Source organism: Bartonella sp. B12(2025) (assembly GCF_053795135.1).
The window spans coordinates 403,700-461,370 of sequence record NZ_CP200031.1 but is presented as its reverse complement, the minus strand read 5'-3'; the positions used below and the strand labels follow the sequence as shown (position 1 = coordinate 461,370).

The 57,671-nt window shown below is 37.7% G+C and carries 51 protein-coding genes and 1 pseudogene; 22 read left to right on the top strand and 30 right to left on the bottom strand.

Annotated features, from left to right (window positions below; all coding sequences use genetic code 11):
• Positions 1–19 precede the first annotated feature (19 nt).
• From V3564_RS01940 to nagZ, 10 genes and pseudogenes are all read right to left on the bottom strand, one after another.
• Positions 20–1,810: pseudogene (locus tag V3564_RS01940) on the bottom strand (ShlB/FhaC/HecB family hemolysin secretion/activation protein).
• A gap of 1,093 nt (positions 1,811–2,903) precedes the next feature.
• Positions 2,904–3,290, bottom strand: a complete 387-nt coding sequence (locus V3564_RS01935) for an Mth938-like domain-containing protein (RefSeq protein WP_455481166.1) — start codon at positions 3,288–3,290, stop codon at positions 2,904–2,906.
• 486 nt (positions 3,291–3,776) lie between these two features.
• Positions 3,777–4,229, bottom strand: a complete 453-nt coding sequence (yajC, locus tag V3564_RS01930; protein WP_455481165.1) for a preprotein translocase subunit YajC — start codon at positions 4,227–4,229, stop codon at positions 3,777–3,779.
• A 386-nt stretch (positions 4,230–4,615) separates the two neighbouring features.
• A complete protein-coding gene (locus V3564_RS01925) occupies positions 4,616–5,800 on the bottom strand; it encodes a peptidoglycan DD-metalloendopeptidase family protein (RefSeq protein WP_455481164.1) in 1,185 nt (394 codons plus the stop codon).
• A gap of 165 nt (positions 5,801–5,965) precedes the next feature.
• A complete protein-coding gene (locus V3564_RS01920) occupies positions 5,966–6,625 on the bottom strand; it encodes a protein-L-isoaspartate(D-aspartate) O-methyltransferase (protein WP_455481163.1) in 660 nt (219 codons plus the stop codon).
• A gap of 136 nt (positions 6,626–6,761) precedes the next feature.
• Positions 6,762–8,039, bottom strand: coding sequence for a serine--tRNA ligase (serS, locus tag V3564_RS01915; RefSeq protein WP_455481162.1), 1,278 nt, complete (start codon positions 8,037–8,039; stop codon positions 6,762–6,764).
• A 57-nt stretch (positions 8,040–8,096) separates the two neighbouring features.
• Entirely contained in the window at positions 8,097–8,879 is a 783-nt protein-coding gene (tatC, locus tag V3564_RS01910) for a twin-arginine translocase subunit TatC (RefSeq protein ID WP_455481161.1), read from the bottom strand.
• The gene (gene tatB, locus V3564_RS01905) at positions 8,876–9,316 is read right to left on the bottom strand and encodes a Sec-independent protein translocase protein TatB (RefSeq protein ID WP_455481160.1); all 441 of its coding nucleotides are present in this window, start codon (positions 9,314–9,316) and stop codon (positions 8,876–8,878) included. Before tatB ends, tatC begins: the two co-directional genes overlap by 4 nt.
• Positions 9,317–9,372: 56 nt before the next feature.
• Positions 9,373–9,684 carry a twin-arginine translocase TatA/TatE family subunit gene (gene tatA, locus V3564_RS01900; protein ID WP_455481159.1) on the bottom strand — a complete coding sequence of 104 codons (312 nt, stop codon included), beginning with the start codon at positions 9,682–9,684 and terminating at the stop codon, positions 9,373–9,375.
• Positions 9,685–9,894: 210 nt separating this feature from the next.
• A complete protein-coding gene (gene nagZ / locus V3564_RS01895) occupies positions 9,895–10,926 on the bottom strand; it encodes a beta-N-acetylhexosaminidase (RefSeq protein ID WP_455481158.1) in 1,032 nt (343 codons plus the stop codon).
• A gap of 718 nt (positions 10,927–11,644) precedes the next feature.
• Here nagZ and V3564_RS01890 point away from each other — a divergent pair.
• The 3 genes from V3564_RS01890 to pgsA all read left to right on the top strand — a co-directional run bounded on the left by V3564_RS01890 (position 11,645) and on the right by pgsA (position 15,522).
• Positions 11,645–12,508, top strand: coding sequence for a 23S rRNA (adenine(2030)-N(6))-methyltransferase RlmJ (locus V3564_RS01890; protein ID WP_455481157.1), 864 nt, complete (start codon positions 11,645–11,647; stop codon positions 12,506–12,508).
• 373 nt (positions 12,509–12,881) lie between these two features.
• Positions 12,882–14,867: an excinuclease ABC subunit UvrC gene (uvrC, locus tag V3564_RS01885; RefSeq protein WP_455481156.1), complete on the top strand. Its 1,986-nt coding sequence runs from the start codon at positions 12,882–12,884 to the stop codon at positions 14,865–14,867.
• A gap of 73 nt (positions 14,868–14,940) precedes the next feature.
• Positions 14,941–15,522, top strand: coding sequence for a CDP-diacylglycerol--glycerol-3-phosphate 3-phosphatidyltransferase (gene pgsA / locus V3564_RS01880; protein ID WP_455481155.1), 582 nt, complete (start codon positions 14,941–14,943; stop codon positions 15,520–15,522).
• Between the two features lie 104 nt (positions 15,523–15,626).
• Here pgsA and ndk read toward each other — a convergent pair whose 3' ends face one another.
• The 4 genes from ndk to V3564_RS01860 all read right to left on the bottom strand — a co-directional run bounded on the left by ndk (position 15,627) and on the right by V3564_RS01860 (position 20,215).
• The gene (gene ndk, locus V3564_RS01875; protein WP_455481154.1) at positions 15,627–16,049 is read right to left on the bottom strand and encodes a nucleoside-diphosphate kinase; all 423 of its coding nucleotides are present in this window, start codon (positions 16,047–16,049) and stop codon (positions 15,627–15,629) included.
• A 387-nt stretch (positions 16,050–16,436) separates the two neighbouring features.
• A complete protein-coding gene (gene bafA / locus V3564_RS01870) occupies positions 16,437–19,049 on the bottom strand; it encodes a BafA family autotransporter (RefSeq protein WP_455481153.1) in 2,613 nt (870 codons plus the stop codon).
• Between the two features lie 625 nt (positions 19,050–19,674).
• Positions 19,675–19,968: an autotransporter domain-containing protein gene (locus V3564_RS01865; RefSeq protein ID WP_455481435.1), complete on the bottom strand. Its 294-nt coding sequence runs from the start codon at positions 19,966–19,968 to the stop codon at positions 19,675–19,677.
• A gap of 82 nt (positions 19,969–20,050) precedes the next feature.
• Positions 20,051–20,215: a hypothetical protein gene (locus V3564_RS01860; protein ID WP_455481152.1), complete on the bottom strand. Its 165-nt coding sequence runs from the start codon at positions 20,213–20,215 to the stop codon at positions 20,051–20,053.
• Positions 20,216–22,122: 1,907 nt separating this feature from the next.
• On the opposite strand from V3564_RS01860, the gene V3564_RS01855 reads away from it, so the two are divergent.
• Complete coding sequence (locus V3564_RS01855) at positions 22,123–23,412, top strand: MFS transporter (protein WP_455481151.1); 1,290 nt, start codon at positions 22,123–22,125, stop codon at positions 23,410–23,412.
• Here V3564_RS01855 and V3564_RS01850 read toward each other — a convergent pair.
• The 3 genes from V3564_RS01850 to V3564_RS01840 are packed head-to-tail and all read right to left on the bottom strand — an operon-like array spanning position 23,409 to position 24,288.
• Entirely contained in the window at positions 23,409–23,672 is a 264-nt protein-coding gene (locus V3564_RS01850) for a hypothetical protein (RefSeq protein WP_455481434.1), read from the bottom strand. The genes V3564_RS01855 and V3564_RS01850 overlap by 4 nt on opposite strands.
• Positions 23,673–23,677: 5 nt before the next feature.
• A complete protein-coding gene (locus V3564_RS01845; RefSeq protein WP_455481150.1) occupies positions 23,678–23,842 on the bottom strand; it encodes a hypothetical protein in 165 nt (54 codons plus the stop codon).
• Positions 23,842–24,288, bottom strand: coding sequence for a DNA polymerase III subunit chi (locus tag V3564_RS01840; protein WP_455481149.1), 447 nt, complete (start codon positions 24,286–24,288; stop codon positions 23,842–23,844). Before V3564_RS01840 ends, V3564_RS01845 begins: the two co-directional genes overlap by 1 nt.
• 384 nt (positions 24,289–24,672) lie before the next feature.
• On the opposite strand from V3564_RS01840, the gene lptF reads away from it, so the two are divergent.
• The 6 genes from lptF to rsmA all read left to right on the top strand — a co-directional run bounded on the left by lptF (position 24,673) and on the right by rsmA (position 32,183).
• Positions 24,673–25,863, top strand: coding sequence for an LPS export ABC transporter permease LptF (lptF, locus tag V3564_RS01835; protein ID WP_455481148.1), 1,191 nt, complete (start codon positions 24,673–24,675; stop codon positions 25,861–25,863).
• On the top strand, positions 25,860–26,948 hold the full coding sequence (lptG, locus tag V3564_RS01830) for an LPS export ABC transporter permease LptG (RefSeq protein ID WP_455481147.1): 1,089 nt from the start codon (positions 25,860–25,862) through the stop codon (positions 26,946–26,948). Before lptF ends, lptG begins: the two co-directional genes overlap by 4 nt.
• Positions 26,949–29,276, top strand: coding sequence for an LPS-assembly protein LptD (locus V3564_RS01825; protein ID WP_455481146.1), 2,328 nt, complete (start codon positions 26,949–26,951; stop codon positions 29,274–29,276). It begins immediately after the preceding gene.
• Between the two features lie 116 nt (positions 29,277–29,392).
• Positions 29,393–30,349 carry a SurA N-terminal domain-containing protein gene (locus V3564_RS01820; RefSeq protein WP_455481145.1) on the top strand — a complete coding sequence of 319 codons (957 nt, stop codon included), beginning with the start codon at positions 29,393–29,395 and terminating at the stop codon, positions 30,347–30,349.
• Complete coding sequence (pdxA, locus tag V3564_RS01815) at positions 30,349–31,362, top strand: 4-hydroxythreonine-4-phosphate dehydrogenase PdxA (protein ID WP_455481144.1); 1,014 nt, start codon at positions 30,349–30,351, stop codon at positions 31,360–31,362. Before V3564_RS01820 ends, pdxA begins: the two co-directional genes overlap by 1 nt.
• Positions 31,353–32,183, top strand: a complete 831-nt coding sequence (gene rsmA, locus V3564_RS01810; protein ID WP_455481143.1) for a 16S rRNA (adenine(1518)-N(6)/adenine(1519)-N(6))-dimethyltransferase RsmA — start codon at positions 31,353–31,355, stop codon at positions 32,181–32,183. The genes pdxA and rsmA overlap by 10 nt, the downstream gene beginning before the upstream one ends.
• Positions 32,184–32,230: 47 nt before the next feature.
• Here the strand turns inward: rsmA and gmk are convergent, their stop codons facing one another.
• From gmk to V3564_RS01775, 7 genes are all read right to left on the bottom strand, one after another.
• A complete protein-coding gene (gene gmk, locus V3564_RS01805; protein ID WP_455481433.1) occupies positions 32,231–32,896 on the bottom strand; it encodes a guanylate kinase in 666 nt (221 codons plus the stop codon).
• 69 nt (positions 32,897–32,965) lie between these two features.
• On the bottom strand, positions 32,966–34,075 hold the full coding sequence (mltG, locus tag V3564_RS01800) for an endolytic transglycosylase MltG (RefSeq protein ID WP_455481142.1): 1,110 nt from the start codon (positions 34,073–34,075) through the stop codon (positions 32,966–32,968).
• Positions 34,076–34,189: 114 nt separating this feature from the next.
• The gene (gene fabF / locus V3564_RS01795) at positions 34,190–35,452 is read right to left on the bottom strand and encodes a beta-ketoacyl-ACP synthase II (protein ID WP_455481141.1); all 1,263 of its coding nucleotides are present in this window, start codon (positions 35,450–35,452) and stop codon (positions 34,190–34,192) included.
• Positions 35,453–35,551: 99 nt separating this feature from the next.
• The gene (locus tag V3564_RS01790) at positions 35,552–35,788 is read right to left on the bottom strand and encodes an acyl carrier protein (protein ID WP_455481140.1); all 237 of its coding nucleotides are present in this window, start codon (positions 35,786–35,788) and stop codon (positions 35,552–35,554) included.
• A gap of 264 nt (positions 35,789–36,052) precedes the next feature.
• Complete coding sequence (fabG, locus tag V3564_RS01785) at positions 36,053–36,790, bottom strand: 3-oxoacyl-[acyl-carrier-protein] reductase (RefSeq protein ID WP_455481139.1); 738 nt, start codon at positions 36,788–36,790, stop codon at positions 36,053–36,055.
• Between the two features lie 20 nt (positions 36,791–36,810).
• Positions 36,811–37,755, bottom strand: a complete 945-nt coding sequence (fabD, locus tag V3564_RS01780; protein WP_455481138.1) for an ACP S-malonyltransferase — start codon at positions 37,753–37,755, stop codon at positions 36,811–36,813.
• A 77-nt stretch (positions 37,756–37,832) separates the two neighbouring features.
• Complete coding sequence (locus tag V3564_RS01775; protein ID WP_455481137.1) at positions 37,833–38,420, bottom strand: undecaprenyl-diphosphatase; 588 nt, start codon at positions 38,418–38,420, stop codon at positions 37,833–37,835.
• Positions 38,421–38,765: 345 nt separating this feature from the next.
• Here V3564_RS01775 and rpsF point away from each other — a divergent pair, with 345 nt between their 5' ends.
• The 9 genes from rpsF to V3564_RS01730 all read left to right on the top strand — a co-directional run bounded on the left by rpsF (position 38,766) and on the right by V3564_RS01730 (position 47,582).
• On the top strand, positions 38,766–39,173 hold the full coding sequence (gene rpsF, locus V3564_RS01770; protein ID WP_455481136.1) for a 30S ribosomal protein S6: 408 nt from the start codon (positions 38,766–38,768) through the stop codon (positions 39,171–39,173).
• The gene (gene rpsR, locus V3564_RS01765; RefSeq protein ID WP_455481135.1) at positions 39,173–39,421 is read left to right on the top strand and encodes a 30S ribosomal protein S18; all 249 of its coding nucleotides are present in this window, start codon (positions 39,173–39,175) and stop codon (positions 39,419–39,421) included. The genes rpsF and rpsR overlap by 1 nt, the downstream gene beginning before the upstream one ends.
• A gap of 156 nt (positions 39,422–39,577) precedes the next feature.
• Positions 39,578–40,558: a hypothetical protein gene (locus tag V3564_RS01760; RefSeq protein WP_455481134.1), complete on the top strand. Its 981-nt coding sequence runs from the start codon at positions 39,578–39,580 to the stop codon at positions 40,556–40,558.
• Positions 40,559–40,583: 25 nt separating this feature from the next.
• Complete coding sequence (rplI, locus tag V3564_RS01755; RefSeq protein WP_455481133.1) at positions 40,584–41,180, top strand: 50S ribosomal protein L9; 597 nt, start codon at positions 40,584–40,586, stop codon at positions 41,178–41,180.
• Between the two features lie 488 nt (positions 41,181–41,668).
• A complete protein-coding gene (locus tag V3564_RS01750; RefSeq protein ID WP_455481432.1) occupies positions 41,669–43,159 on the top strand; it encodes a replicative DNA helicase in 1,491 nt (496 codons plus the stop codon).
• A 6-nt stretch (positions 43,160–43,165) separates the two neighbouring features.
• Positions 43,166–44,560 carry a DNA repair protein RadA gene (gene radA, locus V3564_RS01745; protein ID WP_455481132.1) on the top strand — a complete coding sequence of 465 codons (1,395 nt, stop codon included), beginning with the start codon at positions 43,166–43,168 and terminating at the stop codon, positions 44,558–44,560.
• A gap of 125 nt (positions 44,561–44,685) precedes the next feature.
• A complete protein-coding gene (locus V3564_RS01740) occupies positions 44,686–45,234 on the top strand; it encodes a CvpA family protein (RefSeq protein ID WP_455481131.1) in 549 nt (182 codons plus the stop codon).
• Positions 45,235–45,336: 102 nt separating this feature from the next.
• Positions 45,337–46,830, top strand: a complete 1,494-nt coding sequence (gene purF, locus V3564_RS01735) for an amidophosphoribosyltransferase (RefSeq protein WP_455481130.1) — start codon at positions 45,337–45,339, stop codon at positions 46,828–46,830.
• A gap of 2 nt (positions 46,831–46,832) precedes the next feature.
• Entirely contained in the window at positions 46,833–47,582 is a 750-nt protein-coding gene (locus V3564_RS01730; RefSeq protein WP_455481431.1) for an SDR family NAD(P)-dependent oxidoreductase, read from the top strand.
• Positions 47,583–47,660: 78 nt separating this feature from the next.
• Here the strand turns inward: V3564_RS01730 and pssA are convergent, their stop codons facing one another.
• The 5 genes from pssA to cysS all read right to left on the bottom strand — a co-directional run bounded on the left by pssA (position 47,661) and on the right by cysS (position 53,547).
• Positions 47,661–48,497 (bottom strand): CDP-diacylglycerol--serine O-phosphatidyltransferase, encoded by an 837-nt coding sequence (pssA, locus tag V3564_RS01725; RefSeq protein ID WP_455481129.1) that lies wholly within the window; start codon positions 48,495–48,497, stop codon positions 47,661–47,663.
• Between the two features lie 8 nt (positions 48,498–48,505).
• Positions 48,506–49,204, bottom strand: a complete 699-nt coding sequence (locus tag V3564_RS01720) for a phosphatidylserine decarboxylase (protein ID WP_455481128.1) — start codon at positions 49,202–49,204, stop codon at positions 48,506–48,508.
• A 116-nt stretch (positions 49,205–49,320) separates the two neighbouring features.
• On the bottom strand, positions 49,321–51,204 hold the full coding sequence (locus V3564_RS01715; RefSeq protein WP_455481127.1) for an ABCB family ABC transporter ATP-binding protein/permease: 1,884 nt from the start codon (positions 51,202–51,204) through the stop codon (positions 49,321–49,323).
• Between the two features lie 121 nt (positions 51,205–51,325).
• Positions 51,326–51,997, bottom strand: coding sequence for a DUF421 domain-containing protein (locus V3564_RS01710; protein WP_455481126.1), 672 nt, complete (start codon positions 51,995–51,997; stop codon positions 51,326–51,328).
• A gap of 41 nt (positions 51,998–52,038) precedes the next feature.
• Positions 52,039–53,547, bottom strand: coding sequence for a cysteine--tRNA ligase (gene cysS / locus V3564_RS01705; protein WP_455481125.1), 1,509 nt, complete (start codon positions 53,545–53,547; stop codon positions 52,039–52,041).
• Positions 53,548–54,033: 486 nt separating this feature from the next.
• Here cysS and V3564_RS01700 point away from each other — a divergent pair, with 486 nt between their 5' ends.
• Complete coding sequence (locus V3564_RS01700; protein ID WP_455481124.1) at positions 54,034–54,405, top strand: TIGR02301 family protein; 372 nt, start codon at positions 54,034–54,036, stop codon at positions 54,403–54,405.
• 208 nt (positions 54,406–54,613) lie between these two features.
• On the opposite strand, the gene V3564_RS01695 is transcribed toward V3564_RS01700, so the two are convergent.
• Positions 54,614–55,942 carry a dihydroorotase gene (locus V3564_RS01695; RefSeq protein ID WP_455481123.1) on the bottom strand — a complete coding sequence of 443 codons (1,329 nt, stop codon included), beginning with the start codon at positions 55,940–55,942 and terminating at the stop codon, positions 54,614–54,616.
• Positions 55,943–56,003: 61 nt separating this feature from the next.
• Here V3564_RS01695 and ygfZ point away from each other — a divergent pair, with 61 nt between their 5' ends.
• Positions 56,004–56,870, top strand: coding sequence for a CAF17-like 4Fe-4S cluster assembly/insertion protein YgfZ (ygfZ, locus tag V3564_RS01690; RefSeq protein WP_455481122.1), 867 nt, complete (start codon positions 56,004–56,006; stop codon positions 56,868–56,870).
• Complete coding sequence (locus tag V3564_RS01685) at positions 56,870–57,484, top strand: YfbR-like 5'-deoxynucleotidase (protein ID WP_455481121.1); 615 nt, start codon at positions 56,870–56,872, stop codon at positions 57,482–57,484. The genes ygfZ and V3564_RS01685 overlap by 1 nt, the downstream gene beginning before the upstream one ends.
• The last annotated feature ends 187 nt before the right edge of the window (positions 57,485–57,671 follow it).

Genomic DNA, 57,671 nt, shown 5'->3' with positions numbered 1-57,671 from the left:
TAACTCCCCATAGATATGCTTAAAAATCCATTGTTAATGTCATAAAAAATGTTCCCAACTTTTGGTGCTTAACTGTGCTCCACAGAATATTCGAATAGCGCGCATCAAGAGAGACAATACCCCCAGAAAGCTTTACCCCTGCTGTCCAACCCACAAGCTGTTCACTCGAAAAATCATATAAAGGTTGCGAAAAAACACGACCATAATCCAAACCAATATAAGGGCGAAATTCACCCAAAAACCTTTTGAGAGTAGCATTGTTTCTCCACGGAATGGTTCGTAGCAACAAGTCATTACAGATAAAAAAACCATTATTACCAAAAATCAAACTATCGCGCGTCCCACGGACATTTGAAGCTCCTCCTAACGAAATCTGCTCCGCGCCCAATAAATTATGAGGCGAATATTGCCCACTCAAAAGATTACTCAATACGAAGTTCCATCCTCCTAGCTTAAGGGGTGTCATTGCACTGATCGTGCCAGTAAATTTTGCAAATTGAGGCTCCGCATCCCCCGCTCCTGGATCATGTTTTTTGACAGAATAAAACAAATGAAGCCCTTGCAAATAACTTGCATCAAATGTCCACGTTCCACCAAGCATCTGGCGAGAATACGAAATCCCAAAATTTGCAACCGTATATTGGCGACTACCAACCTCAATCTTATTTCCAAGAAGGTAATTGTTGGTTCTTTTGTAAAAAAGACCAAAATTCAGTGTTGTGAGAGAAAGACTATCACGGTGAAGGACATAACTGGTGCTGCCGTGTAATTCACTGGAATCACCTGTTGTTTCAATATCTGTTAAGTTGCCCTTTATAATGCTTTAATAATTATAGACATAGCCGCTAAGGTAAAATGTCCAATAACCGTAGGGAATACTAACACTCGCAGAAATGTTATTGCTATGCCCCTCCTGCTTGCTACCGCCCCAATAATCTGGCTCACTGCGTTGATAGCCAAAATCCCACGAATCATTGATCCCTAAAATATTTTCCAGTTTTAAACCCGCATTATAACGCGCATAACCCGTTGAAGATTGTCCTAAATTATCATGGAAAACAGTCACCCTTAAAGCTTTATCAGGCTGATTGTTAATATTCAAAATTGTGCTACCATCTTCACTGCCTGGCAGAAGTTCGCTTTTAGCATGCGCTGAAACAAGCCTGTTTATCTGATCAAGCCCCTGTTCAATATCACGCATATTGAGAATGTGGCCTTCAAGACCCGGAAAAGCACTCCACACAATATTATTGTAAGGAGAAGCGGGATAACCATTATAGTAAATATCTGAAAGCCTCCCCTCAACAACAATAAACTTCAACTCCTTACTGTGTTTTATATCCTGCTCAGGAATATAAAAACGTGCCGTCACATAGCCTTCATCCAGATAAACCTTGGTTAATTGTTTGATTAAAACTTGTATATCAGAAAGGCTTATACATCTACCAATGTAAGGATCCGTAACTGTTGCAATCGTGCGCTTTTTTATATGATGCACTCCCTCAACAAGAATACGATTAATTGCGAAGCAAAATCCACCACTAAGAAGTATTCCCTCATTTCCTTCAGACGAAGTTTTAATTTTTCGGGGTGTTAAAGCTCGTAAGTCCTCAATCTTCTGTAATCTTTGCTTCTCAGAATGTTGACGAGAAATTTCATCTGTTGGTAACTGTGGATATAAAATAACTGACGACTGTGCATATACTGTGAAGATATTTAAAAAGCCAAACAATAGAATAATGGCAAAAAAAATTCTTAATAGACGACCTTGGTGTAATAATATAAAAAACACAGAAAACTTCCCCCGCATTTAAATTCATTAAACGTTGCTGAAAAACCGCTTCATGAACTTTTTATAGTGATAGAATGCCCATTCTAATATGGTAATTGTATAGTGTGTGTGTTGGTCATAAACCAAGATGTAGAATATGTGGAATGCAAGAGTTATTAAACTAAAAAGATGCGCTTGCCTAATTCCAAAGATTCCTACCTAAATCTAAACTGAAAAAACTTATTGAAGTTTCATTTACATGGCTATTTAAACAATATTCTAACAACGCCAATTAGCATAGCCTCCTTAAAGTACAAAAAGATAGAAAGAACCCATCCTTACGAAGATGCACGATTCTATAAGGAGCATTCCATCTCAAAGCAATCGAAAAAAGAAATGTCATAGATGCTATTAAACGTCATAAAGAAACGCCAGCAGTGGCTAGAAACTTTCTGAAAATACTTAATGGACCTTTAAAATGGACAAGTGAACAGGGACCTTTGGAAAATAATTCAGTCTTAGGAATAAAAAAACCATTTCTCAAAAGCAAAAAACGGAACTCCTATTTGGACAGAGGAAGACATTGAGAAATATTATCACAATAGCATAACGGTACGCATGAACGTGTTTAAGTTGACATATTTCTGTATAGAATCTTATGATGAGGTGATCCCATACAAATTTGAAAGATGAAAAAAATGATATCATTCATCTAAAGATAGCGAAAAGTAAACTCCCAATAGATATCTTACTTTCTACTTTATCTGAACTGGTAGAAATCATTAAAGTTGGTCTTATCGGACTTTAAACATTTATTTGTGATAAAAAACGGCAAAAAGCTAACCAAAGAAAATTTGGCCTCCTATTTTACAATACTTGCACCCAAGAAAATATAAAAAATCAGTACAGAGAATAAGAAATTTAGCAGAAACACTTACAGCAAACTCAGACGTGAAAGTATCACAACTTAAAATACTTTTTAACTGTACAGATGACAGTACACTATCTCTTTATATAAAAATTCCTTAATCATAAAAGATTTGTTTTTTAATCGATAAAAAATTTCATAGAAATCAATAATCATAAGATTCCTTCATATTAGACTAAGGCATTTATTTTATTAAATAGCCTATCATTCTACCGCAAATAATAATGCAGCAACTGCACGATCTTCAGCCAATAAAACATTAAATGTACGCACTGCTGCTCCCGTACTCATTGTATCTGATGAAATACGCTTTTCTGATAAAAGCACCCGTAACTCTTCAGGCAATCGCAATAATTCAATTCCAGTACCTATTAATAAAACTTCAATTTTAGATGATTCTTCTAAAACACGAGATATATCTCCTCGAGTGGGAATAGGATCTGCCATATCAATACCATAAATACCTGATGGCACACAAATAATAGAACCTCTATGTGACATATCAGCAAAACGAAATCCACCATTTCCATAAGCATCAATAGGTACGCGTCCTGGAAAATGCGCTTCACGGATTTGAATTGCATGAGACATAAGTAAATATCCTTTATTTTAAAAAAACCGATTGCATTTTTCTTTCCCCCCTAAAAAACAGTAAAGGATTTATAATAAATATTGATATATTGTTCATAACACGTATAACGTTGATGCAAATTTTTTATACAGAATACTACCCTAGCAATACAAGAAATATACGAAAAATTCGCAATAAACCGTAGCGAAATGCTACGTTCGTTTAAACAGATCCATCTCTAAAAGAAAAATTTACTTCAGCCTATTTGCTCAAAAACAAAAAACTTCTCTCATACAAAAAAATAACCTTATTCAAAGGATAGGAAACTTCGCAGAGATATTCCACAAATGAAGTAACTATTTTTTAATAGTCGCAGGGAACAAACAAATTATTATGTCCTTTTATCAACTATAAAATTATCCATCCAATGAAATCGTCTTTTATACAAAAGCTACCAATTTTTATAAAAATACGTTATAAAAAATGTACTAAACTGCAATTATATTTTAAGATTCTTGTTCCTTTGATATAGCTTTTTTCTCTTTAGATACACCCATATTTTCCTTCATTGCAATTTTAGATTTAGATTTTCGTGGAGCTTTTGTTTTAGCATTAAGCTTTGATTTTTTTTCCGTAATCGGCTCTCCTTTAACACGAACATCAGCTAATGTTGAACGGATAATGCGAATATGCATACCATCACCAATTTCAACTTCTAATTCACCACTGTCATCGTACACTTTCATAACCTTGCCGATAATACCACCGCCCGTTATAACTGTATCACCACGACGCACAGCATTAAGCATTTCTTGCCGCTTTTTCATTTGCGCACGCTGCGGGCGAATCATAAAAAAATACATAATTGCAAAAATCAAAATGAATGGGGCGAAACTAAGAAGTGAGGTTCCATTGGAAACACCGTCTGCAACTTGAGCGTAAGCGTTAGTAATAAACATTTTTATCTCCTATATTAAACTTCAGGTATTTCCCACTCTACAAAATAAACTCTTGGTTCAAAAAAAGCTTTTCTAGAGGATCTATCATATAAATCGATAACTATACAATGTAATTACAACTTTATAGAAAGGCAATAAATCCTTAAAAAGCAGAAGACAATGAGAAAAAACTTAAAAAAACAAATTTATTTTTCTATATAACATAAGCATTCTCACTAACCAGAAAAATAAATGATACAAAACAATCTTTTCCCCTTTTAATGAGCTCACCTAGTCACTCTCCTAAGACGTATAATTTTGTGCTGAGATACTATTGATTCAAACAAATTGATTATTTTTTTAAAATCCATATAAATCAAAGATTTTAAAAATACAGTTACCATGAGTTAGTTTTCCAAATATTTGATAGGATCAACAGGTAACAAATCCTTATACACCCCAAAATAGACACGTGGAGTTTTAATATTTCCTGAAACACCAGACTTAGCGATCTCATCACCCCGTTGTATCCTTTGTCCCTTGTTAACAACAAGCTTACTGTTAGATCCATAAACAGTAATAATATTGTTCTCATGTCGGATCATAACAACGTTGCCGAGCTCTTTTAACCCATCACTCGCATAGATAACGATACCATTTTCCGCAGCCTTTACCGATGAACCTTCAGGCACAGAAATGTCTATTCCTCGACTAACTGTTGTTCCTTTTTTTTGGCCAAACTGGCTTAGTAAACGCCCTCGCACTGGCCAACGCATCTTAGCAATTCCTGTGACTTGCGGAGTAACAATATTATCCGTATTCGCAACAGTATCTGATAAATCGGTCTCATGTCTCAATTGCATCATCTGGTTAGAAGAATTCTTTTCAATACCTGATCTGTTCATCGTTGCAGAAGATGCGGTTGTTGCAGGATCTTTATAATGTGGAGTTCTCTTGTATCCTATGGAGGACGTAGGTTGAGACTGGAACGAAGATTTTGTCGTTGGTATCGCCCAATCATCATTGTGGGTATTCGAAGCTGCTTGTGTACGCCTGCTTGGGATCATAAGTACCTGACCAATATAAATGGAATTACTGCTTATACTATTTGCTAATTTTAATGCCTCAACACTGCTCCCTGTTTGCCGTGCAATGCTTAACAGTGTATCTCCACTCTGGACAATATAAGAGCTTCTCCGAAAAATAGGAGAATTATCCATTTGTGAACGGGAAAGTGTTCCAAGATTGCGTGGCGGTGCTCCCATAATTCGACGACCAGAAGAAGGTGCCCCACCTTGTCGTGGATAATTATACGAATTATACGGAGTATTGTTATAAGCCCACGAATCACCACTCGGCTCCACAGGTGGCAATTCAGTGCTTTGTATCATACCACCACCGTACGATAGCATTCGCGTATCTTCATGCACAATTGTAGATGCATTTGATCGAGTAGATCCCGTACGATTAGGAAAATGACTAGTGAAACGCTGCGTACCGGAACTACACCCCGAAAAAATCATTATCACTGCTAAAAAAGCTATTCCCTGAAAATTATGCCAAGAAATATTACCCAAAACTTTTAAACACATAGTTTTGCTCACTCATCAATACTCAACCCACTGTATTAAAGCTTTTTAATATTACCTAAGAGTTAAAATTAGATATTTTATTCATAAATATCTTTACAATAAGATCAAAATGAATTTTTTATAAAAAAGGTAAAATAGTTTTTGCAGTACTTTGAAATTTAAAAGCTAAAGTATTTCTGCGATGCCTTTAATAAAAGGTTGATAACGCACTTGAAACATTTCTAAGCACTCAAATCGACTGCCGATTTTTGTATAACGTGTCACCTTTTGTACCCCTTCATCAGGTCCTATAGCTTGAATGAGAATCCCATTTTCAGCTAAAAGTTCTAAAAACTCCTTTGGTTCATCAGAACGTGATGGCCAAATAAGGATACGATCAAATGATCCAAAATCTGAAACAATACGACTTCCATCAATCTGCTGTACAACAATATTGTCAATTCCCAAGGTTTGAAATTTTTGGCGCGCTAAATTAATAAGTGTTTTATAACGATCAACTGTTGTCACACGGTCACTCAGACATGCCATAAGCGCAGTAGAAAAACCAGATCCTGTACCAATTTCTAAGACGCGATGTTTTTTTTTTAACGATAACGCAGAAAGAATCAAGAGCTGCTCTTCCAAACGCTCAATATATTCACCACACTCAATTGGAATAACTTTATTATCATAAGCACTGTTGAGCCAAGGAGCAGAAACAAACTGTTGACGCGGAATTTTCTCAAATGCCGCAAAAAAGCGAACATCATCAATTCCTTTGCTGCGCATTTTCAGTACAAGGCTGGCCAATTCCTCACGAAATCGTAAAATATTCTTTTGCCCCATAGTGTCATTCGATCTCCAATGGAGTAGCTACTTTATTGTTGTACGTACAACTCATTTCCTTTAAGATGGAAAAACCCCGCATTTGAATGTCATCATCTGCCAGCAATAAACGCATATCGGTTCTCCTTTTGCAAAGTTAAGCAGTAATACAACGTACACCCTTCATATAGGGTTGTAAAACATCTGGAACAATAATTGATCCATCCGCTTGCTGATAATTCTCAAGAACAGCGATAAGACAACGTCCAATAGCCGTACCAGAACCATTCAGACTATGAACAAAGTGCAATGTTTTATCACCTTCTTTACGATATCGGGCATTCATGCGCCGCCCTTGAAAATCTCCACAGATTGAACAACTAGAAATTTCACGATAACATCCCTGGCCAGGAAGCCAAACTTCAATGTCATAAGTTTTACGTGCAGCAAATCCCATATCACCAGTAGAAAGAACCACCGTACGAAAAGGTAAACCAAGACGTTTCAGCACCTCCTCTGCACACTCTGTCATACGTTCCAGTTCCATTAAAGACTGCTCTTCAGTGGTAATTGATACCATTTCCACCTTCCAAAACTGGTGTTGACGCAACATACCACGTGTATCACGGCCTGCAGATCCCGCTTCCGAACGAAAGCAAGGATTCAAAGAAGAAAATCGCAGCGGTAAATCTGATATCTCAAGAATTTCATTGTTTACCAAATTAGTTAACGGCACTTCTGCTGTAGAAATAAGCCACCGACCATCTGTCGTCCGAAAAAGATCATCAGCAAACTTCGGCAACTGGGCTGCTCCATAAACAATCTCATCACGAACAAGAAGAGGTACAGAAACCTCTGTATAACCATGTTCATCAACGTGCACATCAAGCATAAATTGACCCAATGCGCGTTCAAGCCGTGCCAATGCCCCTGAAACCACTGTAAAGCGTGCCCCTGATAAACGACTTGCTCGCTCAAAGTCCATCTGTTTCAGATTTTGACCAAGATCAAAATGTTCCTTTGGTGTAAAATTAAATGTCGGGGGTGTGCCAAAATGTCGAATAACAACATTATCGCTTTCATCTTTACCTTTTGGAACATCATCCAATGGAATATTTGGGAGTCCTGAAAGAGCCTTCTCAAAACTTTCAGTCAACCGCTTTTCTTCTACTGTAGCAGAAGAAAGAAAGGTTTTAATCTCCTCAACTTCAGCTCTAAGACGCTCAACCATTTTCTGATCACACGCAGCTAAAGCCTGTCCTATTTCCTTTGAAATCGCATTGCGACGCTCCTGTGCCGATTGCACTTTAGCAACATGTGAACGCCGTTCAAAATCAAGTTTTATTAATCTCTTCGCTTGCGGCTCAATACCCCTATTTTCCAGCGCTTCATCTAATTTCTCAGGGTATTCACGAATCCATTTAATATCAAGCATCAAAATTCCTCATTTGTGTCGTTTCTATTCGTTTCCTATCACATAAGTAAACTTCTTTTAAGAGGATTTTTTTCTCTTTTCTATACAGTAAGAAATCAAAATTGAGATCTCATAAAGAGCCATAGTTGGTAAGGCTACTGCAAACATAGTAAAAAAATCTGATGGAGTTACTATCGCTGCAATTATAAAGGAGATGAGGATAGCCCACTTTCTTTTAGATACCAAACCACGAGAAGTTAAAAGTCCAACTTTCGTTAAAAGACCAGTCACAAGAGGCAATTGAAAAATCAAACCAAAAATCAGGATAAACGATGTCATAAAGCTCAAATAATCGGAGATACGAACTATAAACTCTATTTTTAAATGAACATCCGGAAGAAATTGCTGAGAAAGGCTAAACCAAAGCATTATCGGTGCCAACAGAGCGTAAACAAACGCCGCTCCAATACAAAATAAAATTGGTCCACCAATGAGAAATGGCAAGAAAGCCATACGCTCATTTTTATAAAGTCCTGGTGCGACAAAGCTATAAAACTGGAAAGTCGTGTAAGGAAAAGATAAAATAACTGCCCCAAAAGCAGCAAGTTTCATCTTCGTTAAAAAAGTTTCCCATACTTGTGTTGACTGCAGACGAATAGTCTCAGGATTACCACCTGATATTTTTATTGCCCATTGATAAGGCCATATCAAAAAATTTAATATACAATCTTTGACAAGAAAACATATAATAAAAGCTATTAAAAATCCAATTAGGGTAGCAATAATTCGCTGACGGAGTTCAATCAAATGCTCTAAAAGTGATGCCATATTGGCGTCAACTTCATCTTTCTTAACATTCATGACACATCTTCTTTATCTTTAGAAGTTACAGAAACGCTCCCAGAACTATGAGGACAAACGGATACAGTTAAATTTTCATTGGCTTTATTCTGATCACATTCCAAAATTTCTTTATCGTTTTCTGTTTTATAATGCGTTGTATTTACATCAAAATTATCGCGGATATCCCCTATTGCATCATGAATGGAATTAAAAGTCTCTGTTAACTCCTTGCGTGGACTAAAATCACTGATATCTGATAATGTCTTTTGCAAATCATCAAGCTCAACCTGCTTCATTGCATCATCAAACTGGTGACGAAATTCATTCGCTGTTGAACGCACATAGGCTATTGCCTTTGCTATTGTCTTTAGCATTTTAGGCAAATCTTTTGGTCCAACTACGACGATGAGAACAAGTAAGATTACGAGAAACTCTGGCCCATCAATCCCAAACATCACTTATACTCAACTTCCTCATTAAAAAAATAACGTACATCACGATTGCACCCTTATCACTTTACACGCTGTTTTTTAGTGGCAGATGTCTTACCTCCTTTAGGGGAAGCAGAAGCTTTTCTACGCGCTGCTGTACGTTTCACTGCTAACGGTTCAGATTGTTGAGGCTCCACATCAATTGTTTTGGAGTAATCAGTCATTTCAAGCTTATCCTCAATACTGTTCTCTTCTTCCTTCATATTCTTTTTGAAAGCTTTAATCCCCTTAGCAACATCACCCATTAATTCAGAAACCTTACCGCGCCCGAAAAGTACAAGGATGATTAATAAAATTACAATTAAATGCGTTGGTGAAAAAATATTACCCATCACTCTCTCTCACTGATTTTGAATTTGATTTCGTTTGTTCATGCTCACTTTGAAGGAATGTACAAAATATAACCATATTTTACTTGTATATTTTTTTTTCAAGTTAAAGGCAATTGCATGCTTTTTATTGCAAATCGACTTTTTAGCATCCTTTTTCTTTTGCTTAGCGTATTACAGCAAACGTAGATAAGTCAAAAATGATAACCCGTTTCAAACAAAATTCAAAAGGTGTGAAAACTCTTCTCTTAAAGCATTCTCATCTGATCTATCAGGTTGCGAAATCCTACTGCAAGCACTATATGCACGTTCCAATGCTTTACCTTTTAAAAACGGTGTCATCTGCGTAATCGCAAACATCTCTTCCAAATTACCATTACAGTGAAGGATGATATCACAGCCTGCCGTAAAAACTTTACGTGTTAAATCTGAAAAACTCTTCGCAAGTGTAGTCCCTGAAAGAGCTTTCATTGATACGTCATCTGACATTAAAAGCCCGTCAAAACCTATCTTCTTACGAACAATATTCTCAATAACCTCCTTAGACAACGTTGCAGGCACTTCACCGTCAATTGCTTCATAGACAATATGCGCAGTCATGGCAGCTGGTAAATCAGCCAAATTTTTAAAAGGCATAAAATCATACTTTTCCAAAATCTCAAGCGACGTACCAACACGTGCTAACTCAAAATGCGTATCAGAAAACGCTCGTCCATGTCCAGGAATATGTTTTATTACTGGTAAAACGCCCCCATCCAAAAGCCCCTTAGCAGCTGCACATCCCAAAGCTGTAACTGTTTCTAGATCTTGGGCATAAGCACGCGTTCCTATAACATCATGTGCTCCCCTCACAGGAATATCTAAAACAGGAAGACAATTAGCATTGATGCCAAACTTTATTAAATCAAAAGCAAGAAGTCGAGACATAATCCATGCAGCACGAACTCCCTTATCTGGATCCCTTTTATAAAGCTTCCCCAATGTTGCAGCTGCTGGATAACGAGGTACCAGAGGTGGACGCAAACGTTGCACCCTTCCTCCTTCTTGATCAATAAAAATAAAAATATCATCACATCCGCTTACCTCACGTAAAGATGTAGTAAGCGCTTTGACATCATCTGCCGACCCTATATTGCGTGCGAACAAAATAAAAGCCCAAGGCTTATGCTCCATAATGAAGGCTTTTTCTTCATCTTTTAGAAAATAACTGGAGATACCAGTAATCATAGCTTTTATTTCTGACATTATAGCAATTACCTCAATGCTTATTTTACTCAACACTCTCTCATTTAATTGAGACAGCTCGTATATCTCATGTCAATTTTTTAAAGCTATACTTCAAATATCATATACAACAATATAACCATTTCACACACAAACATGAAACTTGCGCTCTAACTCACAAAAATCATTACTTAAATGCTCGCGTTAGAAATCTATCCGCATATCATGCCAATGTTTTTACTGCCCTTGCTCATAGTTTTATATCAGCTTTGTTTAAGGGAAAAGTTTAGTTTAATAACATTTCTATTAGGAACTTTAAAAGGCGTCTAATGTATAAATCTCCACATTATTAATAAGTTTATTGTTCAATGTGAAAATTTATCTTAAAATTTTCAGTAACTTTTACTGGTGCTTCACGCTGTTTATGTCTTCTATGATTTTCCTTTTAAGACAGCGATGCTAAAAAAACTCTCTCACGAATATAAATGAAACCGCCTCAGTTGAAGTTTTTTCTCTGTCTATACTCTGGTAAAAGATTTGCAGTTTTAATAATTAATCCAGTTAATACAAATTGTATCGTACTAAAAATATAGTGAATAATTACCAATCCATGGCATTAATATTCTTTTGAATGTACATATTTTTTGATCTCTACAAGAAAACTTTTGTTGATAAAAGGTCGTTATTCTATGTTAATAGAAAATTTAATGAGCAGTCATATATATGATAAAGTTTATTCATGAATTATCGCCATATTTATCATGCTGGCAATTTTGCTGATGTTTTTAAACACATTATTGTCACCCGTATTGTAGAATATCTCAAACGTAAAGAAAAGGCTTTTCGCGTTATAGATACGCATGCCGGAATCGGTATTTACGACCTTTCTTCTTTGGAGGCACATAAAACGGGAGAGTGGCGCGAAGGCGTCCAAAGACTTTTTTTATCTCCTATCCCAGAAGATTTAAAAGCACTCCTTTGTCCATGGTATGATGTTATTGATGCACTCAATAAAGGGGAAAAAGAAATCTTATTCTATCCTGGCTCTCCTGTTTTTATCCGCCAATTATTGCGTAAACAAGATCGGCTAACCGCAATTGAATTGCATACTGAAGACTATCACATTTTATCAAAAAATTTTTCCGATGATTATCAAACAAAAGTCCTGCATTTGGATGGTTGGCTTTCTTTAAATGCGCATTTACCACCAAAAGAAAAACGTGGATTTATCCTTGTTGATCCTCCCTTTGAAAAACCTGGTGAATTTTCCCGCCTTATTGAGGGATTAATGAAAGCATATCGTCGTTTTCCTGGAGGAATCTACGCTTTATGGTATCCTGTTAAGTATGACAAAGAAATTGAAAATTTTCTTCACGCACTCTATAAAACAAAAATTCCTAAAATTCTACAACTCGAAATGCGTATTCGAGAAAGCTCAATACCGCCTACCATGAGTGGAAGTGGTATGATTCTTATCAATCCCCCCTACCTCCTTGAAGAAGAAATTAAAAAACTTAGCCCCTTTCTTATCAACCGTCTTGGGCAAGATAAAAATGCACGAATGACTCATAAATGGCTCCAGAAAGAACATTCATTATGTTAGACTTTTTTGCTTTATATCCACATTAAATCAAAATCTTCTTTGTAAGAATCAAAAGCATTAAGCTTCTTAGAAATATTACAATACTAGAGAGGCTATCGGTTTTTTGAGCCTTACCATATTAGCGCCAAATACACATCATAATCAGCAGCACAGATTTATCATTCTCTTCATCAATAGATACAATTGGTTAACTCGCAAACTATTTTTAAAGATCTTCTTCATGTTTTTTATGAAAAGTAATAACTCTAAAATCGAATGAGCTCATGTCATAATACGTTATTTATAGGAGTAATAACTATAATATATAAATGATAGTGCTTGATGGATAAGAAAATTTCACATGAAAAACATAAAATATTCTTGGATCAACTAAATGCTTTTGAAAAAAAACACAGCTTGTCATCAGAGTGAACGAGATCCCCCTCTTTTTTTCTCTCACATTACACGAGATAATGCCGATCAAGAAAATGATAAAAAACGATTCAAAGGTGCCGAACTCATACAAGAGTTTGTTAAACACCTTCCGCATAAGCCTGGAGTTTATCGGATGATTGATGAGAATGATGATGTTCTCTACGTTGGCAAAGCACGTAATCTCAAAAAACGCGTTTCAAACTACACCCGTGAACAAGGGCACAATAACCGTATTACTCGCATGATTCGTGCGACATGTCATATGGAATTTGTCGTTACTCACACTGAAACAGAAGCGCTACTTTTAGAAGCTAATCTCATCAAAAAATTACATCCGCGTTTTAATGTGTTACTGCGTGACGATAAAAGCTTTCCTTATATCATTATTACTGATGATCATCGAGCACCTGCACTTTACAAACATCGTGGTGCCCGAACACAAAAAGCTCATTACTTCGGTCCTTTTGCTTCTTCAGGTGCAGTTAGACAAACAATAAGCGTTTTACAACGTGCCTTTTTATTACGTACCTGTACCGATTCAGTTTTTGAAAATCGTACGCGCCCCTGTTTACTTTACCAAATTAAGCGATGTTCTGCACCCTGTACACATGAAATTAGTGACAGCGATTATAGAGAACTGGTTAGAGGAGCAAAAGCTTTCCTTTCAGGGAAAAGCCAATACGTTAAAAATGAGATAGTTAAAGCTATGCATAAAGCCGCAGAAAAGCTTGATTTTGAACAAGCAGCAGACTATCGTGACCGATTATCTGCTCTCTCTCATGTGCAAAGCCATCAAGGTATTAACCCTCAAACGATAAAAGAAGCAGATGTATTTGCAATTGCGCAACAGGGAGGAATGACTTGCATTCAAGTGTTTTTTTTCCGCATGGGACAAAATTTGGGAAACAGAGCCTATTTTCCTAAAGCGGATCCATCTTTTTCTCGTACTGAAATTTTAGCGAGTTTTCTTGCCCAATTTTACGATGATAAGCCACTTCCAAAACTCATCCTTTTATCTGAAAAAATTGAAGAAAAAGCACTTCTCACGGAGGCATTCAATCTCAAAACAAATCGTAAAATACTCCTCTCTTTACCAAAACAAGGTGAACGAAAAACTCTTGTTAATCACGCCTATATCAATGCTCATGAAGTACTTGAACACAAGCTTGCTGAAACAATTACACACACAAAATTACTTCAAGGTCTTGCTGAAATATTCCAAATGCCTCATATTCCATGCCGTATAGAAGTCTACGATAATTCCCATATTATGGGGACAAATGCAGTAGGTGCGATGATTGTTGCAGGTCAAATGGGATTTATTAAAAATCAATATCGCAAATTCAACATTTACTCGACTGATATCACACCCGGCGATGATTTTGGCATGATGAAAGAAGTCATAAAACGAAGATTTTCACGTCTTATCAAGGAGCATGGTCTGCCTAATAGAAGAAAAAATAGAAAAGATCAATACGATGATTTTTTCCCTATTTGGCCTGATCTTATATTAATCGATGGTGGTGAAGGACAAATAAATAGTGTGCATACAATATTATCTGAATTAAAATTAGATGATCTTATCACGGTCGTTGGGATCGCTAAAGGCGCTAACCGTAACGCGGGGTGTGAACGGTTTTTTGTAAAGGGAAAAACACCTTTTACACTTCCCCCACGTGATCCGATCCTTTATTTCTTACAACGTCTACGCGATGAAGCGCATCGTTTTGCAATTGGAACTCACAGAGCAAAACGAAAAAAATCAGTATTTAAAAATCCGCTTGATGAAATCGCAAATATTGGTCCAATAAGAAAGCGTGCGTTACTTCATCATTTTGGAAGTGCTAAAGCTATTGCCGATGCTTCACTCGAAGATTTAACAAAAGTCATGGGAATTTCCATCACCATTGCACAAAAAATTCATAATCATTTTAATCAAAAATAGGCTTGTTTCATAATCTTTGCCTTGTTACCCTTATGAAATAAATCATATTTTATAAAGAATTGAAAATGCCTCTATGAAAAGTCATACTTTTTCTTTTCCAAATATTCTAACTTATGCACGGATCATCGCGGTACCAATGGTTGTTGCGTGTTTTTTTGTAGAAGGACAACTGCAATCAAGCGATATCGCACGTTGGATTGCTGTTTCCATTTTTGTTGTTGCATCTATTACTGACTTTTTTGATGGCTATCTTGCCCGTATTTGGGAACAAACATCCAATATTGGTCGCATGTTAGATCCAATTGCAGATAAGCTTCTCGTATCTGCCTGTTTGCTATTGCTTGCCGCAAACAGTACTATCGCTGGATGGACACTATGGGCAGCTATTATTATTCTTTGTCGAGAAATTCTTGTATCAGGATTACGTGAGTATTTGGCTGAATTGAAAGTCAGTGTTCCCGTTTCTCGTTTTGCAAAATGGAAAACTTTCGTACAAATGGTAGCCATTGTTTTTCTCTTAGCAGGACCGGCTGGCAATAAAATTTTTCCTTACACAACGGAATTCGGCATCACTATGCTATGGATCGCTGCTCTCCTCACATTGTGGACAGGATGGGATTATTTTCGTGCAGGCTTAAAACACGTTATCACATGAAAAATTGTGAGCACCACACACCCTTTCAAAAAAATATATAACCTTATGAGAAAAATCCCAAAATACGTTGTTTTGGGATTCTCCATCTTTTATACATGCTTTGATTAACCAACAATTTCCATTTCGGAAAACCAAAAAGCAATTTCTATTTTTGCGGTTTCAGCGCTATCTGAACCATGGACAGAATTTTCGCCAATCGACAAAGCATGGATTTTACGAATTGTCCCTTCCTGTGCATCCATAGGATTAGTAGCGCCCATTACTTCACGGTTCTTAGCTATTGCATTTTCACCTTCTAAAACTTGCACAATAGTTGGACCAGAAGACATAAACTCAACCAATTCGTTAAAAAATGGGCGTTCTCTATGAACCGCATAAAAACTTTCAGCTTCACGCCGGCTCATCCAAACACGTTTAGACGCAACAACACGCAGCCCCACATCTTCAAGCATTTTTGTAATCGCTCCTGTCAAATTACGACGCGTTGCATCCGGTTTAATCATTGAAAAAGTACGTTCTACAGCCATTTGACTACCTTTATTGCATAACATTATCTGACCGTTCTATAGCGAGCAAGAAGCCTTTTGCCAAGAGACTATGGAAAAAACCTGCAGGCTTTCAAAAATGTACATTGGTTAGTGCAAACTTCAGTAAATAATAGAAATGCCCGCGGCACTTGAGCTCCTCATAACAGTACTACCCTCTCTTACAAACTCTGAACTACTTGCATAACCCTAAACGCTTCTCCTCAAAGTTACTATTTAATAGAAGAGAAGATACAAGAAAAAACAACAAGCAGTAGAATATATACCTTTATGAAAAGCTCTCTTCTTTGAAAAAGTGCTATACAATACCGCGGGTCTAACGTCCAAAGTTCCCCACACGCTAAGACCTATCAAAAAACGATTACATACTTAGAAACTATAGCGTACCCCTAAAATACCCTGAAGTGACTGTTTCGTCTTATGCCCTTTGACATAATGTGCTTCTGCATAAAGCTTTAATTTATCACTGACTAAAGTGCTTAAACCAACTCCTATTTTACCTGCATTCCCTGATAAGTCTGTAGCAAATTGATACTGTTGATTAATCGTTGTATGATGGTTATCTTTATTCTTATGCAACCATGCAGCCGTAATGTAAGCTAGAGATGAAGTATCTATCCCTGATCCAAATTCATACCCTAAAGATAATCCAAACTCACTGCGTAACGAAGTAAATGAACTTATATCACCTGTCATATCATTAGAAAGCTTTATTTTTTTACCTTCAACTTGCAACCACGTTAATTGCGCATAAGGCTGCAACCAACTGTTTTCTGCCATCTTAATACGATAACCCGCCTCAAATGATGTACCTACAGCCCACTGTTGATAATTTCCTTCAATAGCTACTCCATTCGTTGAAATAGCCTTCAGATTACTTTGATAACGATTGTATTTAAAAACACCATCTAGGTACCATCCATTATGATCAAAATAAGTTGCATAAGCCCCAATACTATAGATATTTATACTGCTAGTACCACCTCGTGCATGTGCAACACGTGCTTGATCATAACTGCCGAAACCACCGATATAAAACTCTCCATTCGTCAACTCACTTAATCCACTGATACCTAAGACTATTCCCGTCTGCTCAAGCCTAAAATCTGTATGATCTGTAACAATGTTTTCTTTACTCTTGATCGCATACGTCCATAGAGCTGAATCTTTCTTACTTCCGTTTAAAAGTCCTCTCCCAAAACGCACAGTTTGCAGCTCATTATCAAAAATAAGTCCGGGAGTAACGGACATAGACAACACTGCATCCGTAGAAGGAGTGGTTAATAAATTAGAAACCTGTAGCTCTTGCCTCATTTGTAGAGGAAGTTCACCCTGATAGCTTGAGAGCATAACCATCTGATCGGCTAGCAATAAAGCATCTGCAGAAACAACGGAATTCTCTTTTTCATCAGAAGGATGGTGGTGACCAGCTGGATGTGATATATTAATAATCTGATTCTCTGGAGATGAAGCTGCTGAAAGGATAGGAACACGCTGAACTTCTCTCAAGTGCCGGGGAGGCCTTGGCTTAGATGTCTGTTCATTATTTTTCTTACCTGTAGCATTTCGACGCGTAGAACCTTGCTTCTGAGAAGAAGACCTCTGTTTAGAGTGTGCATCCACATCAGTAGATGAAGAAGCTGTAAAAGCGATAGCCTTCGGCCTTCTATTCTTACGCTGAGGGAGAGTTCCTGAACGTTCTGAGTTTTCAGTACCCATACCTAAATACCAAATTGTGAAATCACCACTAGAATCGGCACTCCTTTCCCTCTTATATAAACGGTACATATAAGTGCCACCATCAATAGCTTCAATTTTTTCACCAGAATGGTTTGTCAGGGTAAAATTAGCTCCTCCGCTTTGGCTTCTATCAGTAATTAAATTGAATTCGGTAACAATACCATTCCTTTGCGAGATAGGACCTGTAATTTCAACACCAGAATCGGCTATGCTTATTTTATGATCACCTGAACCATTACCTATCAATAAGTAATCGCTATTACGGCCACCCGAAGCACCGATATCGAAATTAAAGTGTAGACTTCCTGAAAGCTTCTCAACATAAAGTGAAATATGACGTGGATCATACGGGACAGATGCAAAACTAATAGTCCCTCCATTACCACTTAAACCTTCAATTTCAATTTGAGATTTTCCTTTTTTATCCCGCTCACCAACAAAAAATAGTGCTTCATCACTTCTTCCCGTTACAGAAAGCTTTTCTTTTGTAATATGTTCTGTAACATCACCAGCAAACAAATAAAGGCGTCCTTTATCATTGACCTTTACCTCTCCAACTACTTTTTCTGCACCAACATGAAGCCATGAGCTAGCAGAATTATTAATCGTTAGAGTATCCACAAATCCTCTAGGATATATAACTTGAATAGCTTGATCATTCAAGATAGTATTAGAGGATCTTCCTCCTGCTAAGACGTGTTGCCTTCCATTCCCAGAGACCTCAGTATTCTCTGCCGAACCACCCTCTTTTCTGTTTCCCGCATAAAGATTTTGTTCTCCGCCCATCATAACTTTCGTATTCCAGGCCTTTCCACCATCGTACACATTCTGCTGCCCAACAACACCATCACTACCAAAAACCATAGTATCATAAGCATTACTTTTCCTCCCCAAATCTTTAAGATTTACAAGTCCCCCCTCCTCGAAAACAAATTGTGAGCCAGCGAGGATTTTAGTGCTTATTGCATTTCCCCCACGCGTAACTACCTGCCACCCACCTTGCATAACAGTAGTACCCATTGAACTATAGCCATTTTCAACAACCTCTGCACCACCATCGCTGATCGTAATATTAGTGTTTGGAATTAGAAGTCTAGTAATCAATGCTGAACCTTTTTCTACCGTATTTCCACTCATTATACGTGTTAGCGACCGACTCCTGTTTTCATCCGCACTTGCAATTTGCACAAGATAACTACTGATCATCAATACTGAAAAACTTAATTTGCATTTACGCTGCATAATATACACTCCACTACCAATAATTAGACAAACATCCTGCAACTACACAGGTAGTCTATTTTTGATTGTATCGTAATGTGTTTTATTTATGTTGCAACATATATTTTATGGTGTATTTTAAAAATATACACTTATAAGTTGTAAAACCAAAAGACTATTCTCGTCTCAGGCAGGAAGCACTGCATAAAATTTAAATTATACCTCTGTACTCAAGGCACAATTTGCAAAACTTGCAATAATAAATAAAAGATGATACCCGCCTTTAACAGAACATAGAATTACCCTCAATGTCTTTATGCTCTCAAGAGACATTATCTGAGTATTGAGCGTTTAATTTGCAAAAATAATGACTGAGGTCAATTAGCACATAAAACGCATATTAGAAGCATAGTACAACCCAAAAATCCCTTGAAGTGACTACTTAACCTTATTTTCTCTCAAATAATGAGACTTCTGCATAAAGCGTTAGTTTATCGCTGATGAGACTGTCAAAACCAATTCCCAATTTACCTGAACTTCTATATAAATCCGTGATAAGTTTACTCTGGTTACTAACCATGGTGTAATTATTTTCTATATTCTCACGCAACAAAAACTGCCATAATATAAGCCATTAATGAAGTTTCTACACCCACATAAACTCATATCCTGCAGTTAATCCAACTGTACTACGAAATGAAATCAATGGGCTTATATCGCCTGTCACTCCATTAGAAAGCTCGTTTTTTACCTTCAACCTAACCCCTGTTAGTTTGATATAAGGTTGCATCCAAGCGCTTTGCGCTAATTCAAAACAACAGCTAATCTCACATGACCCACCAATCACCCACTGTTTATAATCACTTTGAATGGCTAGAGCATTCGTTGAAATGACTTTTAGATTATCTCGGTAATGATTACATTTAAAAACACCATCCAGATACCACCCGCAGTTATTAAAATATGTTGCATAAATTCCAATGTGCCACTTTTATATCACTCCGTGCATGTGCAACACGCGCTTAATCATAACTGCTGAAGCCACCAATATACAACTCTCCATTTGTCAAATCACCTAATCCACTGATACCTAAAACTATATCCGCCTGCTCAAGCTGCAAATCTGTATGATTTATAGCAATGTTTTCTTTGCTCTTAATTGCATATATCCATATGTTTGTTTCCATAATCATTCCATCATCATACACACTTTGCTATCCGAGGATTCCATCTTGATCATAAAACTTTGATATTACAAGCGCTGCTCCCTACAATCCAAGCGTTTACATAGCAATCTCCAAAAACAAGCTGCTCACTGCCATAGATTCCAGTTCTCAATGCTGTCCCTTCCTCTTCACTCTTTGTTTTCCACCTTCATAAAGGATAGTACATTCTGAGATTCCCTATTCCCCTACAATCTCGGAACTCCTCATTCTTAATTATAACACTCTTACTGAAACCACCAACTTCAACGTGGAGTATTCCAGCCTTCTGCACTATATTGTTAATGATCCTTTAGGATTGTCCATATTTTCATTATCAGAAATTATAAACTATGTGCTCATCACTGAGCACGAAAATTTGCAAAATTCCTTTATCCTCACCAGTACTGAAATCATCTACATAAAAACTGACTATAGAATCTTGCAAAGCCGTAATCCCCTCTTCTTCCCTAAAAGAGCTAGCTATAGGAAACTTCGTATTATACGGAGTGATTAAAGAGAAATAGTAATTTTTTCCGCAGCAGTCAAACATCAAATCTTTCCGCCTTTATCATCTTTCCGCCTTTATCATCTTTCTGCTCTAGATCATATCTATCAGCTCCACCATCAACAGCCTCATTATCGGAAGCTTTTTTTAAGTAAAATGAGCTTTTCCATTTTTAGCAGTAATTAAATCAAATAGATAAAAGGAAGAATTGGTAATTTCAGCACCAGAGTCCATAACATTTATTATATTGGTGAGCCGCCTCTCTTTCTCAATGAAAAGGTAATCACCATATCCCTGAGAAAAATTAACATTCAAATTGCAATTTATACGGCTCGAAATATCACCAATATAAAGTTAGAGAATAGTATAGACTAGCCCCTGTATAACCAGAATCTATAGAAGAAAAAAATAACACCAACCTCACCACTTAAAATCTGGATCAGAAAGTTTTCCTCATCAACTTTAGTAGCAATAAATTATAATTAAGAGTCTTTTAAATAAGAAAACAATCTCTTCTATTGTAGTTTGATATTTATCCATCGTCAGCATAAATCTGAAGCCACCCAGAGCCATTAACCTTTACTGCTCCTTCTAATATCGCACCACTGCTCCACTATTAATCATTAGAGTTTTTACATGCCACCAAAACGGACACTTGAAGAGAACCATCTTCCAAAGTAACCAGTGCTCGCCTTACCTCTGGTGTTAATAATCTCTCTCTTGGCGCAGTTACTCCATGTGCTTGCATTGCAATCTTTACAAAAAAGCACTGGTCATTAATGGCCAAAAAATTAGCCTTAATTTGCGTTGCATTATTTACAGTCCATCATTTCAAATAAAAAATTTCGCATATTTGAAAAAAGCGCATATACATAAATAGCACGTGCACCCGCTCGGTCTCACGCTCATCAAGGGGACAAATCATCACATACAAAGCACTCATTGCACCAAACTCTGACCAATCAAACACTACATTATATGGTTTAAAACTTATCCACAATTAAAGGACGAAAATACTTCATTAACACACCTAAAAGTGTTATAATTATAACCTATAAAAAGATTTTTTAAATGTTTTTTTGAGATATAAAACAGCTTAAAATAATATCGTGTGTTAAAGGAAAAAGAATTATGAGATTGCATCGTTTATAGAGATATATTTCCATCTTCTACAGTATTTAAAACGATATACTGAAATAGTGTTTTTATTACATTCAGCTTGAATATATATAGTACAGTCATTTATGTTTATTATGCTGTAATTATTGTTCTAATGCATTAGAAGAATAACGATATCGACTCGACACTAATTTGAAATTTTTATAATTATAAAAAGTTAATTTCATAATTTAATTTGCCATATACTGAAAGGAACATTCTGTTCATGTCTACAAACTCAGGAATACAAGGTATAAGTAAAAAAAATTCTCCTTGCCGAATTTTGTTTGCAAGCCTTATTGGCCCGACAATTGAATTCTTTGATTTTTATGTTTTTGGAACTGCCGCAGCTCTCATATTTCCCCATTTATTTTTTCCGATGCAAAATGATCAACTTGCCATTTTGCAATCTTTCCTGATCTTTGGAGCAGCCTTTTTTTCGCGCCCCTTGGGATCAATTGTTTTTGGGCATTTTGGAGATAAAGTTGGCCGAAAAGCAACACTTATTGCCGCCCTTCTCACGATGGGCATATCAACAGTTCTTATTGGCTTTCTTCCTACTTATGAAACAGCTGGATGGTTTGCACCCTTCTTCTTAACGCTATGCCGTATTGGACAAGGAATGGGATTAGGAGGAGAATGGGGTGGAGCTGTTTTGCTCGCAACAGAAAATGCTCCTCCAGAAAAGCGTGGATGGTATGCAATGTTTCCCCAATTAGGCGTTCCAATCGGTTTATTCTTATCTATTGTTGTTTATCTAGGTCTGTTGTACTTCCTGGATCATGATGAACTTTTAGCATGGGGATGGCGCATTCCGTTTATTGCTTCAATTGTTCTCATGCTTGTGGGATTATGGGTTCGTCTTTCAATCAATGAAACCGTTGAATTCAAAAAAACACTCGAGCATAAAGAGCGTGTCCGAGTTCCTATAATAGATGTCTTTTTAAAATACCCACGAATCTTATTTCTTGGTACGTTTTCTGGTATGACAACATTTGTTTTATTTTATCTGGTCACTACATATTTGTTAAGTTATTTAACAAACCATCTGCAGTTTCCATTTTATAAAGCTCTTCAAGTAGAAGTCGTGGGTGCTATTTTTTGCGGAATTTTTACTGTCCTAACCGGAAAACTCTCTGATCGTATTAAACGCAGAACTCTGATGATCTTGATCACAATAATTACCGGTATCTATTCCTTTGCAATTCCTTATTTCTTAAATTCTGGAATTATAGGAATCTTTGCAATGTCTATCATTGGCTTATCAATTATGGGAATGATCTATAGTCCTCTTGGTGCTGTTTTAGCTTCACCATACCCAACAGCCATTCGATACACTGGCTCTTCTATAACTTTTAACTTATCTGGTATCGTAGGTGCATCTCTCGCACCTTATATTGCAGAATATCTGGTACAACATTTTGGTACTTCTTATATTGGTTATTATTTGCTTCTTTCTTCTTTTATTTCACTAATTTGCTTCATTGGATTTACAGAAGACGAGATATCCAACTAGAATACAGTAAAGAAGAACAAAATAAGTGCTGGCGGCAAAAATGCCGTCAGCTTCATTTTCCAAGGCATTGGTTGAGGAATTTTCCACCACAATATTCCAGCAAATAGTGCACTCAAAAAAAAGAATAAAATATCCGCGATATCGCTAATATAAGCGACAGCAAACATTCGTGATAAGATATGCGTTGAACCCAACCATGAAACGCAAAAAAAAGCTAACATCACAGCCCATAAAACAAGCAAAATACGGTCAATAATCATCATCATTACCGTTTAATTCTTGTGATTACAGGCCACATCTTTACAGCTCCTAAAAGAAAAATTATAATAAAAACCCAACGACCTCCTCCTGATCCTTCTGCAATGAAGAGTGCCGGATTCACTATTCCCATCAATCCTATAAAAATTAAAATAACAGACGCTACACGCATTAAACCTGTTTTTCCCAACGATGATCTGCAGTCTGCTGCCAATAAGTTAAATTATAATTTTCCATTTTATATTTTTTCCACTGTGCACGAACAAGATTCAACTGTTCATCATTTCGACCATCAAATATTACCACAAGCCGTTGATAAACATCGATATCCGAGCAAGCCGCTCCCTCTATAAGGAAACGTATTTTTGAATCATTTGGATTTTCCTGTCCTGTGGTAAGAAATACAGGCTGAAAGTTTGGATATTGGTCACACTCAGTTCCATGTCCAATAAATGCTTCATCAGAATAAACCCATAAACGCGTATCCATAGCATCGCGTTGCTCTTTACTCACACATTGTATTGTTACCTTACCAAAACGAACCAGTGCACGTTCTACAAGCATTGGCAAAACATCTCCCAGCGTTGACTGCGTCAAATGATAGAACAAAATATCCATCTTCTTAGCCCTCATCACACTTTATAAAAAATATCTTTTTGGAGAAACTTCTATCGTCTAGCACAAAAGGAAATGGTTTAAAATACAAGGACTTCCTCTTTTTTCGATTATACATATTGCTTTTTAAAAGATAGAATAAAATAAATCATTATTTTCTAAATTAATAAAAAGGTTTGTTTTAGTTCGTTTTCTAGCTTCTCTATAGACTACAGTTGAAATTAGAATATAATGTATGGTATAATAAGATGGTATTAATTATACTCTACATTTAGCAAAAGTGCGCAATAAATATGAAAATATTTTTAAAATTTTAGCTATATTTTTAATCCAAGGCAGTGTAAAATACCTACTCTCTAGTTAAAGATCGAGGATGTTACCCAATTTATGCGTATTATTGAGTTTTACATCCTGAAGCGTGTTCTTGTCCTGTTTAGTGCTGTTATGATTGCAGCAATAGGTATCAGTTGGACAGTACAAATCCTTGCACGGATAAACTTTCTCACAACAAGTAGACAAACACTTCTAACAGTCTTGCAGTTTTCACTCTCATTGGTTCCTTCTGTTATTTTTCTTGTTATCCCATTTGCGTTAGTGATTGCAATTACAAGCACCCTTTCAGCAATGAATCGAGACTCAGAGCTCGCTATCATCAGTGCCTCTGGTTTTCCCAAAAGTACTGTTTGGAAACCAATTCTTTTTCTCGCTATTATTGCATCATGTGCCTCGTTTTCTATAGCTAATTTTGTTGTTCCTCAAGCACGTCTTAATATGCGACAAATGCTAGCAAGTGCCCACTTTGATCTTATTAATCTTTTCATTACTGAAGGCAGCTTCCAAAAACTAGCTAATAACCTTTACATAGAAATTGGCGAACGGAATCCCAATGGAACGCTTGAACGTCTTTTCATTGTCGATCAGCGCAATCCTAAAACTGATCTTTTTTATTATGCAGCAGAAGCATCAATTGTAAACAATAAGAATGGCAGTTTTTTAATCCTCAATAACGGTGAAATAGAAAGGATCAACCATCAAAATAACAGCGTTTCAATCGTTCAGTTCAGCTCGTATACTTTTAGCCTAAGTGAATTCATCCCCAACGATAAAACGCCCACTATTTATCCAAAAGATCGGCCTCTTTCTTATTTACTAAATCCTGATCCGAAAGATCCTTACTATCAGCAAGGACCACTCCAATATAGAGCTGAGTTTCACCGCAGACTTACAGAATGGCTCTATCCAATTGTTTTTTCATTAATTGCATTAGCAGCAGCAGGAGATGCACGCTCATATCGACAAGCACGAATATCGGCCAACTTTTCTGCAATTGCCTTTTCCTTGCTGGTGTATTGGATAGGATATTTTTTCGCCGAAAAAGCAAAGAGCGGTTTTGCATACATTCCTCTTCTTTATGTTATACCTATAGGAATGAGCGTGCTTATTTTTTTCATGCTCTTAACAAATCATAAAATTCGTATCCCCACAAAGCTTAACGAAGTTATTCAAATAACTTTTCAAAAATTTTTAAACAAATTTGAATATCGAAAATCTCAATATCCCTCGGATGAGGTATCATGATTGGGTGGACGCTTGGACGATATTTTTTTATACGTTATCTTAAAACAACCTGTTATTTTTCTGGGGGCATTTTTATTCTTGCTCTTTTAATCGACTTTACAGAAAACGCTGGTCGGCTATCTCACCTTCCCCATTATACGGCAAAAGATGCATTTTTCATCTCCGTTTTACGTATCCCCTTTATCATGCAACAACTCATCCCCTTTATTGCACTCTTTTCTGCAATGGTAATGTTGATCTCACTTAATCGAAAACTTGAGCTTGTTGTAACCCGTTCAATCGGTGTTTCTGCATGGCAATTTCTCATGCCTGCTTGTTTTGGAGCTTTTCTTTTTGGATTATTTTCAATTCTTCTCATTAACCCACTTGCCGCATGGGGATTTTCTGAAGCAGAAAAAATGATGACTGAGGGGCGCAGTAATAATGTATTGACATCCCTTCACACGCGTATCCCATGGTTAACACAACGTACAAATTCAGGTAGAACAACCATTGGTGCTAGATCTATCACCGATCAAGGACTTTCTCTTATCGATGCAACCTTTGTACAATACAGCGACAATGCAACAATCAAAAATTGGATTCATGCCAGAAAGGCAAAATTGACACACGGTGCTTGGCTGTTAACAAACGGAACAATCTATAAAATAGGACATCCTCCTGAAAAGTTTGCCGCATTTCAAATAAAAACTAATCTAAAGCCCGAATTTTTAACTGAACGTTTAACAAACCCCGCGACTATCCCACTTTACCAATTGCCAAAAAAAATTATGATTGCACGTTCATTTGGTTATTCTGCCAATAAATTGGATATGTATTTGCAATCTTTGATTGCATTACCTGTACTGCTTGTAGCAATGACTCTCATTGCAGCAACTGTATCTTTAAACTTCACACGCTTTGGACAATCTGGAACGTTGATTCTTGGTGGCGTAATAGCGGGATTCATGCTTTATGTTATTTCCGTACTCGTTCAGGCTTTTGGTAACGCTGGACATATTCCACCAATTATTGCAGCCTGGACACCAGTTGTTATTGCATTATTTTTTGGAATCTCTTTTTTACTTCACAAAGAGGATGGCTAAGTGAAAGCATTAACAGGTAAGAGAATAATTTTAACAAAATTAACTGTATTCACTTTAAAACATGTTGTTGGATTTATCTTAGGTGTCCCCTTATCCTGTTATGCACTCGCGCAAAATCATACCCTAGATTCTGCAGACCCTCTCTTACTATCTGCAGATAAACTCATCTACAATCGTGATGCAAATACTGTTTCTGCCCAAGGCAATGTCCAAATCGAATATGATGGTAATAAAGTTATCGCTAAAAAAGTTACTTATAATCAAAAAACAGGACGAATCATAGCACAAGGAAATGTTGAAATTATCCAAAAAGATGGTAGCAAAATTTATTCCAACAAAATTGATATGACAAAAGATTTGGGCGAAGGCTTTGTTAATGCCTTACGCATCAATACAGTAAATAATATCCATTTTTCAGCTGCAAATGCTACACGCAGCAACAACCAGATAACAGTCTTCAACAATGCCACCTATACAGCATGTGAACCTTGTATTTATAAACCAGATAAAGAAGTTCTGTGGAAGATTAGAGCAAGAAAAATCATATGGAATAGCACTACTCAAAAAATTCGGTTTGAAAATAGCCGTTTTGAAGTTTTTGGTATACCGATTATATATTTTCCAACTTTTGAGCTCTATAATCCAACTGTGAAAGTGAAACGCGTTAGCGGTTTCCTTGCACCTGATTTTTTTTATGCTGATTATCTCGGCATGGGCATAAAGAATTCTTATTTTTGGAATCTCGCTCCCCATTATGATTTCACACTTTCTTCTACGATTTATACCCAACAAGGACTTTTAACCGAAGGTGAATGGCGTCAACGTTTGAAAACGGGCAATTACAACATTCGTTTTGCCCATATATACCAAATTAAACCACAAAACTTTGACGATGATACAATTGATGCACAGTATAAAAAACGTTATATGCTATCAACAAAGGGTGATTTTCGTATTAATTCACGCTGGACTTATGGATGGGATATTGTCGCACAGTCTGATCGACATTTTAGCCGTACCTATAAACTTGAAAACTACAGCAATCCAACACAACCTTCTCAGCTTTATTTGAAGGGTCTTGCAGGTAAAAACCACTTTGACATGCGCTTTTACCATTTCAAAGTTCAAAATTTAACATTGAATAACTCCTATTATGAACACCACTCTCGGCAAGCGCGGGCTCTCCCCCGCATTGATTATTCTTTCACACCAGATAAGTCAGTTTATACTGGAGAATTCACTCTTCATAGCAATATGCAATCAATTTATCGTCCTTATAGTGACTCCAATTCTAGCGACTGGAATGGCCACCCTCTCAACGCTGCTAGACTTTCTGGTATAGCTGGAAATAGTTTACGTTTCACAAACGAGGTAGAGTGGAAAAAGCGCTTTAACACGCGTGATGGACTCATATTAACCCCTATTCTCTCTCTACGTGCTGATATAATTACAACAAATACACACGAAAATCATACTGCTCATATAGCAAAAGGCTCCTCCACTATCCGTGGTTCAGCTATACGCGGCATGGCAACAGCAGGTTTGGAATTACGATATCCCTTCCTCATTACATCTGACAACTCTACACATATTATAGAACCAACAGCACAAATTTTTATACGCAATAATGAACGATATATCGGACAAATCCCTAATGAAGACGCACAAAGCTTCGTATTTGACACAACAACTCTCTTTCAACGTAATAAATTCTCCGGTTATGACCGTGTAGAAGGTGGAACAAGAGCTAATATAGGCCTAAGGTATTCTGGGAGTTTTAACAATGATTGGTCTTTTTATGGACTTATTGGGCAATCCTTTCATCTCGCAGGAAGAAATTCTTTTGCAAAAAAGGACTTTGTTAGTGTAGGCACTCATTCTAGCCTCGAAGCAAAACGTTCCGACTACGTTGCAATGTTTAGTGCAAACCATAAGAGTGGTTTTTCTCTGGAAGCTCGTGGACGTTTTGACAAAAAAACAGGAGAAATCCGCCGTAGTGAAATTGAAGCATCACAGAAATGGCAAAATTTGGAAGCGGCTATACAATATGCTTATATAGAAAGCCAACCAGATTATGAATATCCAAAAGAACGCCAAGAGATTTCTTTTCAAACCGGTATTAAACTGGCCAACTCTTGGTCTATTAACAGCAATGCCAGTTACGACTTAGTATCTGGTACATTCGTAAAGCGGGGAATCAGCTTAAATTACATAGATGAATGTTTAAGGCTAACATTCAGTTATCATCAGGTAACTAATCCAGGAAAAAAAACACTTTCGCAAAACTTTAATTTTTCACTTTCATTGCGGACTTTGGAAAAAAGATAGACTCAAATTTATAAAGAGAATGTGTAAGTGATTCAACTTATCATTGTTTTTATGAAAAAAAACGTATATTTTAAGCAGTCGATGGGAATTAACAGACAATGCGAAGGCCTATTTACATGAATAAATTGAAAAAGCGTATTCTTGCTTTATTTTGTATTGCACCTTTGAGCATAAACAGCCTGCTGGTAAATGAATCTTTAATTTCACCAGTTTTCGCACAGACTGTCATTGTTGTTACAGTCAATGGCAATCCTATAACAAATTACGATATTCAAAGGCGCGCTGCTTTTCTTAGATTACAACAAAAACAGGGTAATCTTGCTGAGCAAGCGAAAAATGAACTTATCAATGAGATACTTAAAAATACCGAAATAAAGCGCCGTAATATTGAGGTGAGCAATAATGAGGTTGAGAGTACTTTTGAAAATTTTGCAGCGCAAAATAATATAGCCGTTGATCAGCTCAACCAGATTCTGATTCAAAATGATATCACAGTGCAACACTTTAAGGATTATATCCGTGGACAAATAGGATGGAGTCGTCTTGTTAATGCACGCTATCAAGCTGAAAGTGGTATGATTACAGAGCAAGAAGCTGTACGCAGAATATTAAAAAATGGTGGTGTAAAACCTTCAACCAATGAATATACATTACAGCGAATTATTTTTGTCATTCCTGCACGTCGTCGTTCAGAAATCTTTGAAAGACGCTTGAGAGAAGCAAATAACTTCCGCGCACATTTCCGTGGATGTACTGACGCTCAAAAACAGGCAAGAGGTATTTTAGATGTTACTATCCGCGACCTAGGAAAGTTTCTAGAACCCCAGCTTCCCAGTGCGTGGGAACAGGCTATTCTTGCAACACCTGCCGGAAAAATGACCCAATTTCAAGAAACATCTGATGGAATCGAAGCGCTTGCTGTCTGCAAAATAAGAAGAGTTTCCGATGATTATGTAGCTCGGTTGATATTTTCTATTCAAGATAACAAGCAAAACGGCTCGCAAAAACTTGAAAAATTAAGCGAAAAATATTTAGAAGAACTGCGGCAGGTAGCGCGTATTCAAAATTCATAATGGCTGTACTTGTTGTTAGTGGTGGTGATCCTGCTGGAATTGGTCCTGAAATAGTGATAAAAGCGTGGAGTTTGCGTGTTACGCGTCAAATTCCACCTTTTGTTCTTTTTGCTGATCCAGATGTTATTCGTTCGCGTGCTCATTTTTTACAGATAGATGTGGAGGTAGAATCTGTTTTAACAGATAATCCTGCAAAAAACTTTCAAGCCGCTCTTCCTGTAATACCGTTAAAAAATCGACAAAGCGATCAATTAGGCTTACCCTCACCGAATAATGCTGCTGGAATAATTGAAGCGATTAAACGTAGTGTTCAATTAATTCAAAGCGGTCATGCGTGTGCACTCGTCACTTGCCCTATTGCAAAAAAAAATCTTTATGATTCTGGGTTTGAATTTCCAGGACATACAGAGTTTTTAGCTGATTTGGCTCATCAAACCTCCAATAAACGTTATCATCCGGTTATGATGCTATCAGGACCTCGATTAAAAACGGTACCAGTCACTGTTCATATTCCATTCAAAGAAGTGCCTTCACACCTCACTCGTCATTTAATCATTCAAACGGCACTCACTACTAAACATGACTTAAGAAAGCGATTTAAAATAACTTCACCCCGTCTAGCTGTTGCTGGACTCAACCCTCATGCTGGAGAAGAAGGTGCAATGGGGAAAGAAGATATTGAAATTATCACTCCCGCTATTGAATATCTTAAAAATAAAGGATTAAATATTGTAGGCCCGTTTCCTTCCGATACAATGTTCCATGAATGTGCAAGAAAAACATATGACGTTGCCCTTTGTATGTACCATGATCAAGCCCTTATCCCTGTTAAAACATTGGATTTTGACACTACTGTCAATATTACTTTAGGACTACCTTTTATTCGTACTTCTCCAGATCATGGAACTGCTTTTGATATTGCGGATAAAGGGATTGCCTCTCCCGAAAGTTTTATTGCTGCTCTTAAACTTGCAAATCAACTTGCAGAAAATAGTTTGATATCATGCCAATAGATAACCTACCTCCTCTACGTGAAGTAATCGATATATATGAATTACAGGCTCATAAATCCTTGGGTCAAAATTTCCTTTTCGACCTTAATTTAACATCTAAAATTGCTCATCAAGCAGGAAATATAGAAGGAAAACTTGTGGTTGAAGTGGGCCCAGGTCCTGGAGGTCTAACACGCGCCTTGCTTGCAAAAGGTGCCACTGTAATAGCGATAGAGCGTGATGAGCGTTGTATACCAGCTCTCCTAGAGATAGAAAAACACTATCCGCAAAAACTAAAACTTATTTGTAATGATGCACTGAAGCAAGATTTCTCAAAACTCTTTAAAACATACCAAGAAAAACCGCGCATTATTGCAAATCTTCCCTATAATATTGGAACACAACTCTTACTAAATTGGCTATTGACTGAACCATGGCCTCCTTTTTATGAATCAATGACATTGATGTTTCAACGTGAGGTTGCCAAACGTATTACCGCAAAACCTCAATCCGCCCACTATGGACGTCTTAGTGTCTTAACCGGATGGCGTACCACTGCTAAAATTGCTTTTGATGTGCATCCTCAAGCCTTCATACCGGCACCTAAAATAACTTCTTCCGTTGTTCATATCATTCCACGAACGCAGCCTCTCATCTGCTCCGCACAAAAATTAAGCTTTGTAACAAAAACTGCTTTTGGACAAAGACGAAAAATGCTTCGTCAAAATCTCAAAACTATTGGAGGAGAAATGCTTTTAGAAAAAGCTGGAATTGATGGAACCCGCCGTGCTGAAACGCTTTCAATTTCCGAATTTGTGACTTTAGCTAATTTGATAATCTAAAAAGCATAACTTTTTGCTCATTGCTCCTTTTCAAAACAATAAGGATATTAATCAATCTTTTCAGCAATAAGCTCATCAATAAAAGGTTCAAGAAAGGAGCATCGCTCGCGTTTTGCTGTTTCCGCTAAATAAATTGATTTAATAAGCGACATGGACTGATTTAGATCCTCATTAATGACAATATAATCGTAAGAGCGCCAGTGCTGCATTTCTGTTCGTGCATTATCCAATCGTAAATTAATGATATCTTGGCTATCTTCTGCTCTACGATGTAAACGCGAAACGAGCTCTTTCATTGATGGTGGAAGAATAAAAACAGATACAGTATCTCCTGGCATCTTTTTTTGAAGTTGTTCAGTGCCTTGATAATCAATATCGAATAACATATCTCGGCCAGCACTCAACGCATTTTCAACGCTTTCACGTAAAGTTCCATAATAATTTTCATGAACTTTTGCCCATTCAATAAACTCATCACCATCACGCTTACGTTCAAACTCTTTTTTTGAAATAAAATGATAATGAAGACCATCTACCTCACTAGGACGTCTTTGCCGTGTTGTCACACTTATAGAGAGCTCTAATTGTCCATCCTTTAAAAGTAATCGAGAAATAGTTGATTTACCAGCTCCTGAAGGCGAAGAGAGAATAAATAAAAAACCGCGACGTTGATCTATTTTTTTAGTACTCAATTCATCTTCACAGAATGTCATCATACTGTTCTACTTTTTCTTAAATTTTTCTTCAAAACTTCAAGAATACGTTTTCTACAATTCAAAAAATTAATGTGTTGCTTTTAACGCACGCCACTTACGAACATTCATATTATGTTCCTCCAAAGTTCTGGAAAAAACATGCCCTCCCGAACCATCAGCTACAAAATAGAGCACATCACTTCTTGGTGAATGTGCCACCGCTTTCAAAGAATCTCGACCTGGATTTGCAATAGCTGTTGGTGGCAAACCGTCAATTTTATAAGTATTATATGGTGTTTTCTTCTCAAGATCTGAACGGTAAATTGCACGACCGGATGGCATTCCTTTTCCACCAAAGAGACCATAAATTACCGTTGGATCAGATTGAAGACGCATATGCTTTACCAGACGGTTATAAAGTACCGCAGCAACCTTTGGTCTTTCTGCAGCAACTCCTGTCTCTTTCTCGACAATCGATGCCAATATGACAAATTCATCAATGGACTTTATTGGTAAATCAGGTGAGCGAGTAGCCCATATAGCATTAATTAATTTTGTCTGTCCTTCACGCAGTCTGTTTATAATTTCTTTACGCGTTGTTCCTCGGATAAAACGAACAGTATCCGTCATCAAACTGCCCTCTGGAGGCAAAACCTCTGGAAGATCCCCAGTCAAAATTTCATTAGCAGCTAATCGATCAAAAACTTGTTGAACCGTTAAACCTTCTGGCACTGTAAACGTATATTCAATAGATTTTCCTTTCACAAGAATATCCATAATATCCCGCATCGAAGCATGCGCTGGAATTAAATATTCACCAGCCTTAAGATGCGTTGTTTTTTTATGATAACCAACCCCATAAACAAAAACATCAGATGATCGAATGAGACCAGATTTTCCAAGTAGTGAGGCAATTTCACGAATTCCTGTTCCAGGATAGATGAGAACAACTTGCTCTTCCTCCGCTATTCCTTTTCCTTCAAAAATACTTTTTCCAATATAAAGAGGAACGCTTATGGCCAAAATAACAACCACAATTAGCATCAGAAAAAAATGACCGAGAATGACCAAAGGATTACGTACGACTAACGACTTCTTTCGTTTCTTATGTGCTAACATACCATTATTATCTATTACACGATTTAAAGAGTGATTATTTACATCCTTCAGCGATCTTTCATTTTTCACATCGGACATAACTATCAACCTCAATACTTTTTAGGTACTATAACTATAATCTCTCAGTTAAACTTATTATATTTATAACAAAATAGAAAACTCAGAAACAGAAAAAATAAATAAAAATGTTTATTATTCCCCAAAGCGCCGCATTACTAAAGACGCATTTGTTCCACCAAACCCAAAGGAATTTGAAAGAATCGTATTAATCTTTCGTTCACGCGGTTTATGCGGGACAAGATCAATTTTCGTTTCAATTGATGGATTGTCAAGATTAAGTGTTGCTGGAGCTATATTATCCCGTATAGCCAAAACACAAAAAATAGCCTCAGCTGCACCAGCTGCACCAAGTAAATGCCCCACAGATGACTTTGTTGATGACATGGATACTTGTGGTGCACAATGCCCAAAAACACGCTCAACAGCTGCCAACTCTATGACATCAGCCATCGTTGAGGTTCCGTGGGCATTAATATAATCAATATCGCTTACATTTACTTGTGCACGCTTAAGAGCAGCAATCATACTACGCTGTGCACCTTCACCACTCTCCGAAGGAGCGGTAATATGATAAGCGTCACCAGATAAACCATAGCCAATAATCTCAGCATAAATACGAGCACCCCGTTTTTTCGCATGTTCCAGCTCTTCTAAAACGACAATCGCAGCACCCTCACCCATCACAAAACCATCACGATCAGTATCATAAGGACGTGATGCTCGTTCAGGATCATCATTACGACCAGTAGAAAGCGCTCTACAAGCAGAAAAACCAGCAAGAGACATTCGGTTTATCGGAGATTCCGTGCCTCCCGCCACCATTACATCTGCATCACCCAACGCAACCAAACGCGCTGCATCACCGATTGCATGCGCACCTGTCGAACAGGCCGTTACAACTGAATGATTAGGACCGCGCAAACCATATTTAATAGACACATAGCCAGAAGCAAGGTTAATCAAACGTCCTGGAATAAAAAAAGGAGAAATACGCCGTGGACCTTTATCACGAAGCGTATAACCGGCCTCAACAATGCCTTCAATGCCACCAATACCCGAACCAATTAATACACCTGTACAAATCTGCTCTTCATCACTCTTAGGAAACCACTCAGCATCTGAAAGCGCTTGATCTGCAGCAGCCATTGCATAAACAATAAATGCATCAACCTTGCGCTGTTCCTTGGATTCCATATACAAATCAGCATTATATGTACCATCTGTTCCATTTCCCAAGGGTATACGAGCAGCAATTTGACATGGCAAATCGGACACATCAAATTCAGTAATGCGTCGAACACCACTTCTCCCTTCAAGAAGTCGCTTCCAACTATATTCGACATCACCAGCTAATGGAGAAACCAACCCTAAACCAGTAACAACAACACGTCTCATAACCTCTAACCTTAAATTGAGATTCAACTCTCAAAGCTTTATTCTCAAAATAGCTAAAAAATATAGGCAAAAGTACTTTATGCTTTTGCCTTTTAATAATCATGCAGAAGCTTTATCGATAAACTTTACTGCATCACCAACTGTGAAAATCGTTTCAGCAGCCTCATCTGGGATTTCTATACCAAATTCTTCTTCAAAAGCCATAACAAGCTCAACCGTATCAAGGCTATCTGCTCCTAGATCATCGATAAAGCTTGCATTTTCCACTACCTTATCTGCATTAACTCCAAGATGCTCCACGATAATTTTTCTAACGCGCTCTACTGTATCACTCATGTTGAAATCCTCGAATTTATATTGTTTTCCTATAATTTGGTTAGCCATATCGGGTCATCTAATCAAGCAATAGATATATTACTTTGAAGATTTTAGCAGCGATTTAAAACATCCTGTGGATATCCCTTGCAAAATGAACCAATCTGACACTCCGACATAAATTGATAAACTTACCATGTTAGAGAAATGGATATATTTTTCCATTTCATTTATTACCGTCTAGAATAATACGGCTTATAAATCAATGTTGAATGAAGCAAATACTCAAATCATTGCCATTCCACCATTGATATGTAATGTTTGCCCCGTTATATACGCCGCCTCATCGCTCGCTAAATAAACAGCAGAAAAAGCTATCTCTTCCCCTGTTCCCATACGCTTCATTGGAATCCTCGCCATAATAGTTTCTTTTTGTTTTTCGTTAAGTTTTTCTGTCATTGCGGAATTAATAAATCCTGGAGCAATACAATTGACAGTGATATTTCGTGAAGCGACTTCTTGCGCCAATGCTTTAGAAAAGCCTATCAAACCAGCTTTTGCAGCAGAATAGTTCGTTTGTCCAGGATTTCCGACAACCCCAACAACAGATGTTATGTTAATAACCCTTCCATAGCGACGCCGCATCATAGAGTGCGTCAATTCACGTGTTAAAGTAGAAGCAGCTGTTAGATTGACCGCCAAGACATCATCCCAGTCTTTATCCTGCATACGTACAAAAAGGCCATCTCGGGTGATTCCAGCATTATTAACCAAAATATCAACACCATCCATTTCTTTTTCCGCTGCTTCAGCCAATTGCTTAATGGATTTACGCTCAGAAAGATCAGCGGGAAATACAAAAACATTTTTTTCCAGGTCTATTGCCACTTCTTTAAGTTTGTCTTCACGTGTTCCATGGAGCCCAACAATTGCTCCCTGCGCATGGAAGCAACGCGCAATTGCCTCACCAATCCCTCCTGATGCTCCCGTCACAAGAGCTTTACGACCTGTTAATTTAAACATTTTTTCAGACTCCTTATAGATTAAACGCCAAGCACTTGTAGTGCTGTTTCTATTTCCTCAGCTGTCCCTATCGTTAATCCCTTTATATCCTTGTTAATACGACGTGCTAAACCTGTTAATACTTTTCCAGAACCAACTTCAAAAAGCGTATCAACCCCATTAGCACTTATCCACTCTATCGTTTCACGCCACCGCACTCTCCCCGTCACTTGTTGGACAAGAAGCGTAACAATACGCTCTGGATCATTCTCTGGTGCAACAGAAACATTGGCAACGAGAGGAACAATAGGAGCCATTTTGTTAACAGTCGAAAGTGCATTTTCCATGGCATTAGCAGCAGGCTGCATTAAAGACGAATGGAAAGGTGCAGAAACCGGAAGAAGAAGCGCACGCTTAGTGCCTTTTTTTGACGCAAGCTCTACTGCTGCCTCAATCGCCTTTTTTTTACCTGAAATCACAAATTGCTCTCCCCCATTATCATTAGCAATCTGACATATTCCTTCTCCAGAAACAGTTTTGCAAATTTCTTCCACATCCTGCTCACCCAACCCAATAAGTGCTGCCATAGAGCCTTCACCAACAGCAACAGCAGCCTGCATGGCATTTCCACGAATGCGCAAAAGCCTTGCTGTATCAGCAAGACTAAATGCACCAGCAGCGCAAAGAGCTGAATATTCACCTAAAGAGTGGCCTGCAACAAATTTTACTTTTTCTTTTATATTGAGCCCTAATTGTTCCATCACACGAATCACAGCCATGGATACAGCCATTAATGCTGGTTGTGCATTTGCTGTTAACGTCAAAATATCTGCTGGCCCTTCAAAAATGATATCTGTTAATTTCTCACCTAAGGCATCATCAACTTCTTCAAAAACCATCCGTGCTGCAACAAATTGCTCTGCAAGCACTTTCCCCATACCAACAAGCTGACTTCCCTGACCTGGAAAAATAAAAGCTGCCACCATTAACCGACTCCTAAAACTGTGCCATTAAATTATCTTCTTTTGATCTTATTCATAAGCACAAATCAAGATACAGTACCTTATTTAAAACGAATATCTCTCTTAAAGTTATATTTTAATGGTGGAATTTTATATAAAAACTTGGGAAAATATGGCGCTATAAATTGAATAACGCCCCAACTTATAAAACTTCCCAAAATTATACCAACTAAAATATCAAAGGGATAATGTACACCAACAAAGACGCGCCCCCAACAGATCAAGCATAAAAACACTGCTGCAAACTTAGAAGCAACTTTGTATCGATAAAAATAAAGACTCGCCATATAAGATGCAATAGTCAAGGCATGATTACTAGGAAGAGAAGCTGTTGCACGATGCTTAATCAGGGGTGTCGTCAAATCCAAAACAAACGGACGCGGATGAAAATAAATAAGAGAAATGAGATAACCTATAAAAAGAGCCATACAAATGCTCACGCAGATGCTTAGCACTAAGCGTCGTTCTGTATTTTCACCGCAAAACCATAACGCACAAAGATGTATAGGAATAACGTAAATCAAAAACTTTGCACAAAAAATACCAAACAAAACTAAAACTGACCAAGATTGATGAGTGCCAGCAAAAATTTTTAAAAGTGCAATATCAATCCGGTTTAAAAAATCCATTCTTCTCTCCTTCATGTTTACAACTTTACAGCATCGTCACTTTGTAAAAGAGTGAAACGCATAAAGAATATGTCAAGATTCAATAAATCATTTTTTTACGTGCATAAACTTGCTATTTTTAAAGATAAGCTGTAAATGTCAAATGTTTGTTACCGGCACTTTAGCTGGAGGTTGAACGGAGGGCTGAAAACCAGTAGGAGACGCAATGTTTCCGACCTCCTGTGTCTCCGCTCTCGGATGTCTCGAATTGTAAACGCGTCCTTTCTTCTTTGGATTTCCAAAAAAGACAAGTCGCAGAGGCTTTGCGCTAAAACCGGTAAAGTTTAATTGAAGAAAGGCAAAACAATGGCTCTTTATGAACATGTGTTTCTTGCCCGACAGGACATCGCGCCGCAACAAATTGATGAGCTTTTGAATGTTTACAAAGGTGTTATTGAAGCGCACGGTGGAAAAGTTGGGCGTATAGAAAACTGGGGTCTTCGTCCCCTCGCTTATCGTATTCGCAAAAACCGCAAGGCTTATTATGTACTGGTTAATATTGACGCACCTACTGAAGCAATTGCTGAAGTTGAACGCCAGATGCGCATCAATGAAGATATTTTGCGTTACATGACCATTCGCGTAGAAAAGCATGAAAAAGAGAAATCTGCTATGCTCTCGCGTCTTGATCGTAATAGTCACGTTAGCCAAGATGAAGAGCGACCTCGTTCCCCGCGCCGTCAACGTGAAGATGCCGTGGAAGGAGTAAAATAATGACAGATGTTAATCAAACCGCAGCACGTCGTCCTTTTCATCGTCGTCGCAAAACATGTCCGTTTTCAGGTCCAAACGCTCCAAAGATTGATTATAAAGACGTCAAATTGTTACAGCGTTATATTTCAGAGCGTGGAAAAATCATTCCTTCACGGATTACGGCCGTCAGTCAGAAAAAACAGCGTGAATTGGCGACTGCCATCAAACGAGCTCGTTTTCTTGGCTTACTTCCATATGTTATAAGATAATATCAAAATACTATACGGCTGGGGTATCTATCCCCCCAGCTACCTTTCTTGCATAGTTCAGCAACATATCTGATTGCATACTATACGGAGATATGTAGAATAACCAAAGTTGGAGTATTATAATGCCCCTAACTGCAAAAGGCAGGACAGCGATAAATGAGAAACTTTCGTACTTATGAGATAGTAACGGGTATTTTAGCAGGGCTGTTTGCTGTTGTTATAGGCATGGCAATCATTAGTGCCGCAAATATCGCACCCTACTTTTCGCTTCTTCTTGGTTGCTTCCTTTCACTTCCAATTTTTACTGTCGCATTCAGCCGAGGAACATTAGCCAGCCTTGTTGCCTTAATAAGCGCCACTGTTGTTTTTGCTGTAGTCACTAATGTTTATATTAGTTTTGGCTTTATGTTATTGCTCTTTCTTCCTGCTGTCTACGCTTCTTGGCTTCTTGGACTTGCACGACCAGCGCAAAAAGAAAATTCGCTGATATGGTATCCATTATCGTCAGTCATTTTTCATTTAACTAACTTTATCGCTCTTATATCAACCTTTATTGGGCTCTATATTCAAACTCTTCCATCTACGCCTATTATTGCAAAAAAAGTCACTGCAAACATAGCACAAGCTATGCAGCAATCACAGTCTATAAAGGAAACTAATATACTCGCTTTTAGCGAACTTTTAATGATGAATGCTGCAACTTTGACAGCTATTGCCTTGACCATTTATAGTTTGATTTTTCTCATTGGCAATCTTTATTTTTCGGTGATAGCAGCACAACATATGAAGTGGCTAAAAAGACCCCGTGATGATTGGAGTCAAACTCTCCGCCTCCCAATTTCTGGAATTGTTGTTTTTATTGTTGCCTGCATAGCATCAATGCTTGAATTGGGCTTTACTCTTAATTTGAGTACGCGTGTCTTTAGCACTGCATATACTGTCGTTATATCAATCAGTGGTCTAGCATATCTTCATAATATTACAAAAGGAATAAACGGTCGAAGCATTATACTCTCTCTTGTTTATATTGCCATTTTAACCGTTGTTTTTGCTGCACCTATTTCTTTTATGATGCTTTTGATGGGCATTTGGGCAGCTATTCAATACAACTTTCAATCACGCAAAAAACTTCACTAAATTTATTTGTTCGAAAGGAAAAACTATGGATATTATTTTACTTGAGCGCATTCCTCGTCTTGGTCAGATGGGTGATATTATCTCAGTTAAAGACGGTTATGCACGTAACTTCCTCTTGCCTCAGGGTAAAGCTTTACGTGCGAATGAAGCTAATAAAAAACATTTTGAAATACAGCGTGCACAACTTGAAGCACGTAACCTTGAACGCAAAAGTGAAGCACAAAAAATTGCTAAAGAACTTGATAATAAATCATTTATTGTCATACGTTCAGCTGGTGAAACAGGGCAACTTTACGGATCTGTATCAACACGTGATATTTCTGAAATTATAACAGTTGAAGGGTTTTCTATTGGGAGAAGTCAAGTTGAACTTAACCATCCAATAAAAACTATCGGCCTTCATACTATTACTCTTAACCTACATCCTGAAGTTCAAATTTCTGTGATCATTAATGTTGCACGTTCAGCCAGTGAAGCACAACACCAAGCAGAAGGTAAAACTCTTACTTCTACTGAAGAAATATATGATATTCAGGAAAAAACGTTAGAAGAAAATCAGGAAGAACTATTGGACGAAGAAAATAATGAAAACGATGTAAACGGTATTAATAAAGAGGCTTAATTGCTATTTTTATTACCTTTCTTGCATTTTTTATTTTTCTGTCGTTTAATACATTAAATATTATAAAACACTCAGCCTAAAAGGCTAAGTGTTTTGTTGTTATTATCATTAAAAAACTGAATCCTTCTGGAAAAACAATCTTTAGCATATTGTATAAAGGCATTACATACTAGAAATTATAAATACAGTGAGGGAAAATGCTTTCATATATATTTTTGCTAAAAGTTAGAAATAAAAAATTCTTAAAGTACTACCCTTTAAAAGAGTAAGATTTACTAAAAGATAAATTAATTACATCTCCACATCATCTGAAATAATTTCAATCATAAAAAAAGTAATTTTATGCGTCCCGACATTGAAATTAGAGTCTAAAAAATTGAATGCGTAATTTTAACTTAAAATAATTTTTAGCTCTACTCTTTTGATGTAAAATGTTTGACTTATTGCCTAAAGTCGCTAAACGCAAAATTTTAGTGGAAAAAACTGTTATGGAAAAAACAAGCGTTATCAATGTTAGCTCTTCACAAAAAGAAGCCTCCTCTTCTTTTCAACAACTCCCGCATAATATTGAAGCTGAACAAGCATTGCTCGGAGCACTTCTCATAAACAATGATGCTCTCGATCGTGTTTCTGATTTTCTGAAACCCGCACATTTTTTTGAACCATTGCATCAAAAAATCTATGATCTTTTGTTTCACATTATCGAAAAAGGAAGGCTAGCAGATCCCGTTACCATTAAGCCTTTTATTCCTGCTGATGAAAAAGTTGGGGATATCACCATATATAATTATGTTGTTCGTTTAGCAAAAGAAGCAGTAACAATCATTAATGCCGAAGATTATGGACGAGCTATCTATGATCTTTTTATCCGACGATCTTTGATTAATCTTGGAACTCAGATTGTCAATACAGCCCTTGATGCTCCTATAGAGCTTACGCCATCTCAACAAATTGAAACTGTTGAACAACAATTGTTTGAGTTAGCAGAAAAAGGAAAATACGGAGGGGGATTTGAAAATTTCAATGAAGCTGTCAAAAAAGCTGTTGATATGGCAAGCGCTGCCAAAAAACGTTCTTCACGGTTGTCAGGGATAGCTACTCATATTAAAACACTTGATGAAAAAATGGGGGGATTGCAACCATCTGACTTAATTATCCTCGCTGGGCGCCCTGGTATGGGGAAAACATCACTTGCTACCAACATTGCCTTTAATATTGCTAATGCTTGCAATCGTGGTGCTAAAAAACAAGAAAATGAGGGAGGCATTGTTGGATTTTTTTCGCTTGAAATGTCATCGGAACAGCTCGCAACCCGTATTATTTCAGAACAAACGGAGGTCTCTTCTTCTGATATTCGTCGTGGAAATATCTCAGAAGAACAGTTTTCAAAAATAATCCGTGCAATGAATCGCTTACAAAAAGCACCACTTTATATAGATCAAACTGGTGGTATATCAATCACGCAACTGGCTGCCCGTGCGCGTCGTCTCAAACGGCAACATGGTTTGGATATTTTGATTATTGACTATATCCAGTTAATGACAAGCAACTTAAAGCGTTCATCTGAAAATCGTGTTCAAGAGGTTACAGAAATTACCACAGGATTAAAAGCATTAGCTAAAGAACTTAATATTCCTATTATTGCTCTTTCACAGCTTTCACGCCAAGTCGAAAATCGCATAGATAAACGACCACAACTTTCCGATTTACGGGAATCTGGTTCAATTGAGCAAGACGCTGATATCGTTCTTTTCGTGTACCGTGAAGAATATTACCTCAAAAATGAAGAGCCTAAGATAGGCACTCTTGAATATGAGAAATGGCAAAATACAATGGACAAAGCTTTCGGGAAAGCTGACGTTATTGTTGCAAAACAACGCCATGGCCCAACAGGAACCGTTCACCTTGCCTTTCAGTCTGATTTCACACGCTTTAGCGATCTGGCAGATAACAATTATCTTCCAGAACAAATTGGTTAAACCATCATGGCACGCAGCCGTACTCAATTTATCTGCCAAAATTGCGGAACCGTCTATTCACGTTGGGCTGGAAAATGTAATTCTTGTGGCGAATGGAATTCCCTTATCGAAGAAAGTATGAATAGTGGTATTGGCAGTGGCCCTACGCAAAATATCCGTAAAGGACGTGTTGTCACACTAACATCTCTTTCTGGATATATTGAAGATACTCCACGTATCCATTCTGGCATAGCTGAACTTGATCGTGTTACCGGTGGGGGCTTTGTCCGTGGATCAGCATTACTTGTTGGTGGCGATCCAGGTATTGGTAAGTCAACATTGCTCACACAAACAGCAGCTGCTTTGTCGCGAAAAGGACATAATGTTATCTATGTTTCAGGCGAAGAAGCTATTGCACAAATCTGTTTACGTGCTCAAAGACTTGAGGCTGCCAACACAGAGGTTAAGCTTGCCGCTGAAACTAATGTTGAAGATATTCTTGCAACCTTAAATGCGCATAAAAACCTTGATATGGTTATCATCGATTCTATTCAAACTCTATGGTCAGACACAGCTGATTCAGCACCCGGCACTATCACACAAGTGCGCATCGGTGCTCAAGCAATGATCCGCTTTGCCAAAAAAACAGGAGCAGCTGTTGTTCTTGTTGGCCATGTTACAAAAGATGGACAAATTGCTGGCCCCCGAGTCGTCGAACATATGGTTGATGGTGTTCTCTATTTTGAAGGTGAAGGCGGGCATCATTATCGAATCCTTAGAACTGTAAAAAATCGCTTTGGACCAACTGATGAAATTGGTGTCTTTGAAATGTCTGATAAGGGATTACGGGAGGTAATCAATCCATCCGAGCTTTTTTTAGGTGAACGAAATGAAAAAGCGCCAGGAGCTGCTGTTTTTGCAGGAATGGAAGGCACACGTCCGATACTAGTAGAAATTCAAGCGCTTGTTGCTCCCTCTTCACTTGGAACACCACGACGAGCCGTTGTGGGATGGGATGGAAATCGTCTTTCAATGATTCTCGCTGTTTTAGAAGCCCATTGCGGCGTTCGCTTTGGGCAACATGATGTCTATCTTAACGTTGCAGGCGGGTATCGTATATCAGAGCCAGCAGCTGACTTAGCCGTTGCAGCAGCTTTGGTATCCTCTCTCGCAAACATTCCTCTCCAAACGAATTATGTATATTTTGGTGAAATAAGCCTTTCAGGGGCTATCCGCACTGTTGCACATTCAACGCAGCGTATCAATGAAGCAAAAAAACTTGGCTTTCAAGGAGCTGTTCAACCCACTACAACACCCGAAACGATAAAATCATTAGCTTTTGAACAAAAAACATTTTCTTACCTTCCTGAGTTAGTGGCCTCTATTGCTGCAGGCAAAAAATGCTCTGTACCACACGCCTGATAATATAGAAAAAACTCTACAAAATATAAAAGATCCTTGCTATAAGGACAAAAAATGGCATAACCAAAAACGTATTTGTGTACTAACTTAAAAGAACACAACTTTATGTATAAGGAGGCAAACAAATGAGCATAACAGTCCTTGATGGAATTGTCGTAGTAATCATCCTGTTGTCCGCTTTTCTTGCTATGCTTCGAGGGTTTTCACGCGAAGTGCTATCGTTAGTTTCCTGGGCAATTGCCGCTGTTGCTACGCTGTTTTTATTCAAGCCTGTATTGCCCTTTTTTGAGCAATATCTCTCTAACAAAATGATAGCCTTAATCACAACATTGATCACGATTTTTATTATTGTTCTCATTATTACTTCAATCATTACAATGAAAATCTCCGATTTTATTATTGATAGTCGAATTGGCATACTTGACCGTACTATTGGTTTTGTTTTTGGAGCACTCCGTGGTTTATTTATCATGGTCATCGGCATGTTGCTTATCAATGCGCTTATTAAACCCGAAAACCAAGCTAACTGGTTAAAAAATGCAACAACAAAACCCATCTTAGATTCATTGGGACAAAAAGTTTGGGAAATACTTCCCAAAGATTTTGATACTGTTTTCGAAAAAGCAGAAAAATTTTTCAAAAGAGATGATGCTAATACAAAGGCACTCTTCTGAAAAGATGATTCAAAAAATGGAGAATAGCTCTTTATAAGCCGAGAGTTTTAAATAACATGTGAAGTATGATATAATCATTCCTCATATCACGACTGAAAGAATATGATGACAAAAAGCGACATTCCCTGTAAGGAATTTTTATTAGATGACGATACCCTTCATGAAGAATGTGGGGTTTTTGGTATTCTTGGGCACGAAGATGCAGCAACATTAACAGCTCTCGGGCTCCATGCACTTCAGCATCGTGGACAAGAGGCAGCTGGAATTGTTTCCTACCATAATAAAATATTTCATCAAGAAAAGCATCTAGGTCTTGTGGGCGATCATTATACAAACCCCGCAACACTTGCCCGCTTGCCGGGAAATCGTGCTATCGGACATACCCGTTATTCAACAACTGGAGAAATAGCATTACGCAACGTTCAACCGCTTTTTGCTGAATTAAAAGCTGGAGGTATTGCTATCGCTCATAATGGCAATCTTACCAATGGTCTTACATTACGTCGTGAACTCATTGCTTCAGGTGCTATCTGTCAATCAACATCAGATTCGGAGGTTTTTCTTCATCTTATTGCCCGTTCACGTTATGAATCATCATCTGATCGCTTTGTTGATGCTATTCGGCAAGTTGAAGGTGGATATGCTATGTTGGCGCTCACACGCACCAAGCTCATTGCTGCACGCGATCCAACAGGTATTCGACCTCTCGTGATGGGTGAACTTGATGGTAAACCAATCTTTTGTTCCGAAACCTGTGCACTTGATATTATTGGAGCAAAATATGTACGCGATGTTAAAAATGGGGAGATTATCATATGTGAAATACAAAAAAATGGGGAAATTACTAAAAAAATTATAAAACCAGAAATAGAGAAATCAGAAAAACTTTGTCTTTTTGAATATGTCTATTTTGCGCGTCCTGATTCCATTGTTGGAGGACGTAATGTTTATACGGTACGTAAAAATATGGGGATCCATTTGGCACAAGAAGCCCCTTGTGAAGGTGATGTAGTGGTTCCCGTTCCTGATGGCGGAACACCCGCCGCAATTGGCTATGCACAAGAAATTGGAATTCCCTTTGAGCTTGGTATTATTCGTAATCACTATGTTGGCCGCACTTTTATCGAACCAACACAACAAATTCGTGCTTTTGGAGTAAAATTAAAGCATTCTGCAAATCGTTCTGTTATCAAAGGGAAACGCGTTATTCTGGTTGATGATTCCATTGTACGTGGAACAACATCCCTAAAAATTGTGCGAATGCTCCGCGATGCAGGAGCAAAAGAAGTTCATATGCGTATTTCTAGCCCTATGATTTTCTATCCCGATTTTTATGGCATTGATACACCTAAAGTTGAAAACCTGCTGGCTAATCAATATCCAGACTTAAAATCTATGTGCAATTTTGTTGGAGCTGACTCATTAGAATTTCTTTCAACGGACGGCCTGTATCTTGCTGTAGCAGGGGAAAAACGAAATAACGCTGATCCACAATTTACAGATCATTATTTTACCGGACATTATCCTACACATCTGGTTGATCAGGAAAGCCTCCCCCAAATTCATCGATCATCTGTTCTGAAAACAAGAGATTAATGATGAAAAAATTTGACTTTAGTCTCCATGGACGTGTTGCACTTGTTACCGGCGCGTCGAGAGGAATTGGCTATTATTTAGCGTTAGAGCTCGCAGCACGCGGCGCTCATATTATCGCTCTTGCACGAACAATCAGTGGACTCACTGAACTGGACAATCAAATCCGAAAAAAAGGTGCTCGCGCAACGCTCATCCCACTCGACTTACATCATATGGAAAACATTGATGCTCTTGGTGTTTCAATTGCTAAGCAATGGAAAAAACTCGATATTATGGTCGCAAATGCAGGAATCCTTGGAACACTCTCACCAATAGCTCATGTAGAGAACACTGTATTTGAAAATATTTTTCAAATAAATCTTATCAGCCAATGGCGCTTAATGAAAGCTGTTGAACCTTTATTGCGCGAATCTGATGCTGGACGAGCCATCTTGTTATCCTCAAGTGTTGCTCATGTTCCACGCGCCTTTTGGGGGCCTTATGCTGCCTCTAAAGCTGCTTTGGAAATTGTTGCTCGCTGCTGGGCAGAAGAACTAAAACAAACCCCTATCAAGATTAATTGTGTTAACCCTGGTGCAACACGCACTACCATGCGTGCACAAGCCATGCCTAGCGAAGATCCTCAAACTCTCCCTTCACCGCAAGAAGTCGCAGCAAAGATAGCATATTTATCCTCACCCGATTTAAAAGAAACAGGAAGACTCTTTAATGTCCGCAAAAACCGGTTTACGGATTATCATGCACCTGACTAATACTGCCTATAACAATTATCAGCCTGAGTTAAGTTTCTCCATATTTTTCTCTGCTGACAAAAAGAAAAACATAAGCCTCTATGATTGGATAGCTTTAATTCTATTTCTTTTTTCTTCTAAAGCAACCCGTTTATTATAAGCCACAAAACTACAAGGTAAAAAAATTATATATCCAACAGCTGTAATTAATAAAGTGTACCATGTGTAAGTCGCAAGAAAACCTACATAAATAACAATGACCAGCATACACGGTACAACAATATCACGCCTCAAATTCTGATCTATTGTTTTTGCATTCCATACTGGTAAACGACTAACTAAAAGAAAAGCAATAATCACAGTATAAAGACTAAAAAATAATGCCCAGCTCCAACTTGGTATCAAACCGAGAGCCCCTAAATAAATAGGTAATAAAAGCAATAATGCCCCTGCTGGTGCAGGAACACCGACAAAATAACTTTCCTTCCATTTTGGCACATCCGTGTTATCTAACATCACATTAAAACGAGCTAATCGCAAACAACAAGCAACACAATAGACAAGCGCTGCGATCCAACCAACCTGATGAGCTTGAGTTAAAATAAAAGAATAAACAATAAGTGCAGGTGCAACACCAAAATTCACAACATCAGCAAGAGAATCCATTTGCGCTCCAAAAGATGAACTTCCATCCATCAAACGAGCGATACGCCCATCAGCGCCATCTAGAATTGCTGCCAAAAGCACCATTAAAATAGCAGCCTCATAGCGATGTTCAAAAGCCAAACGAATACTGCTCATCCCCGCACAAATCGCCAAAATAGTGATAATGTTAGGAATGACATACCGCATCGGTGTAGGTGAACGCCACCGATTTATAATATCATCATGCTGTCCCTCAGGATTAAATGAAGAAAATAGCGAAAAATTTCTCATTGTTCGTCCTAATCAAATCTGAAGTTAATTGTAGCACTCTTATCATCAAAAGAACCTAAAACTGTTTCTCCAGCAATTGCTGTTTGGCCAACTGCAATACGCAATTTTACTTCAGTTGGTATATAAATATCAAGGCGAGAACCAAAACGAATCAATCCAAATCGTTCTCCACTAATAACTGAATCATTTTCTTTTGACCAACAAACAATCCGGCGAGCAAGCATCCCAGCTATCTGTACCATACCAATTTTACCATGCTTGCTGTCAATCACCATCCCATTACGCTCATTAAACTGACTAGCCTTGTCAAGCTCAGCATTGGTAAACCGACCTGGACGATAAACTATAGACTCTACTGTACCACTTATGGGAATACGGTTGATATGACATGAAAAAATATCCATAAACACGGAAACACGAATCATCTCTTCTTTACCTAATCCCAATTCTTCAGGTGGAACACATGATCCAACGAATGAGATACGCCCGTCAGCAGGAGATAGAACCCAATTTGAATTCAAAGGGATCACACGATCTGGATCTCGGAAAAAGTATATGCACCACACAGTGAGAACAAGACCACACCAAAATAACGGACTCCATACCCAACCAAGAATGAGCGAAATGATAAAAAACGCTACAATAAAAGGATAACCTTCTTTATGAATTGGCACAAAGCTATTATGGACAGATTGTAGAATACTCATATAATTTCCTACTCATAGTATAATTTAAACAAGCAATAAATCTTTTTGTTCCTCATTGTTCTTTTGTGTACTTAATCAATAACTCCATAAAATTTATAGGTCACATTTTGCGCAGCTTATTTTTTACGATTAACAACGCCCATCTCATCTTCTTCACGCATTTTACGTAATTTTTCTTCAGCTTGCGATGCTTCAAGCTGCTTATTCCACATTGACGCGTATAAACCTTTCTTACGTAAAAGCTCTGTATGCGTCCCATTTTCAATAATACGGCCATTTTTAAGAACAAAAATTTCATCAGCATTTATAACAGTAGAAAGGCGATGAGCAATTATCAATGTTGTACGCCCACGACTTACGATATCCAACGCTTGTTGAATTTCTTGTTCCGTCGTTGTATCAAGAGCTGCGGTAGCTTCATCCAGAATAAGAAGTGGGGGAGCTTTTAACAATGTCCGTGCAATAGCCACACGTTGTTTTTCACCACCTGATAGCTTGAGGCCACGCTCACCTACTATAGACTGAAAACCTTCCGGAAGCATCTCAATAAATTTTGATATCTGTGCCATTTCAGCAGCTTTACGCATTTCTTCATCTGTCGCATTTGGACGCCCGTAACGAATGTTATATGCAATTGTATCATTAAATAACACCGTATCCTGCGGCACCATACCGATAGCCTCACGCAAACTTTTTTGAGTTACGTCACGAATGTCTTGTCCGTCAATTGTAATGGAGCCCGCATCAACATCGTAAAAACGAAAAAGTAATCTAGAAATAGTTGATTTACCAGCACCTGATGGACCGACAATTGCAACTGTTTTGCCTCCAGGGATCTCAAAATCAATATCTTTAAGAATCTGACGAGTCGAATCATAGGAAAATTTTACCTGATTAAACCGAATGGTAGCGTCACCCACCTCTAATGGTTTGGCATCTGATTTATCAACGATTTCCTGTTTAACATCTAAAAGATCAAACATAGCTTCAACATCAGTCAAACCTTGCCGAACATCACGATATATTGAACCAATAAAATTCAGTGGAATGGAAAGCTGTATTAAAAGCGCATTAATAAAAACAAAATCCCCTAAAGTCTGCGTCTCACGAAAAACTTCGTAAGCTGACATCAACATCAGAATAGTCATTCCAACACCAAAAATAAGAGCCTGACCAAAATTAAGCCAGCTTAATGATGTCCAAATTTTTGTTGCTGCTTTTTCATAACTTGCCATAGAAGAATCAAATCTATGTGCTTCCAGAGTTTCATTGCAAAAATATTTAACCGTTTCAAAATTTAAAAGAGAATCAACAGCACGTGTATTGGCTTCAGTATCTGCCATATTCATTTCTTGTCGAATACGGATGCGCCAATCACTCGCCTTAATTGTGAACCAAATATACAAACCAACCATTATTACGACTATGAAAAAATAACGCCATCCATAGTTTATGTAAAATACAAGTGCTGTTAACACAAATTCTAAAACCGTTGGTATTGTATTAAGAATTGAAAACCTAACGATAGCTTCAATTCCCTTCGTACCACGCTCAATCACACGAGAAAGCCCACCAATTTGCTTTTCCAAATGAAATCGCAAAGACAATTCATGAATATGTACAAAAGTCTTATAGGCTAACCGGTGAATCGCATGTTGACCAACAGTTGCAAATAGATAATCGCGTAACTGATTTAATGCAGATTGAACAATACGCGCAACATTATATGCCAAAACGAGCATGATAGGAACAACATAACTGGATGGGTTCCACGCAGATAACTTAGAACTTAGATCAAGCGTATCTGTAGCATATTTGAAGAAATACGGTACAGATATGAGAGTTAGCTTGGCTAAAACAAGATAAAATATTGCCCATATAACCCGTACTTTTAGATCATGCCGCTCTACTGGCCACATATAAGGCCACAAATTATAAAGTGTACGCAAAGTCTGACCTGTATCTGACGATACAGTTTTTATTATTTTATTCTGTTTCATAAAGCTCTTACTTCTTTATCATCCACTCAACAGATATTACAATGTTTCTCCTCTTGTCGTTTACAGCTTATATTATCTTTTCTATATGTTCTCTGTAAACGATGCGTATTAATCTTTAAGGTTAGACTTTTTTTGAAAAAGGGACAAGAAATAATCCCTTATACAGTTTATTATTTTGGTCTGTACGTTCATACCATTCTGCTGCAAATAAACTCTCAACCTTTACACGCTTTTTTTTCAATTCTGCTTGAAGCCATATCTTTGATTTACCAATTTCTTTAAGCCCCTTATCGAAAACTTCACCATCTTGTACTAAAATCACAGACCTCTTCCCCTCCTCTTTTTTTACAACAGAACAATCGCCATTGGTTTCTAAATGAACAAAAGCTGCTTCATGTAAGCTACAACCTTTAATTCGCAACATCGTAATCAAATCATCTACGCTAATACCCAAACCCTTAATCTGATTTACTTGAAATACACCATCTAAAACCAATGCAACATTCTGTCCTGCAATTAAACGACGAAAAGAAACTGAATAACGTGCAAAAAAATTAAGAGATGTAATCAAGGCTTGCCAAATACACAAAACAACCAATAATTGAATACTACTAATATTCGGATTATAAATAACGCCTCCAATAATACCCCCCATTACAAAATTGCTTACCAAATCAACTGGTGTCATTTGACTAAGACTACCACGACCGGTTGTTCTTAAAATTAATAGAAAAGCGACAAGACCGACGGCTAGCTTAAGTGCGACATATCCATAACTATATACAAATTCCATCACATTCTCCCTTTTTTATGAGAGCCGCTGGAATACGGAAATTATAATCGCTTTACTTCCCATATAGTCATACGCTCACCAGTCTGTGGGTCTTTTTTATCTTTTAAAACAACCCCCTCGGCCGCAAGCTCATCACGAATTGCATCCGCAGCTGCCCACTCTTTATTATGGATAAGTCGTAGCCTTTCGGCAATGCGTTGATCAATAAATTTCGAATCAAGGGAAGCTTTTCTCATAAACAATGGGCACTCTACATCTCTAATCCACTCTTGCCGTAATAACCCAAATAAATTCATCCCATTTGCGAGGGATACAGCATCCCCTATTTTGTAAAACTTTCGCAAAAGAGCAAATGCATTCGGAGTATTAAGATCATCACTTAGTGCGTTTATCAAAGAGTCATCAAGAGCTTCATCTTTCTCCACACAGCTACTCTCACAGCGAAGCAATTCATACCACCGATACAGTTCGCTACTAGACTGTGCTAAACGCTGAGCTGTCCAATTTAACGGTTCACGATAATGCGTTTGTAACATCGAAAAACGTGCTGCCAAACCAGCCCAATTTTGCTTTATTTCGTCTTTTAAAACACCATTAAACTCAAAAAAATCACTCTCTAAAACAGAACGAATAGTAATGAAATTCCCAAGGCTTTTAGACATCTTTTTGCCTTCAACTTGCAAAAAGCCGTTATGCATCCAAAGATTGGCCATTCGCTCAGTTCCAAAAGCTGAACAACTTTGCGCAATCTCATTTTCATGATGAGGAAAAATCAAATCAATACCACCACCATGGATATCAAAAATATTTGCTGTGGGATCATCACAGATCAAGCCACCACCATAGGGTGTTAATAGTTTTGCCATTGACATTGCAGAGCATTCAATATGCCAACCCGGACGCCCCAAAACAGAAATTCCTGCCGGCGATACCCAACCTGGTTCCCCCTCTACAGAAGGCTTCCATAAAACAAAATCCATCTCCTCCCTTTTATAAGTAGCAACATCGACACGTGCACCAGCTCTCATTTCATCTAAGGAGCGTTTTGCAAATGCACCATAACGGGGATGATTCTTTATGCTGCTTACAGAAAATAATATATGATTTTCTGCTTTGTAAGCATGCTCCTTTTCAAGCAACCTCTCGATCAAAGAGCGCATCTCCTCTAAATGATCAGTTGCACGCGGTTGACTGGTTGGCAATAAACAACCAAGTGTTGTTGTATCTTGTTGAAATTGAGAATACGTGCGCTCAGTTAATTGGCGAATAGCGTCATTAAGTTCTAGCTCTGGATACTCGCAAGCTGCTCGTGCATTAATCTTATCATCCACATCTGTAATATTACGAGCATATACAACATGATTATTGCCGTAGACATAACGCAATAAGCGAAATAAAATATCAAAGACAATCACAGGACGTGCATTACCTATGTGGGCATAATCGTAAACCGTCGGACCGCAAACATAAAGGCGTACTTTCTTCACATCTATCGGTGTAAAATTTTCTTTTTTACGTGTAAGCGTATTATAAAATCGCAACTCTCTCATAATTATACTCCGTTAGCGATATTACCCGCCGCTCTTCAAAGTGAATCTTACTAAAAGTCATTGCATTATGCGGTTTAAGTGAAAACTTTCGTATATCTTATGTAAAATTCTCATATCTACCCCATTTCATTTAGGCTGTATCTATCATCTATCACAAAAACAACCCATTTTATTGGATTAGATAAGAGTGTACTACCAATCAAAACTATCTCAGGAGAAAATCTGCAATGCGCCAGCACAAATTTATATGAAAAAAATCGCATACCGGAAACTAAAATTTTTAACTACCTAAAGCTTAGTTAGAATTTTCAATATCCCCATAATGGTTTTCTTACTATCTTTCACGCCCTAAATTTTATAACACCCCGCTATTAGTAATGATGCAAAAACCATTTTCGTTCTATCTTTTAACATATGCTCTACAACAAAACCATTTTATCCGCGAATGTAATCTAAAAAATTTATTTAACAGGAGTAATAAAAACAATGCGTAATATATTGATAAATATAGTTTTTTTAATATCTTCTTTAGCTTCAACACCAATTTTTGCGCAGCAATCGCCGCCCTATGAGATAAAATTGCTACGACTAGCAGAAATTTTGGGATCCCTGCACTATCTACAAAATCTTTGCAGTACTCCTACCAACCAATGGTATGACTACATGACCGCACTGATTGAAGCAGAACAACCAATACCACAAAGACGCGCTCATTTTTACGAAGCATTTAATGAAGCGTATCGTGCTTTTTCAGAAAATTATCATCATTGTACACAATCAGCAATTGAAGCAAATCAAAGATACATTAAAGAAGGAAGAGCCTTATCTGAAAGCCTTCTTATACAGTATAATAATTAATCTGTACAAAAATCACCACCCCCCAATTTAAGCCATACCAATAACGGTGCTCTCAAAAATGAATAGATCAATAAATCAGCTCTGACATAAATACGGAAACTTTTGAAAAACAAACCCTCGACACGTTTTTATTTTCATATGATAAAATCACCATGAGCACCTTTTGCACACGTAAAATTATTCCATCAAACCCATCAATTTTATCTGGTTATGTCAAAGCTTCTATAAATTTAACAGACTCACCTTGCGAAGGTGTAACAATTTCACCTTCCCACATAACGCGGATACCGCGAATAATAGTTCCAACAGGCCAACCTTTAACCTTTTTACCATCATACGGTGTCCAACCTGCGCGTGAACCAATTAACGCATTCGTAATAGTTTCTTCCCGCTTAAGGTCAACAATGGTCAAATCAGCATCATATCCAACAGCAAGGCGTCCTTTACAGCTTATACCAAAAATGCGGCTAGGACCGTGCGACGTGAGATCAACAAAACGTTCAAGAGATATCTTTCCCGCATTTACATGTGTCAGCATAATCGCTGCTGTTGTTTGCACACCTGTCATCCCTGAAGGTGAAGCGGGATAAGGTCGAAGCTTTTCCTCAAACGTATGAGGAGCATGATCAGAACCTAAAACATCAACAATACCTTGCTGAACACCATACCAAAGAGATTCACGGTGGCGGCTCTCACGGATGGGTGGATTCATTTGGATCAATGTACCAAACCGTTGATAATCATCAGCGCTTAAAGTCAAATGATGTTGCGTAACTTCAATCGTTGCCACATCTTTATGTTTTTTCAGAAAATTAATTTCTTCCGCAGTAGAAAGATGTAACACATGAATGCGCGCTTTCATTTCATGCGCGACCTTTACCAAGCGTTGCGTGCATTTTAATGCTGCAACCTCGTCACGCCAAACCGGATGCGATGACGCATCTCCTTCAATACGCAACATTTTACGTTCATTGAGCCTTTCCTCATCTTCAGAATGAAAAGCCGTACGACGGCGTGTGTTCTTCAAAATAAGACGTACACTTTCATCATCATCTACCAAAAGATCGCCGGTAGAAGACCCCATAAACACTTTAACTCCAGCAGCACCAGGAAGCCTTTCTAGTTCAACCAATTCATGTGCATTTTCACGCGTTCCTCCAACCCAAAATGCAAAATCACAATGCATCCGATGAAATCCGCGTTTTACCTTATCAGATAATGCTTCTTCCGATGTGGTTAATGGATTAGTATTAGGCATTTCAAACACTGCAGTAACTCCCCCTAATACCGCAGAATACGAGCCACTTTCTAAATCCTCCTTATGTTCATGTCCTGGCTCACGAAAATGAACTTGGCTATCGATAATCCCCGGCAAAATATGAAGTCCTGTACAATCAATTACTTCACCAGCAGACGCACGTGTAAGATCGCCAATTTCAGCAATACGGCCATTTGTAACACCAATATCACGCTTACTACTTCCATCATGATTCACAACTGTTGCACCTTTAAAAATTGCATCAAATGTTTTAAACATAGCCGCGCTCCTTGCATATCCTTTCTTTGATTATGTAACTTTGAGCAGAAAGGCAAGAACCATGATTGAAAAACAAAATGCCATTCTCTTTAAAAACCGTAGAATTATTAAAGTCACCGGTGAAGAAGCAACACATTTTTTGCAGGTTCTTATCACGACAGATGTGACAAAAATCGGTCCGCAAGAAATTTTCCCTGGAGCCCTCTTATCCCCACAAGGGAAAGTTATTGCTGATTTTCTTATCGGCAAAAGAAACGATAGTTATCTTATTGATATTGTTACATCTTTAGCCGATATCCTTTATAAGCGCCTTCTCCTCTATAAGCTGCATACAAAAGTAGAAATTATACAACCATTACAAGAACTTGTTACAGTTTCTTGGCATAATGAATCAGATACTTTAAATTCTGATTCAACTTTTATTGATAAGAGATTTCCACAAAAAGAAAAAATAGTACGAATCTATGGAAAAATACCCTTTTTTGCTCCAGAACATCATGACAATTGGAATCGACTGCGTATTCGTTATGCAATCGCAGAAAGCGGTAAAGACTACGAAATAGGAAAAGTCTTTCCCCATGATATTAATTATGATCAAATCAGTGGACTAACATTCAACAAAGGTTGCTATATCGGACAAGAAATTGTTTCACGAATGCATCACCGGCGCACAGCACGTCGCCGCACTTTAGTTGTAAAAGGCCAGCATGAATTAATTCCAGGCTCCAGCGTTGAAGCAGGAACAAAAGTACTTGGTTACTTGGGAACATGTGCTGCAAACGAAGCTCTTGCTTTAATGCGTATTGACCATGTAAAAGATGCTATGAATAATAATATCCCACTTATAGTAAAAAATGCTCCCGTCACCATCAGCATTGCTGAAAATATGAATTTTACCTTTCCTGAAAGCACTGTGGAAACTCACTAATGGCTAAAGCTGAATTGTCACATAATGGAGAAGCACGTGCTTGGCAAAGAATGCTTTCTGGCCGGCGACTTGATTTGCTAAACCCTTCCCCTTTTGATGTTGAAATCGAAGATATTGCCCATGGACTTGCTCGTGTTGCACGCTGGAACGGCCAAACACAAGGAGAGCATGCCTATTCTGTTGCACAACATTCTCTTTTGGTAGAACAAATATTTCAAAAGCTTTTTCCTAAATCATGTAGAAATGAATGCCTGTGTGCTCTTCTTCATGATGCAGCGGAATATGTCATTGGTGATATGATTTCGCCCTTTAAAGCTATCATAGGAAAACAATATGAGCTCATCGAAAAACGTATACAAGATGCTATACACATGCGCTTTTCTCTCCCCGTTGCCCCTTCTCAAAAACTCTTAAAAAAAATCAAACAAACCGACCGTATTGCTGCGTTCTACGAAGCTATAACGCTTGCCGGATTTAATACAAAAGAAGCCCTTCGCTATTTTGGCTCTCCAAATAATATTCCATTCGATGAACTCAATTTACAACCACACTCTACACAACAGGCTGAAAACGCCTTTTTAATTCGTTTTAATGAGCTTGATGCTCAAAGATAGCACTAATATTCTCTTTGCATCATCATTCACTCTTTATCATTTTAGTTGAAAAAACAAATATATTAGATGATCGCCTTCTACTCCATACTTAAGTGCAACCATAAAAAGAATACCCCCCTCTTTTATCCATTATCCTATGTATTTGATACTCTACAATTTCTGCCTTTATAATAACGCTTACTAATTA

Bases quoted from the DNA above. Each gene is read 5' to 3' on its own strand.
- V3564_RS01935 (WP_455481166.1), bottom strand. From the start codon at position 3,290: ATGTCTCATGCAATTCAAATCCGTGAAGCGCATTTTCCAGGACGCGTA.
- yajC (WP_455481165.1), bottom strand. From the start codon at position 4,229: ATGTTTATTACTAACGCTTACGCTCAAGTTGCAGACGGTGTTTCCAAT.
- V3564_RS01925 (WP_455481164.1), bottom strand. From the start codon at position 5,800: ATGTGTTTAAAAGTTTTGGGTAATATTTCTTGGCATAATTTTCAGGGA.
- V3564_RS01920 (WP_455481163.1), bottom strand. From the start codon at position 6,625: ATGGGGCAAAAGAATATTTTACGATTTCGTGAGGAATTGGCCAGCCTT.
- serS (WP_455481162.1), bottom strand. From the start codon at position 8,039: ATGCTTGATATTAAATGGATTCGTGAATACCCTGAGAAATTAGATGAA.
- tatC (WP_455481161.1), bottom strand. From the start codon at position 8,879: ATGAATGTTAAGAAAGATGAAGTTGACGCCAATATGGCATCACTTTTA.
- tatB (WP_455481160.1), bottom strand. From the start codon at position 9,316: ATGTTTGGGATTGATGGGCCAGAGTTTCTCGTAATCTTACTTGTTCTC.
- tatA (WP_455481159.1), bottom strand. From the start codon at position 9,684: ATGGGTAATATTTTTTCACCAACGCATTTAATTGTAATTTTATTAATC.
- nagZ (WP_455481158.1), bottom strand. From the start codon at position 10,926: ATGTCAGAAATAAAAGCTATGATTACTGGTATCTCCAGTTATTTTCTA.
- V3564_RS01890 (WP_455481157.1), top strand. From the start codon at position 11,645: ATGAATTATCGCCATATTTATCATGCTGGCAATTTTGCTGATGTTTTT.
- uvrC (WP_455481156.1), top strand. From the start codon at position 12,882: ATGCTTTTGAAAAAAAACACAGCTTGTCATCAGAGTGAACGAGATCCC.
- pgsA (WP_455481155.1), top strand. From the start codon at position 14,941: ATGAAAAGTCATACTTTTTCTTTTCCAAATATTCTAACTTATGCACGG.
- ndk (WP_455481154.1), bottom strand. From the start codon at position 16,049: ATGGCTGTAGAACGTACTTTTTCAATGATTAAACCGGATGCAACGCGT.
- bafA (WP_455481153.1), bottom strand. From the start codon at position 19,049: ATGCAGCGTAAATGCAAATTAAGTTTTTCAGTATTGATGATCAGTAGT.
- V3564_RS01860 (WP_455481152.1), bottom strand. From the start codon at position 20,215: ATGGAAACAAACATATGGATATATGCAATTAAGAGCAAAGAAAACATT.
- V3564_RS01855 (WP_455481151.1), top strand. From the start codon at position 22,123: ATGTCTACAAACTCAGGAATACAAGGTATAAGTAAAAAAAATTCTCCT.
- V3564_RS01850 (WP_455481434.1), bottom strand. From the start codon at position 23,672: ATGATTATTGACCGTATTTTGCTTGTTTTATGGGCTGTGATGTTAGCT.
- V3564_RS01845 (WP_455481150.1), bottom strand. From the start codon at position 23,842: ATGCGTGTAGCGTCTGTTATTTTAATTTTTATAGGATTGATGGGAATA.
- V3564_RS01840 (WP_455481149.1), bottom strand. From the start codon at position 24,288: ATGGATATTTTGTTCTATCATTTGACGCAGTCAACGCTGGGAGATGTT.
- lptF (WP_455481148.1), top strand. From the start codon at position 24,673: ATGCGTATTATTGAGTTTTACATCCTGAAGCGTGTTCTTGTCCTGTTT.
- lptG (WP_455481147.1), top strand. From the start codon at position 25,860: ATGATTGGGTGGACGCTTGGACGATATTTTTTTATACGTTATCTTAAA.
- V3564_RS01820 (WP_455481145.1), top strand. From the start codon at position 29,393: ATGAATAAATTGAAAAAGCGTATTCTTGCTTTATTTTGTATTGCACCT.
- pdxA (WP_455481144.1), top strand. From the start codon at position 30,349: ATGGCTGTACTTGTTGTTAGTGGTGGTGATCCTGCTGGAATTGGTCCT.
- rsmA (WP_455481143.1), top strand. From the start codon at position 31,353: ATGCCAATAGATAACCTACCTCCTCTACGTGAAGTAATCGATATATAT.
- gmk (WP_455481433.1), bottom strand. From the start codon at position 32,896: ATGACATTCTGTGAAGATGAATTGAGTACTAAAAAAATAGATCAACGT.
- mltG (WP_455481142.1), bottom strand. From the start codon at position 34,075: ATGTCCGATGTGAAAAATGAAAGATCGCTGAAGGATGTAAATAATCAC.
- fabF (WP_455481141.1), bottom strand. From the start codon at position 35,452: ATGAGACGTGTTGTTGTTACTGGTTTAGGGTTGGTTTCTCCATTAGCT.
- V3564_RS01790 (WP_455481140.1), bottom strand. From the start codon at position 35,788: ATGAGTGATACAGTAGAGCGCGTTAGAAAAATTATCGTGGAGCATCTT.
- fabG (WP_455481139.1), bottom strand. From the start codon at position 36,790: ATGTTTAAATTAACAGGTCGTAAAGCTCTTGTGACGGGAGCATCAGGA.
- fabD (WP_455481138.1), bottom strand. From the start codon at position 37,755: ATGGTGGCAGCTTTTATTTTTCCAGGTCAGGGAAGTCAGCTTGTTGGT.
- V3564_RS01775 (WP_455481137.1), bottom strand. From the start codon at position 38,420: ATGGATTTTTTAAACCGGATTGATATTGCACTTTTAAAAATTTTTGCT.
- rpsF (WP_455481136.1), top strand. From the start codon at position 38,766: ATGGCTCTTTATGAACATGTGTTTCTTGCCCGACAGGACATCGCGCCG.
- rpsR (WP_455481135.1), top strand. From the start codon at position 39,173: ATGACAGATGTTAATCAAACCGCAGCACGTCGTCCTTTTCATCGTCGT.
- V3564_RS01760 (WP_455481134.1), top strand. From the start codon at position 39,578: ATGAGAAACTTTCGTACTTATGAGATAGTAACGGGTATTTTAGCAGGG.
- rplI (WP_455481133.1), top strand. From the start codon at position 40,584: ATGGATATTATTTTACTTGAGCGCATTCCTCGTCTTGGTCAGATGGGT.
- V3564_RS01750 (WP_455481432.1), top strand. From the start codon at position 41,669: ATGGAAAAAACAAGCGTTATCAATGTTAGCTCTTCACAAAAAGAAGCC.
- radA (WP_455481132.1), top strand. From the start codon at position 43,166: ATGGCACGCAGCCGTACTCAATTTATCTGCCAAAATTGCGGAACCGTC.
- V3564_RS01740 (WP_455481131.1), top strand. From the start codon at position 44,686: ATGAGCATAACAGTCCTTGATGGAATTGTCGTAGTAATCATCCTGTTG.
- purF (WP_455481130.1), top strand. From the start codon at position 45,337: ATGATGACAAAAAGCGACATTCCCTGTAAGGAATTTTTATTAGATGAC.
- V3564_RS01730 (WP_455481431.1), top strand. From the start codon at position 46,833: ATGAAAAAATTTGACTTTAGTCTCCATGGACGTGTTGCACTTGTTACC.
- pssA (WP_455481129.1), bottom strand. From the start codon at position 48,497: ATGAGAAATTTTTCGCTATTTTCTTCATTTAATCCTGAGGGACAGCAT.
- V3564_RS01720 (WP_455481128.1), bottom strand. From the start codon at position 49,204: ATGAGTATTCTACAATCTGTCCATAATAGCTTTGTGCCAATTCATAAA.
- V3564_RS01715 (WP_455481127.1), bottom strand. From the start codon at position 51,204: ATGAAACAGAATAAAATAATAAAAACTGTATCGTCAGATACAGGTCAG.
- V3564_RS01710 (WP_455481126.1), bottom strand. From the start codon at position 51,997: ATGGAATTTGTATATAGTTATGGATATGTCGCACTTAAGCTAGCCGTC.
- cysS (WP_455481125.1), bottom strand. From the start codon at position 53,547: ATGAGAGAGTTGCGATTTTATAATACGCTTACACGTAAAAAAGAAAAT.
- V3564_RS01700 (WP_455481124.1), top strand. From the start codon at position 54,034: ATGCGTAATATATTGATAAATATAGTTTTTTTAATATCTTCTTTAGCT.
- V3564_RS01695 (WP_455481123.1), bottom strand. From the start codon at position 55,942: ATGTTTAAAACATTTGATGCAATTTTTAAAGGTGCAACAGTTGTGAAT.
- ygfZ (WP_455481122.1), top strand. From the start codon at position 56,004: ATGATTGAAAAACAAAATGCCATTCTCTTTAAAAACCGTAGAATTATT.
- V3564_RS01685 (WP_455481121.1), top strand. From the start codon at position 56,870: ATGGCTAAAGCTGAATTGTCACATAATGGAGAAGCACGTGCTTGGCAA.